Source organism: Candidatus Odyssella thessalonicensis L13, from assembly GCF_000190415.1.
In the GTDB taxonomy this organism is placed as follows: Bacteria; Pseudomonadota; Alphaproteobacteria; order Paracaedibacterales; family Paracaedibacteraceae; genus Paracaedibacter; species Paracaedibacter thessalonicensis.
The window spans coordinates 57,672-115,342 of record NZ_AEWF01000001.1 but is presented as its reverse complement, the minus strand read 5'-3'; the positions used below and the strand labels follow the sequence as shown (position 1 = coordinate 115,342).

Sequence of the window (57,671 nt, the reverse complement as noted above, 5' to 3'; positions counted from 1 at the left end):
CAGGGATTTACCAGCTTCGGTCTCAATAAAACCTTCATCCACCTCTATAAATGCCGTTAACATTTCACCTACCTCCGTTTGGTCAACAACTAATTTTTGGGCTTCAGCATACATAGACCCAATTGTTTTAATTGAGACTGGCAAATTAGCTGTGACTTGGAACTTATGGAAGGCTGTCTTGATAGCGTCCGGGATGTCCTTTTCTCGCCGTGTGCCCGTAAGAAGCGAGTGTTGACTATGGTAAAAATTAAAGCTGTGCGCCACCACTTCGGGCACACCGCCCATCCCCACCGGCTCGAGCTTGAAAAACAGCAGTGGTTCCACTTGACCTAAATCCAATTTAGCAAAGAGCACATGCGTGTAGTCGAAAGGTAATAATTTGAGCACCCCTTGGCACGGTTCGAAACGGACATCAATCCCAAATTGTGACTCGGGACAATGACCTTTATGGTGACTTGATCCTTTTAAGGAAGGATCACGGCGATAAGCAAAATTAGATATGGTTAAAAGGAACGGTAGAGTTTGAGGAGTTTGATAGCCTGTAGTCAGCTTGACATAGTCAAGCAGGAAGTGCGTTAGCCGATGCTCGGGATCAATAATAGTAAAGGATCCTCTTTCAAAAAATTCATCTTGCTGTCTTGCGAGATCGGTTAGCGCCCAGCTGAGAGCTATAATCTTTAGCATCTGATTTTTCCGAAGCGCAATATATTCCTCATCGGTGCTGGAAAATGTCCAGCGGATCAAGCTGCTTGGCTTCCAAGTAGACAAGCGAGAATAAGCGGCCCCTTCTAAATAAGGCTCTAAAGCAGGATAAATCTCATCAAAGAGTGAAGAGGGAGAAAAGGAAGAAGCTGGGTGATTTAAGATTTCCTGAAGTACGTGATGACCTAAAGTTGTTAGGCGTTGCTGCATCTCAAGGGGTAGACAACTACTTATAGATGCCGGTATAGCAGCAGCAGGCTCTGGTGCTTCCATTGCAAATGACTTCTGAAATGAGCAGGCAAGAAAGGCAGGGATAAGCAAGGCTCTTATTTGTGTCGATATTTTCATGGGGAAGCTCCTTTTGCAATAAAGGTCCTCTCCTCCTGTTAGGAAGAGAGGTGAGTAAAAGTTGAGACGAGCAAAAGCTACTGTCTTACTCTTTAAAGAATTTATTGATATAAGTGTCTAACGCTTTTAACATGACGCCATAACGCATTCCATAAAGAGTAGATGCAGCGAATGTTGATACTCTAGCTCTGCTACTAATAATTTCGTAAAGATACTTTTCGAAATTATTTCTGAACTTCAGGAGATCATGCCTAGTTAACTGGTTTTCAAAGCTAAATAATGTGTTTTTCCAGAAAATCAAAGCTGGCAATTGGATATAGGCCGATTGGCTGGTTTCGTACTTATAATTGCCTTGAGAGCTGACGCATAAATCAATAAAGGTTAAAAGCAGATCAGTCATGAGCTGGTTAGTGTCATTGGTTTCAGCGGCACTGCCTCGGTAGAACCGCCCGTCTCCATTAATTATCCTTCCTGGAGACAACCGCCTTAATTGCTCTTGGCTGAACGGCTTATGCTCCTGGGTTAGAAGGGCAAAGCCGTTGGCATCCAAAATATTTATCCCTTTTGATAGGCCATGGAAACTTAAGCTGCGGGGAATAAATTCCATAATATTATCTTTTTCATCCGTGGAGATTAGGCTCCACATCCGGGCCAAAAACTCATTGCCAGCCTGCTGCTTTCTAACTTTGATGTCTTCCATTAAATCAAACAGGAACCGTTGAGCTTCTGCATCGGTCATTTGCTTAAAATCAGAGGTAGAGTCCAGGTAAAAGCCTTTCTGATAAAATTCAAAATCTAGATTGAGAACCTTGCTTATGACAAACTCTTGCTCATATCTATCTAATTCATGATAATTTTTGGATTTTAAAGCCTGTAACTTATGCAGGACAGCCGTATGAGCCTCATTAAGAAGATTTGTATCGATCTCAAAGCCAAGCTTACTTACCATGTCTTTAAAAGCAGCACCTTGAGTAACGCTCAGAGCTTTCTTGATGGCATAGCCGATATAAGCATCACTGGTATCATCCAGTTTATCCATGCCTGCTTCCAGCTTTGGATTAATCCGTGCAAAATAAAAAAGCTGAGAGTTAATTTTTTTGATTTCATCCATACAATATTTCAGAGCGAGCCTTTCTGAGGCGACTAAGGTATTCTGTAAAATAGTAAGGACAGATAGCGCCCCCGAATCTTGATGACGTACTGCTGGAGCCTCTAAACTGCCGGTGCCAAAGGAATAAATTTCGAACGGATTAGCCCGCAATTTTGTTTCCTCATTATAGGCAAGGTACGCCGCATTATTGGCAACTGTGCCCCCATCTGAGAGAAAAACTTGGCCACTGCCAACAGGTGTGTGTATCCCCGGAAAGTAAGTGGGAGCGGAAGAGGAGGCAAGAACGGCGCTCACCAACGGCGTCTTATAGAGGTTATCTGCATCCCCCTCTATCTGCTGGCTTGAAAAGATGGCTGCTTCTTGTTTTGTCTCATTATTCGCAACGATATAGATGGGCTTATGAACTTCCTCTAAGCGACGATTGCCGAAATAATGTGTAAGCAATCCCATCAGCCCCTGGTTAGAATAGGTAGCATTCATGAGGCCAAAGGGTAGAAACGCTTGTTTTTGCTCACCAAAAATCTTATACCCATAACGTGTATAAAGCTGAGCAACTTGAATAGCAGAAAGATTGGCTTGTGAAAATAACCCCGCGGTTATAATTGAGCCTGTGGAGGTCCCTGCCCCTACATCAAATAAATCGCGAATATATAAGCGCGACACATCATCAGTTTTCCCTTCGACTGCTAAGCGTTCACTCTTCTTTGCTAAAAGCTCCTCTTTTAAAAGTCGATTTCTCGGATGGTTGATAATTTCTTCTAGAACTGACAGCTCTATTATGGTGAACATCCCCCGAACCCCGCCACCATCAAGCTGCAATATCCGTCGCACCTCAGTATGTCCCGTAGACTGCGATAAGCTATGCTGACGTTCCCGTCTGGCTTCACTAATTTCGGCCATGGTAAAGGAGGCAGAATCAGCATAAGTATCTCTAAGTTCTTGGATCTCTACCTGAGCTAGCGCACACAAGTGCGGATACGGAGAATAGGTTACTTGGGTGGCACTTCTGCTAAGAGCGAGTGAGGCTTCCTTTGGGGCGGGGTAGCCTTCACGAGGGGGTTCTGCTTCATCGGGAGCTTCCATTGCCAAGCTGGCGGAAGCAGAAAGGGATAAAGCTAAAGTTAAAATCTTTATTGAAGTTGTTACCTTTATAGTCATTTTTTTTCTTTAAGTATTGATTCGATGCTAGAGATATGGGAAGTAATTTAAAATAATCAATAGGTATTTTTATTGTTAATAAATACAGATTGATCTTAGATAAATTTAAATAACGTTTACTGACGGAATCATAAGAATTACCTGCCGGGGATATATTGAGGACTATTGAAAACTATAAATATAGTTTATCAATTTTATAGAATTAGCGACCCCAGAGGTAAGAATAAAAATAGGCTCCTTGCAGTTTGCGGCTACCCTTACGGTGCATAAAGCCCACTAAGAGCAGAGGAGCCTATGTAAATCAGAGGCATTAAAGCTATTTAACCCTTGCCTGCTACCTTATTATTAAAGTAAGCAGGACAAATGTGTATTATTTCCAGCAATAAGCCCAAGCCTTTTTTGCTGTCGCGCCAATACTGCTGAACAAGTTCTTCGCGCTTGAAACCACTTTAGCAACCCCTGCTTGCATAAATGACGGGGCTACAGCTTCATTGGCGTTGGGCACGGAAACATCAGCAGTCACTAAAGAGGCTGCAGATGCTTGAGCGGCAACATTCGCTCTATGAGCATCGATAACGCCTACAGCGGGGCCACCAACATTTTCCATGAAATGCCGACCAACAAAGAAACCATTATCAATTTCACCTTTAGTTCCGGCATGCTTAAAACCAAAGGATTCAGGACTGACATGAACAACGGGGTCTACATCAAAGCGGCCTCGATTTTCAATCCTTAACAGATTACCTTTCCCGAGAACTTGCTCAGCTTGGCTTGCTGCTTGATCACTAAAAACACGCGGTGACTCAAAAACAATCGCTTCAACATTGCCAGTATTCTGGGGTTCAGAATAAAGCGCAGGAGCATAAAACAGGCTTGCGCCTAGATCTGATATTCCTGGAACTTCCGTGTCAGAGACCAACAGTGATTTCTCTAAACAATTAACACCAATAGCCAAGTCTTTATCTGTCAACAAGTTTACAGCATTCAACTGAGCCTTAGCGGCCCCTTTACTGTGGCCAGTGATTGTATACTGAAGCTCTTGCGGTGTGGCGCCTACTTGCTGGGCATAGTTAAGAATTGATTGTTTAATCATTTCCCAAGAGGATAAATGAGTTTGAAGAAAGCCATTCGCTACTCCTCCCCCTACATTCAGAAACTGAGCACCAATCTGCCCTTCTTTTTGAGCTTCTTCCACAGAGAATAACCGATAAAACGGACTCCGGGCAAAGCGCACGTTAGTGGTCCAATCATCTAAGTTGGTCGCCTCTGTCCCACGGGTAGCAATAACCACGTGTTTATCCTTAAAAGCTAAAAGACCAGAAACGCTTTCAACTTGATTGTTAGCGCTCCCCGTAGTGCCATTAAAGAGCTCAAATTTCCAGCCATCATTCACCAAGCGTGAAAATAGCTGATGGTCGTAGGCTTCCCATTCTTGCTTGTTTGCCGAATAAGTAAACTTTGTAAAGTCGACCAGCAGCTCAGCAGAAAGTTTCTGAGCGTTAAGTTGGTTGGCATCTGCGCCGACAGGAAACTCTGGGCTTAGCTTGGATGCAGGAGCAGAGTGAACAGGATGAGATCCCACATAAGCATCAAGAGCGTATGCAGTAGAATCAAAAATAAGTATCGCTGCACTGATGAGCAGCATTTTTTTTATCATAGTTTATTATCCTATTTAAAGATTTACTAAAAAGAGAAAGATGTTAGATTTATCTCCCCCCGAAGGACATATGGTGATTGAAAAGTCGTTTTACAAGTATTTTTTTACACGCTGAACAATTTTTATGAGGGGCCCTGAGGACAGTTATTAAATAGTTACTAGTTTAATTTACCTTCATATTGCCTAAATTCTCTCTAAATTAGGGCTAAGTCTTTATTATGCCTCCTTTGTTCTCATAATAAATCCCACAACAAAATTTAGAAAATCGTGGTATGATTAATGGTATTGAGTTTAGAAAAAATGTGTTTATTGAGGGCTAATGATCGCTTTTGACACAACAGCTGTCAATGGAGGGGGTTTTATGAAGAATTTAATTGTTGTCGCGATCGCATTAGAAAATGAGAATGGCGAAATACTGGTCGTGCAGCGTCCCCCATCAACCTATTATCCCCTATATTGGGAATTTCCGGGCGGCAAGCTTGAAGCGGATGAATCCCCTGAAGAGGCGGTTTGTCGTGAGATATTTGAAGAAATTGATCTTCATGTTAGCGCTGAGGATTTAAAACCTCTGACTTTTACCACCCACAATTATCCTCATGCGCACGTTACTATTCTCTTATATTCTTGTAAGAAATGGCAAGGAACGGTTCGCCTCAAAGAAGGGCAGCCTGCTTATCGATGGGTTAAGACGAATGAGATCAAAGATCTGGAGATGCCAGAAGGAAATTACAAAATTTTAGAGGTTTTTTGTTAAGATTTACTAAGATATAATTTTCAAAAGAATTATAGCTGAGTGTAAGTATGGAAAACCAATGGAAAGAGCTAGCGCACAAAGAGTTAAAAAGTAGCTCTGTAGAAAGTCTTAATTGGCAAACAGTCGATGGCATTGCATTATCTCCCCTTTATACTCAAGCCTGCCCCCCTCCCTCTTCTCCTGGCCTACCGCCTTACATCCGCGGCATCCGCGCCACCATGTATACCAATCGGCCCTGGACTATTCGTCAATATGCGGGATTTTCTTCTGCTGAAACTACCAATGCCTTCTATCATGAATGCTTAAAAGGCGGACAAACGGCCTTATCGGTTGCCTTTGATCTGGCGACCCATCGCGGTTATGATTCCGATCACCCCCGCGTCGCCGGCGATGTCGGTAAAGCTGGGGTGGCCATTGATACGGTAGAAGATATGAAGCGTTTATTTGCCGGCATTCCCTTGGATCAAATGAGTGTTTCGATGACCATGAATGGGGCCGTGATTCCCATTATGGCCTTCTATATTGTCGCTGCTGAAGAACAAGGCGTGGCGCAAAATCAGCTCTCAGGCACCATTCAAAATGACATTTTAAAAGAGTTTTTAGTCCGCAATACCTTTATTTATCCCCCTGAGCCCAGCATGCGAATTGTTGGTGATATTATTGCTTACTGTGCTAAAAATCTCCCGCGCTTTAATCCAATATCAATTTCTGGCTATCATATGCATGAAGCCGGGGCCACACCCGCCCAAGAATTAGCGTATACTTTAGCCGATGGCTTGGAATATGTCCGTACCGCCTTAAAAACGGGCCTCGAAATTGATGAGTTTGCCCCGCGCCTGTCGTTCTTTTTCGGTATTGGCATGGACTTTTTCAGTGAGATTGCCAAGCTGAGAGCGGCCCGCACTTTATGGGCTGAGCTTATGGGGCAATTTAATCCTAAAAACCCGCAAAGCTTAATGCTCCGTACCCATTGCCAGACTTCCGGTGTTAGCCTGTCTTATCAGGATCCTATCAATAATGTTGTCCGGACCACAATTGAAGCCTTGGCGGCAGTATTGGGTGGCACCCAATCGCTCCATACCAATTCTTACGATGAAGCCTTGGGGCTCCCAACCTCGCAAAGTGCCCGTGTGGCGCGCCATACGCAGCTGATTCTGGCGGAAGAAACCAATATTACAAAGGTGGTTGATCCTTTAGGCGGCAGTTATTACCTCGAGTCCCTCACCCAATCCTTAATCAATAAAGCTAAAGACTACATTGCAGAGATTGAAGAGTTAGGCGGTATGACCAAAGCCATTCAGCTTGGCATTCCCAAACGGCGCATTGAAGAAGCCGCAACCCAACGGCAGATTCGTCTCGACACCCAACAAGATGTGATCGTGGGTGTCAATAAATACCAAAGCGATTTACAGCCAGACATTGACGTCCTGGAAATTGATACCGAAGCAGTCCGTAAAAAGCAGCTTCTAGCCTTAGAAGATATTAAGAAGCAACGAGATCCTCAAGCTGTGGCAGACTGCTTAAAGGAACTGCGACAAGCCAGCCAAAGCCCAGACAATCTCTTGGCGATTGCCATTAAGGCCGCCCGGGTACGGGCGACATTAGGGGAGATTTCCGCTGCTTTGGAAGACTGCTTTGGGCGCTATCAAGCCCCTGTTAAACCCTTAACCGGAGTCTGGCAAAGAGCCATGAGCACTGATCCCAAATTTCTAGAGATATTTGACAAAGTTAAGCAATTTGCCCTAAAAGAGGGCCGGCAACCGCGCATCCTTTTAGCTAAACTGGGCCAAGACGGCCATGATCGCGGCATCAAGATTATTGCAACTGCGTTTGCCGATGCTGGCTTTGATGTCGATTTAGGCCCCTTATTTATGACGCCAGCTGAAGTCGTCAAGCAAGCCATTGAAAATGATGTCCATGTTATTGGCATTTCCTCGTTAGCAGCAGGCCATAAAACCTTAATTCCTCAATTAATTGAGGAGCTTAAGCAAGAAGGAGCTACCGACATTAAGGTCATTTGTGGGGGGATTCTGCCGCCTCAGGATCATCAATACTTAGTGGAGGCGGGAGTCGCCGCCCTATTTACGCCGGGTACCAGCTTAACAGATATTGTGGAGCAAACTCTCAAGGTTTTACCGAGTGATTGTTAACCAAGGCCTGCTTAAGGAAGATACACTAAAAGAATTACAGCTACTTTCCTGCACTACATTTAAAACATCCCTGCAGATGATCATCAACCAAACCGGTGGCTTGCATATACGCATACATAATGGTGGAGCCGACAAAGTTCATTCCCCGCTTCTTGAGATCTTTTGACAGCGCATCTGACTCTGGAGTTTGAGCGGGTACATTCGCCAGTGTGCCAGGACGATTAATCAAGGGCTTGCCGCCGACAAAGGACCAGACATACTCATTAAAGGAGCCAAACTCAGATTGGATCTGTAGAAACACCCGTGCATTTTGGCGAGCGGAGAAAACTTTCAAGCGATTGCGCACAATCTCAGCATGAGCAAGGATATTTTCTAAATCACTATCTGTTAGCTGTGCCACCAGCGCTGGATCAAAGTTACAAAACGCTTGGCGATAGCCTTGCCGCTTCTTAAGGATGGTATACCAGGTTAATCCTGCCTGCGCCCCTTCTAAGATAAGCATTTCGAAATGCTTACGGTCATCATGAATCGGAACCCCCCACTCTAGATCATGATAATCAATATAGTCTGGCTTATCTAAAGGCACCCATGCGCACCGCAGCTTCTGCATTTCTTGCTTCCTTAAATCTTAAGAAGTGGATAGATAGTTAAGGAGTATCATGAGCAAGATTACGAGCATTTGCAAAGAAATTCGCTATGGCTTTAGCAACCAGTCAAAGAAGAGGGTTATTTAATCAGGAGAAAGGATTTTAAAAGAGATGGTGCGGTCGAGAAGACTCGAACTTCCACGGGGTCTCCCCCACAGCGACCTCAACGCTGCGCGTCTACCAATTCCGCCACGACCGCAATATGCTTTATTGTTAACAAATTAAAATCTTAATTGCAAGGAGTTTCCGCTGATCCCATCAGAAAGGTCAGACAGCAATTTCATCACCTTCCCTCTCGTATAGTTAACATACTGAATACAATAAATTTTACTTGTATAATTTAACTGGTTTGACTATATGAATTTAAAATAAATAAATCTATAAAGGCAAAAATGAAAAAGTATTCTATAAAAAGATTATTACAGATTTTTGGATGGTGCAGCTTAGCCTCTTTAGCCACTGCAATGGAAAAGGACTCTTTTAAACGTAATTATGAGAGCTTGCAATCGGCAGGACAAGAAACTAATTTACAACTTAATGAGGAGGAAAGATCTCCAAAAAGAGCGCGTAGGAGATTATCCTTGGAGGAAATGGACGTTTTCCTACTTGGTCAAGAGCAAGAACAGCAAGCCAGAGAAACCTCAAAAACCATCGTTAGCCTAGACAATGCTGGCCAAAAAACTCTTTTAAGCTTATCATATGATCTTCCTAATGAACTTCTTTTCCAAATTTTAAAGCTGCTTCCAAAAAGTGATCTCAAAGAGAACGCTCGTCTTGTCTCTTCTGCCTGGTGTCAAGTAGCTACTGAACTTCTGAGTAAATCTACTCAGACGCTCATTAAGACGCGCAAAGATTTGAAGAAATTCTTGCATCGCCACGCTGATGGACGCTTAGTCAACCCTTATAAGCTCTCACATTTGGCAATTGATTTCTTACCTGATGAAAAATTCTTGAATGTTTTAAAAGACCTCACGCCGCCAATAGACACTATAACAGTGGCAGCCCCTACAGAATGGAATCAAGAACAGGATAAAATTGAAACGGCTAAATCTCTTCTAGAAAATTACCCTAATCTTAATCTTCGCTTTCATTACGAAAGATACTATACAGCAGACTATAATGAAAAACCCCTAATATTTGCCTTGTATGGATGGAACTCCAACGACCTCAGCCAACTATGGAATAGCTTGGGCAATTCCTCAAGCCTCTTTCCAACCTCTGCTCAATCTCAGATGCTAAGCTCTTTAGCGACCCATCCAACTGCGTGCTGTCCATGGAACCTTGACCGTTTCACCTCTTGGCCATTTTATACCAATTACTCTATAATATGTGAAGATGAGCAGGCCAGAACGATAAATGAAAGCAAACTTCCTCTCTATATTGAGAAAGTTATAAAATTCATTAATGATACAAGCCATCTTAGAACTCTATCTTTAAAAAAATGGCCCCTTGGCTCACTCCCCCCCCAAACGCTAATTTCCTTAGTAGAAACCTTAGGAAAGCACCCAAATCTTACGAGTCTGGACCTTAGATATACTAACCTGGAAAGGAATGAGGAAAATATTCGAATTTTAAGCAGATTATTTCAGCTAAATACGGGACTGGTTTCTGTTAACCTTTTAGGAATGGAATTTAGCAGTTCGCAGATCTCTATCTTAAGCCAAGCATTAACACAAGCTAAGTCTTTAAAATATCTTAAGCTTGATTATAGTGACGATAAACATGGGACAACATCTGGAATTGCGGCTTTAATACCGACAAATGGTATGATGGTTAAATTAGACTTCACCAGTAACCATATGGTAGCTAAAATTTTATTTCCATGGCTGCTGACCGACTTACGCATTCATAAAGACGTCAGCGTTGACTCAGTACAAGCTTTGCTTAAGATTATTTCTGCTGCTCCTAACTTTCAAAAGTTGGATTTAACCGATGGACACTATGGCGATGCAATTGGCACAGAGATTGCAACCCTGGTAAAAACAAATAGGACAATTACTTCTCTAAAGGCGGGTCAAAATAGGTTTAGTCAAGAAACAGCCAAGCTGTTAGCAGAGGCATTAGCAAGCAATACAGTACTCAGGAAACTTGAGCTGTTTACCAGCCCACTGGGGTCAAAAGGAATAAGATTTTTAGCTAAAGCTTTAAGGAAGAACCGAGCTTTGCAGTGGCTAGATCTCAGCTGCACAATGGAAGAGAATGAGAATGAAGCGGCTAAGCTTAAAGCAGTCCAAGCTATGGCCTGTGCCTTAACACATAATACGACACTTAAAGTTTTAAACTTGGCACATAACTCTTTGCTTGAAACAGATATAGCAATTTTCTTAACTTCTTTAACCACCAATCATACCCTTGAGTCTTTAATTGTAGGTCCCTTCGAAAATGATACTCCGATTATGGACGTCTTAGAGCTAGTCCTCAAAACTAATAAATCTCTTGAATATATTGAATTGTTACGTAGATTTAATATGGAAGAAGACGATGAAGATGAATGGGTAGAAACTTTAGAGCAAACTGTAGGGGAAAACACGACTTTAAGATGTCTGGCTGTGCGTATGTCGAGCGAAGACCTGGATGATAGCACAATTATAAGCCTTACAGACCGAACTAAAGAGATGGAAGAAAGAAAACCCCACCTTTATATAATTGCTACTGAATAAAATCCTTTCTAATAAAAGACAGGAAAAACATAACAAGAAAAGGAGCTCAATTGCTCCTTATTCTGTGCCTTTATATCAACTTATTCTGATCCTATAAAAACTTGTATCGGCTCCTACTTGCTTATGCCGGTAGTCTGGCAAACGCTAACAGAGCTGATGCAAACGTAAACGCTAGAACTTTAAGATTCTAAGCCGTCTTTTTGTGATGTTCTCCCTATTATTCGATAGTGTGCTGTATAGCTTCTATATTCACCTTCCCTACGGTAACAGTCCCCACATGTTGCTCCCAATATCTGACGCTTGGAAAAGGTTCCCCACGATGAACGGCAAATCTTTGGCTGGCATTTTCAATGTATCTTGCCAGGCTGCAATGTTAACAGTTGGCGGCGCTCAGGACTCCTAAAGTCATTGCGATGGCCGCTTTTTTCTTACCGGATACTTGGGAAGATAGAGAGATACTTTCTGCATAAAGGTGTTTAGGGCTTTTATTTTAGCAGACCTTGTAAAAGAAATATTCTAAAACTTGCGCTAACTACTTTTATCTTTCAATGCTTTTCATCCTTCATTCAATACCCCCTTTTTATACGCTTTTTTAAAAACTGGCGGGTAGTAAGATTTAAAAGAGAATTATTAAGTGAGCCTCAGTCGCTTAGGTAGAAATAAATTCAATATTAATAACCACTTATTAATACTTTTAAGGCACAATTCAAAATATTAACACTAACTGGAAAGATAGCATATTTATCTTTATTTTTCAGGAGCTTATATAAGAATAAAAAATTAACCAATTTTACGGCGGACCTACAGGCCTAAGGAGAAACTGGAAAGAATAAACCACCCCCTTTTATAGATAGGGTGGGGAAGTAGATTGATTGCTAGGAATGAATAATTAGCTCAGTGTGGAGGCGGAGTTATGTCAAAAATTATTGCCTTAGATACAGAACTCACTTTCAGTGAAAACGAGCTTATAGTAAGCCGCACTGATACAGCTGGGCGTATTCAATACTGCAATCAAGTATTTATTAAAATTTCGGGGTATAATGAGAAAGAGCTTCTTGGCCGTCCCCATAATATAATAAGGCATCCGCATATGCCTCGCTGTATCTATAAAATGATGTGGGATAGGATTTCCAGCGGTAAAGAGATCTTTGCGTATGTTAGGAATCTATGTAAAGGAGGACAATATTATTGGGTGTTTGCCCATATAACTCCTACTTTCAATGGAAATGGCCAAATTATTGGCTACCATTCAAATCGTAGAAAACCTAAAAAGGAAGCTATAGCGGTTATCAAACAGATATATGAGCAATTGCTGATTGAAGAGCGCAAGCATTCCAATCGCAAAGAAAGCATTGATTGCTCTACAAGACTTCTTATGGACATCCTTTCAAAGGAAGGAAAAAGCTATGATGAATTTATCCTCTCTATCTAAAGCACTATGGATAAGCGTTGCGCTTCTGCTTATACAGCTTGGCAATATAATATATTATTTGCTTTTCAATCCACGCAATCTATCATTTACCTGTCTCTTTACTATGAGTATGGCAGGGCTGGTGGTAGTCTTACTCTATAAAGCAGAGAAGCATATAAATAAAATAATTCCCCTGTTAGAAAAATGGAAACAAGGTGATCTTGAGGAGCGGATTGTTAAAATAGAAGAGAAAGGGAATCTGGGTAACCTTTCTTGGCTATGCAATGACATTATTGATGTGCTCGATGCTTTCCTTCGCGAATCGTGCGCATCAATGGAGGCTATAGAAAATGGTCAATATTACCGTCAAATTATCTTAACAGGACTTATAGGACAATTTAAAAAAGGGGGCAGATTAATAAATGAAACAATTAGAACAGCCCAAAGTAAAAATAATTTCTTAATCCAAGCTTCAGAAGAATTTCGAAAAAACATTAAAACTGTTGTTAATAATGTTCAAGAGGCTTCAGCGAGCGTTCAACGCCATTGTGCCTCGTTAACAACTATGTCAGAGACTTCTTTAGCAAAAAACTCTGCAGTTGTTAAGGAGGTAGAAAGCGTACGAGCAAATGTTAGTTATGTTGCCACCACTACCTCAGAGCTTCATGAATCTATCAACAAGATTAGATCGCAAGTTGAGGAAGCAAAAATTGTTGCAGACGAGGCTTCGCATGAAGCAGAAAGTGCAACGCAAACAATAAATAATTTAAAAGAAGCCTCCTTAGAGATTAATAACATTATAAAACTCATAAGTGATATTGCAGGCCAAACAAACTTACTTGCTCTCAATGCTACTATTGAAGCTGCTCGCTCAGGGCAAGCCGCTGGTAAGGGGTTCGCTGTCGTAGCCTCAGAAGTTAAGAATCTTGCAAGAGAAACAGTAATGGCCACTGATAAGATTGTTAACCAAGTTCAGAATATTCAATCTTTTATTCAAGGGACTGTAACTGCTATTGAGACGATTAGTGGAACGATTAATCGTATTAGTGAGATCTCTACTGCTGTCTCTTCTGCCGTTGAAAGTCAACATTCCTCGACCCAACAAATTAGCAATAATATGAATGAGGCTGCAATTAGCACCCAAAGTGTTAGCGGGAATATAGAGGATGTGAAAGAGATTGCTGAAGAAACTTATACTTCAGTTAAAACAGCGGTGAATTCAGCCAATGAGCTCGCAAAAGAGATCAAAGATTTAAGTGATGAGATCAGCTTCTTTACTACTAATATAAATAGTAGTACAAACCGGAGCATCAACCATAGCTAGTCGATTCTGCAGAAAGTGCCTGACTAAGCTCGAGTTATTTGAATTTTGCAAATGTTCTGTATAAGGATTATCTCTGTTACTTAAAGAGAGAGCTATATATAGCGTATGTGATGCCTAGTGTTTGGAAAAAGCCTAAGCTCTTTTGCCATACTTTAATCCGCTCTATGAATATTTCCTCCGATTGACTTCGGCTCGGACTTTTATAGACTGCATTAGCTCTACGCTCAATCTTCTCACTTACCCCGTCCTAGCAAGCAGGCGCTATCAATAATGATCTTGCCTGCTTTTATATCCACTTGAGGCACTGCTTCTTGAGTAAAGGGCAAAGTATAAATTTCACTCTCGGAAGTTTTGATATCAAAGAAGTCGCCGGCACCATAATTTTGTACAGCGAGCACGGTACCTACCTCTTCTCCGCCTTGATCAACCACATCCAAGCCCACGAGATCCTCATAGTAAAACTCGTCTTCATTAAGGTCGGGTAGCTCAGAACGGTCCACATACAACTTAACGCCACGCAATGCTTCAGCATCATCACGGCTATTTACACCATCAATAGTCACCACTAAGAGGTCGTTATGCTTAGGAGCAAAAAGGCTTAAATTATAAGGGCGGCCAGTATGATCTCTGAGGGTTGAATACTCAAAGAGATCTTCAGAGTACTCTGTGAATGTTTTAACTTTAACAGCGCCGCGAATCCCATGCGGTGAAGTGATCTCCGCCATGCAAATAGGATTGATTAATGTCGGATCAGTTATTCGATGAGATTTAGACATAGGTTACTATTCCTGGTAGACGGAATTAATATTAAGATTGATTTAGAACTGCTCCCCTTAAGAGCCCGGCCAATCATATAGGATTACTTTCTTACACGCGTTTCCTTTTATGTCGCTTTCTTAACCATAGCTTAAATATGTCCTTCTAAAAAAGACACATTTTAAAGGGCGAGCTGACCTTTAGCTTTTACCTTCTATAATGGGCCAGGCTTAATAAGCAGCAATTTCCCACTAATAGTCTAGAAAGTCAATAATATACTGAAAAACCCCGATGAATCGGGGTTCAGCTACTTATTGAAAAGCAAGGATTTTATTCTGCTGCAGCAGCTTTTGCTTCTTCTGCAGCCAAACGAGCAGCTTCAGCAGCCTCGGCTTGCTCTTTTAAGCGTTGTTGAGCTTTGGCACGTGGCTGAGACTTTTTAGTCTGAGCGGCTCTCTCTTCAGCTTTTACAAGACCAGCTTTAGCGAGGAACAAATTAACGCGGTCGGTCGCTTGGGCGCCAACTGAAAGCCAATGTTGAGCGCGTTCATGGTTGATGACAACGCGGTCTGCACTTCCTTGTTCCAACAATGGATTGTAGGTGCCAATTTTCTCAATAAACTTACCATCGCGGGGTGCGGTCGCTTCAGCAACAACGATTCTGTAGAAAGGACGCTTTTTTGAGCCACCACGAGCTAAACGAATTTTTAAAGCCATTATTAATCTCTATAAATAAATCACATAATTGACATTAGATTTACATTATTCTCAGCTTTACTGCAATAGAAAACTTGTTGAAATCGCCATATATAAGCTGATTAACGACCAAACAACCCCTTTAGCCCCCCACGCATTAAGCCAGATTTTCCTAACTTTCCTAACCGCTTCATCATCGATTGCATCTGTTCAAACTGTTTGAGCAAGCGGTTAACATCTTGGACTTGGGTGCCTGAGCCGGCGGCAATGCGTTTGCGACGCGAGCCATTTAAGACCTTAGGATCCCGTCGCTCTTTTTTTGTCATGGAGCGAATAATCGCAATTTGCCGTTTCAAGATGGTATCATCTACACCCATTTCATCCATTTTATCTTTAATCTTTCCCACGCCCGGCAACATGCTCATGATCCCGCCAAAGCCGCCCATCTTGATCATGCTTTCAAGCTGTTTTTCCATGTCATTAAGATCAAAGGCGCCTTTTTGCATTTTCTTAGCCAGGCGCTCGGCTTCTTCTTGATCGACAATCTCAGAAGCGCGTTCCACCAGGCTAACAATATCCCCCATATCCAGGATGCGGCTTGCAATGCGTTCGGGATGAAAAGGCTCAAGCTGGTCAAGTTTTTCCCCCATCCCCATAAATTTGATGGGGCAGCCGGTCACGGATCGCATCGATAAAGCCGCCCCACCACGCGCATCCCCATCCAAGCGGGTCAAAATGATTCCGGTGATGCCGACTTTCTCGTTAAATTCTTTAGCGATCGTTACAGCATCTTGGCCGGTCATGGCATCGGCCACCAAAAATGTTTCGATGGGCGCTGAGGCTTGACGAATCGCAACCACTTCGTCCATTAATTCTTGATCAATATGCAACCGCCCAGCTGTATCAAGAATAAGGACATCAACTCCTTGCTCTTTAGCACTTTTTAAGGCGCGCCGAGTAATTGCTAAAGGTTTTTCCTCTGCAACAATTGGCAAAGTCTGGACTGATAGTTGGTTGCCTAAAGTTTCAAGCTGCAGCTGTGCTGCGGGGCGATAGATATCTAGTGAAGCCATCAGCACTTTTTTATTTAGCTTCTCTTTTAAATATTTAGCCAGCTTACCGGTAGAAGTTGTTTTCCCTGATCCTTGCAAACCGACCATTAAGATCACGGCAGGCGGGCTAACCGCTAAATTGATGTCTTCCGCTTTAGCACCCAGCATCTCGATCAAATGATCATTAACAATCTTCACAACCATTTGACCGGGAGTCACACTCTTGATTACATCTTGACCAATAGCTTTTTCCCGCACCCCTTCAATAAATTGCTTAACCACAGGCAAGGCGACATCAGCTTCTAAAAGGGCAATACGCACCTCGCGCAAGGCTGCCGTTACGTCCGCTTCAGTTAAGGCCCCGCGCCCTCGCAATTTGTCGAGAACACCGGTCAATCGTTTTGAAAGGGATTGGAACATAGGCTTACCTTGCAGATATTATGGGATTGTAATTTCATTTAATTTAACGGCTTCGATTAACATTTGCAATATTTGCCTATTTTATTGGCTTAGACGTTCAACAATTAATTTCGCCTTTATAGCACTGTCTGACGGGCACGCTGGCTGTATAATATATTTATTAAAATTTGTTGAAACGGATATATGGTTCAAAGAATCCCAGGAAATCCTTCTAATACAACGGCCCGCTTCAGAATGATTGACAGCTTTAATGATAAGCTGCGACCTTCCCTCAGGTAAAGTGGCTTCAGCTTGGTGAAGATTATTAATCAATAAATTGTAATCACTTTCTTTCATCAGTGCATCAAAGCTGTGCTGAATGATAGGCTCTAAAATTACGCTGAAGACAGCATAGCGTTCACTGTCAATTTCTTTAAAATTTGTCAGAGCTTTCTGAAGATCAGTCAGATTACACGTAGCTACTTCATTAGTTAAGTTTAAAGGAATGTTTTCACTCGCTTGAAAATCCATAGTCTGCAAATTATGAGCCACAAAAAGCATCAAAAAGTAAAATTTTTCTCGCATCTCAATTTCTCCCGTGAATAAGATTAGTCTGAAAAGAATAAGCCCGCACTTAAATAACCATGTCGTATTTATCTGAATGATGAGGGGGCGCGAGCTTACCCCCCATAGCTTCGTGAATTTGGAAGCCTTGCTCCTGAAAAGTTACAAGCCTACATCTCAAAAAGAACGGTAAAATAAGTATTTTTTCAATCACGCGGCTAATAAAGAAGTGCGCTAAGATTATTGGATAATACGCTGAAGATGCATCGGCGAGAAAAATGTTTTATATTTGCTTTAGCCCCTTTTATAAAACTGATCTTTATTAATGCCTTATGATATTATAGAAATTCCCTCAGAAAATTTTAACAGCCGTGCGGGCACAGAAATCGAATTGATCATTATTCATGCGGTCGGCCTTGATCTCGAGACCACACTGCGAGGGTTTACTTTCAAGAATGGTGATAAAGGCGGCTTAGGCGTTAGTCCTCATTACCTTATCCCGCAGATGACTGCAGAGGCTTTCTTGACAGCTTTCGCGGAAAAATTTAATTTACGCTGTACTCCTAGATATCCCCACCAAGTGCCCGTCATAAAGTGTGTTGACGAGAAAGACAGAGCCTGGCACGCTGGAACCAGCAAATGGGGAACATTCAACGCCCGTCCAGGCTGTGAGCAAAGCTTAAATTCTTGTAGCATAGGCATTGAATTCCATACCCCCGGTTATGGCTTGGGAGGCGAGGATTGGTTCCATTTTACCCCGTTCACAATCGAACAGATGGCGACAGGCGCTGAGCTTATAAAAGATATCAGCCAGCGCCATCATATCCAACCCGCCAACCTTATTGGCCACTCTGATATTGCCCCCTGGCATCCCAGTTATATTAAAACTGACCCCGGCCCCCTTTTCCCCTGGAAATGGCTTTATGAGGAGCACCAATTAGGGATATGGCCTAGCCTGGCTACGAAGCTAGAGCGTTTAGAGCCTGAAAACAGCCAAGATTATGTGCGCCGACAACTGCAAAAAATTGGCTATAATGTCTGCCAGAGCCTGGAATGGACTGATTTAGATCGCCATAGTATTAATGCTTTTCGCATGCATTTTATGCAAGACAGCTACCACCTTGTTCGACCCACGGATAAAGAATTTGGAAAAGTTGATATTAATCTCATCGATTGCCTTAATCGCATGACAGGAAACCTCTAATATTTTGCACCGCCCAACCGCTGCTTTTATTCTTTAAAATTATGGGCAAGCTTGATATTTCCAAGTTTTTTATAGCCCATTTCAAGCAAAAATGTTAATAATAAGAGACGATAAAAGAAAGAAATTACATAATGGCTCAACCAACGATACATCTGGTCGAAGATTCTGAAGGCATGCGTCTTGACCGATGGCTAAAAAAACAAGTTCCTGATTTAAGGCAAAGTGTTCTTGAAAGGCTATTGCGCACAGGAAAAATTCGCTTAAATGATACTAAAGTTACTGCCGGCCATCGCATTGCGGTCGGGGATGTGGTCAGCATTTGGACTGATCTCGAAAAGTATAAGAATGTTTTGCCTCAACTCACTATGAAAGAAGCTCCTTCTCTTTCCCCGGAAGAGATTGAATTCTTTAAGTCTTTAATTATCTGGGAAGATGAAGATTTACTTATAATCAATAAACCCAGCGGCCTTGCTGTGCAAGGAGGCACCAAAACTTTCCGCCATGTTGACCGCTACCTGGCCGGCTTAGGGGAGCTTAATAATTGTCGCTATCGCTTAACCCACCGAATTGACCGGGATACAAGTGGCCTGTTAGTTATTGCTAAAAAGTCAGATATGGCCACCCATTTAACCCAACAATTTAAGGACGGCAAAGTTGAAAAGATTTACTGGGCAGTTACTCTAGGCCAGCCTCGTCCCGGCAGTGGGATATTAAAGGCGCCGCTGATTAAAGCCGGCGTCGGCGACAAAGAAAAAGTTGTTGTCGATTTTGAAACGGGTAAACCAGCGATCACGGTCTACCAAACCTTAAAAAGATTAGAAAAACCACGTTTACCTTATATGGCATGGGTAGAGCTCAAACCTCAAACAGGCCGCACCCATCAGTTGCGTGTCCATTGCGTCCATCTAGATGCCCCTATTTTAGGGGACGGGAAATATGGTGGCAAAGAGGTTACGGACATTCACCGTACCTTGCATTTGCATGCCCGATCCATCACCATTAGAGATAGAGACGGCAATAAACTCACCTTTCAGGCGCCTCCTCCCGCTCACTTTACTGAGACGTTGGCAAGATATGGTATTGAATGGAGCAGAATTATTTAACACAATTAACGCCTCTATTTGCGCCGCTAAGCACCCTGCCGGGCGTGGCGGGGCGTCGGGAGGCTTTGTTTAAAAAGCTGCTCGGTAATCGAGCGATTGATGCCCTTCTGCATTTTCCGAGTAATTTGATAGCTTACAAATATGTCACCACCATCCAAGAGGCAAGCGTTGGTGAAACAATTATTGTGCGGGCTGAAATTATGAGCCATCGCTCTGCTCAGCGACGCGGCGCCCCTCATAAAGTCAGCTGCTATGATGGACACACTTATTTTGATGTGGTTTTCTTTCATGGTAATGTGCCCTATTTCCATAAGATTCTTCCTGAAAAGACTAAGCGTATAATAATCGGGCGAGCTGATAAAAATCTTAGCCGCTGGAGCATTACTCATCCGGAAAAAATTTATCCCGCCCTACCGGATCAAACCTTCCCTACTAAAGAAACCGTATATCCGTTAACCACAGGTGTAACTAATAAGTGTGTCCACCGCGTCATTGATGCCGCCTTAAGTCGTTTGATTGATTTTCCTGAGTGGCATGAACCCAATGTAGTAGACAGTTTAAAGCTGATGAGCTTTAGCCAAGCTATCCGGCAGGCGCACTATCCGCAAACGCTAGAGGATCTCCAATTAACACCAGCCCATGAACGAATTATCTTTGATGAACTTTTTGCCCACCAACTCGCCCTTCACTTTTCTCGTCTTGCTCAACAAGTGGAAACACCAGGCCATTCACTGACTGGGACCGGTGCCCTTATCCGCCAGCTCTTAGCACAGCTGCCCTATGAGCCTACGGAATCTCAGAAAAATGTCTTGCGAGAAATCTTTGAAGATATGGCGCGTCCGACACCGATGACCCGCTTAATCCAAGGGGATGTGGGAAGTGGAAAAACCTTAGTTGCTTTAATCAGCATGCTTCGGGCCATTGAATCGGGCTATCAAGCAGCCATACTCGCGCCGACTGATATCCTAGCGCGTCAACACTCCGAAACTATTGTCCAGCTTGCGGAAAAGATCGGTATCAAAGCCGATATTTTAACAGGCCGGGAGAAAGGAAAGCGACGTGAAAAAATACTGCAAGAATTAGCAGAAGGCACTATTAACCTTTTGGTCGGCACCCATGCGCTAATTGTAGAAGATGTCAATTTCAAAAATTTAGGATTAGCCGTCATTGATGAACAACACCGCTTTGGGGTGGAACAGCGCCTGGCACTTGCACTTAAAGGTCATAATCCAGACATTCTAGCCATGACAGCAACCCCCATTCCACGAACGCTGCAGCTAGCAAATTTTGGTGACATGGATGTCTCTATTATTAAAGAGAAACCAGCGGGGCGCCAACCGATTACAACAAAAGTTTTACCACTCAACCGTCTGCACGACGTTATTGATGGTGTTAAACGGGCTCTGGAAAACCAAGCAAAAGTTTTCTGGGTTTGCCCTCTCGTGGAGGAATCAGAGAAGATTAATATCTCCGCTGCTGTTGATCGCTATGAGCAGCTTAAAGAGATTCTGGGAGATAAAGTTGGATTGGTCCACGGCAAAATGAAAGCCTTGGAAAAAGACACAGTTATGGAGAAATTTATTAATGGTGATGTGGATGTGTTGATTGCAACCACCGTAATTGAAGTGGGGGTAAATGTCCCCGCGGCGACCATTATGATTATTGAACATGCAGAACGGTTTGGCTTAGCGCAACTTCACCAGCTGCGGGGACGAATTGGGCGGGGCGAAAAAGCGGCAACTTGTGTGCTACTTTATGGTCATGAAATCAGCCAAGTGGGGAAAGAAAGGTTGGCCACCATGCGTCAAACTGAGGATGGCTTTGAAATTGCGGAAGCTGACTTACGTTTGCGCGGTGGCGGCGATATCTTGGGCACGCGGCAAAGTGGTCTGCCTGGCTTTCGCTTAGCTGATTTTATTTCATATCCTGCCCAAATGGGTTCATTGCTAGCATTAGCTAACACAGAGGCTAAAAGTGTTCTAAAAACTAACCCTGATCTGCGGGGCGAGCGCGGTCTTGCCATTCGCCTTCTACTCAAGATTTTTGACATGGATAACGCCATTAAGTATACGCGCTCATAATATTCCATCTTCTTGGGTCCTTTGCTATTAATATTTTTAGAAAAGCATCCTTGAGGTTGCAAGAATCTTTGATAATCTTCCTCATAAATTAGGGCAAGTTAGGTTTATAATTCTCTTTCAAACAGAGCCGCCATCGTTGTATCCTTCATCTTACTTTCTCGGGAAGAGCCAAATTCAAAAGCATATGCATCCTTTAAGCAGGAGCCAAAAATTCCTGCAACTGTGGAAATAATGCCGACAGCTTCGCCTGGCAGAAAATCAGAGTAATAAGCTAAGGAAACCAAACAACTAATTAATCCCCCCGCTGCACTTATTACCATTATATCAGCTCTAAGATTGCTTTTTCCGGCTTTAATAAAAGCCATATCCCTTAAACGCGCATCTTGACGGTCGCGCATAGTGGATAATTCCATCTCGGCCTCAAGATTCAAGATTGCCTTTTGAAACTCAATCACAACTTCAGGTTGCTCCCGCAGCAGCTGAATTATGTCCGTGGAATCCTCAATACCTGTAATACGCTTAGCAATATCCAGCACATTTTCTGCGACTTCTTCAGCTTTCTCGCCAGCGAGCCAGCGCGCAATAGATGGAATAAATTGTGCCAGACTAACAGCAGCAGAGATAGGCGAAACAGCCATTATTTGTGCCTCCTCGATAAATTATAGAATATATGTTGACCTATTTTTAATTGAGGTTTTGAGGATAAAGACCAGGTCGGAAAGGTCGCCATACTGGCAGCATGATAATGATCACATCCCCTTGTCAAGTCAGGCCATTCGTCTTTAATGATACGATCAGCAACATCCAGACATATATCGAACAAAGGGTCCATGATGGTTGTGGTAATTAGCTTTTGGTTAGGATCATTGGGATTCCAACAGGAGAATTGATACGGTTTCTGACAGACTTCAGCAATGGTTTTACCATACCAGCTTTGCTGTTTATAACGATTGTTAACCACATTACCAACAGCAATTAAGGAAGCCAAGCCCCCATCAACACGATAATATTCACCGCGAGCTTCTCCATAAATTGTTCGCGCTAAAATTTGAACATCATTCATTTTCATATCTCCTTATTTTCGGTATTGAAAGGTAACCCAGGCACCGGCGGTACCATGGCGCTGAATATCGACAGACTCGTAACTAGACTGATTCTCTTCTGTCAAAGGAAGGGTTAAGATGAGCTTGCGATCACGGACAAAGTCAACAAATGCTTGTCCAGGATGAAGATGATATCTGATTTGATTATCAGCCTCATAAAAATTCACTGCATACTGACGGATTAATTCTAATTCACACCCCGGTTGCCAGAATCCTCCTAATTCCAAGACTTGCGTCGCAGTAACAAGTTCAATATGACCTGCGAGATTAATAAACTTGAAATCAGGCAACGCTAAGTTGTTAACTTCCAAAGGACGAATAAGGCCGTCCTGACGGATTAATGATTGAGGCTGCAATGATAAAGCCGCGAAACGATAATCTGCTAGCTTTCCTTGAAATATATGACGTGTAATTGGCCCCAAGCTAATACTGGCTTCATTTTCTGTAGGAAGGGGATCAAGCTTCACCAGGAGATCAAATAAATCTGGCAATTGATGAATCTCGTGCAAAGGATGGGCCTCCTCTGCCTGCCCTAATCCTATCTGTGCTAATTCGGTTGCAATAAATGCCGTCGACGGGGCTTCATAGCCTCGCCAATAAGCTCGTCCAGCTAAGGACTGCTGTAAGTGCTTCATAGCTTCTCTTCCTCCTCCTTTAATTGGTTGGGCGCACTCCAATACATATCTTTCAGTTGCAATTCACGCTCTAAAACATCAGAGCTGCGTAAATCCCTTAAGGTAAAATTTATTTGTGTTGCCTGCTCAAACGGCAGTGTTGGCCTAGGACTGTCTTGGCTTTGCAGCCATTCAATCTGATCTGAAGCATGATTGCTTACACTTATAGTTTCGATAAAATAATTCGGATCGAAGATATTCTTCTCATCTATTCCTTGAGGCTGCTCCCTATATTGCCATTCAAGCGGAGGATTGTTGACTTCGTTCATGCCTGTTGCAATCGCGACAGTTAAATGGGCCACTGCCCTGTCAAAGCGACGCTCCAGACAGTAGTTCAAAAGCTTTCCACAAACTTTGCCATTAGGTAAGCTTGGATGTTCAATCGTTATTTGATGGTCGAGAGTTACATCAAGAGCATCTATAAAAGGTACCTGAAATTTAACTTCTGCGGCTCTGGCAGAGTATGCTAAGTGACCCTGAGCAATCTGTAAGGCTTTTTTGGCAACCTTATAGCCGACCTCAGAGTCAAAGAAATATGATTGTTGCTGAATATTGGAGGGCAAACTTCCCAATTTTAAGCTGATCCGTCGTAAAGGGCGCGAAGAATGAGGGAGATACTGGTTTTTATGATGAACAACAACATTTAAATGCTCTCTTCTTTTCTGAATATATTTCCATTCCAGAATGAGCTCCGCCTGAAACCAAAAGTTCTTATATTGTTTACCGTGAATTAAAGGCGTTACAGTTGGATAGTGCCCTAGAACACCGGTCGTCAAAGGAGCAAATTCTTTTAAGGAGCTCCGGGCAACTGCATAGCCACTGCGTCCTAGTACTTGTCCTGTTTGCGGCCAAGTGGCCAACAATCCCTTAGGAGTCAACGTATTGATACGCCCCTGTGGAAAGAGCAACTCAATTTTTGGCAGCAAATTAATCTCACCTCGCAGCTCTTGTACCCATTCACACACTAGTGACAAATGGATCCCGCGGAGTGGTGTATCCGTGATAGCAAAGTGCAAACTATCTTCTAAGATTTGAGAGGCATAAGTTTGGTGCTTGGTGCCCTGAAAAATAGAAGATAAAGTTATTTCATGGGACATCCGATCATAACAAAAAAGTTTATGCTCGAATTCTAGATAATCGCACGGTTGCGGATCCTTATTACTCCTCAAGATCAGGCAATCTTTATGCTTCTCCTTTAAAGGAACAATAAGCGCGTTAAGCTTAGCATAAAGATTGACCGGAGTTGCCACCAATTCTACATACTTAGTTAAGGAATCAATTTTTCTCGGTAAGCCAATAAATTGGCCTTTCAATAAAGGCTCAAGATAGCCTCGGTCATCCGTTCCAATAAATGCCCAGCCATGATCAGGAATTTGTTGCGTGGCTGGCATAACGAGGCCTGCTATTGCCGCATGCCCTTCCCGCTGGCTGATCGTTAGCTCCAAGAGATCAATAGGAAATTGGGAATGAACAGCTGAGAACGGCTGGTCAGGCTCGCAGATATATAGATAAATTGACATCGCTACCTCATACACTATGCAAATATTAAAAGGCCCGATCCTATTGGAATCGGGCCCTATTTAAAAAGAACGAAAAGTTATATTTTTTAGAGTTATATTTACGGATATCTTGTGAAATTAGGACCTGTTAGGTGCCTCTCTAGTTTGTTTGTCTAAATCGAGAAATGGAATAAGGCTTTTAGTGAGCTACTCCTCAATCGTGCTAAATTGTAAGCAGCATCCCAGTAAATTGGGACCTCAAGTCCCCTCACCTTTCTAAACTTCCTCTAATTCCATTTGCCAGCCAGTCTTAATTCCCCATTCATCTGTTTTCAATATATAGCGAATAATACGCATTGTCAGAATAGGGCGATAGCTAACAAAGCAGGGTTGATCGGAGGCCAAAGTTAATTCTTGACCATCGAAACAGATGATTGGTAAGGCATTATGGTGTTCATCGATCACATGAATGGACCCTGGAGCCGGAGAGCGTTCTAAAATTGCTTTACCACCGGTACAACGCTGCCATAAGCGCTGGATACAGTTGACATCCACTACCATCCCGACCTCAAGACCGTCTGTGGCCACGACCGCTTTATCTTCACAAGATATTGTTGTCTTATATTTTTTACCATTAGTGCCCAAAAAAACCAGATCACCATTAACTGTGCGCCGAAACTGCCCCATGGCTAAAGGGATTAGTTCTTGCATACATCCTCTTGCTGACAAGGGAGGAAAGCCTGACCTTGAAATAACTAATTCCGTTTCCATAACGTCCTCACTGTACCCAACGTGGTAAGGCTAAAGGTAGCGTCCGTTCACGCTCTTCTAATTCTTCTGTTAAAACGTCAATAATTTGCTCTTTATCCATAACTTACCTCCGCACCAACGACTCATAGTAATGGCTGACCGTCTTTTTTTGGCCATTTTTAGAAATATCTACAACGCTTCCCATCAGCCTCACGACAGCTCTGCTGCCATCGGGAAGAGTTAAAACTTGACCATCAAGAAAGCGATTAATTTCCCGAGATTGTATAAAACTAGCTTTTACACCCGCATCATTATCCAGACAGACAGTTCGGAATTTAATTTTTGTTTGAGCAGCATCGTGGCCTAAGCTGGTATTATGGTTAATTTCATCAACTTCTAAGACACAACACGGGTACTTTATCTCTGTATGAGGCGTCAAATAAATATTTTGTTCAGCTACTTTCGACTGTAAATGTGATTTAACTGTTGCCAAAAATGAAAAGTCACTCATGACTTTCGCCTCCTTATAGTCGTAACAAGATTATATATAGGGCGGGATTGTTAATATCCCGTTAAATCGGGGCAGGACTTGGCAAAGACGCGCCAAACATTGCGGTTTTCCAATATAGGAGAAGAACAATCTGCCCAAACTTTTTGCCATTTAATTCTATGAAACTTATGGGGGGTGGGACGCAGACGTACATCAAGAATTAAGCGTCCTTTTTCAGCCCCTTTCAGTCTGACCTCGGCCCAGGCTATCCCAGCTATACTCCATCTCTCCGATAGATCCCCTTCTGGTGTTTCCTGTAATTCTCGTCGCCAGAGCTGAATCCGCTCAGTGAGCATTGATGTCTTCATATTAAGCCTATCCTACGATATGGTTGCACCATTCTTAATAACTCTAAGTAATCATCACGGCTAATACCGCTGCGCGACTCATAATGGCACGTTACATGATTGATAAGTGCTTGGCGCAAAATGGCTGGAACACAATTCGGACGTTCACCAAACCCAGCTGTAAATTCGATTTCAAGAGCCTCCCCCACCTCAGCGATGTGGATAATGTGCTGCCCCAAATGTTCCCTAAGCTTATAGGCGATAGCTCGTCGAGCACCCCCCCCTCCAACTAAAACGACACTCTTAATATCGGTAACATTTTGTTTGGGCAGGACGAGAGAGATCTGATTGGATATTAACGGCTTAGCGTTAAAATTACGAGCTGAGGACAATGATTGCTGCCATAAATAGCTGGTTACTAACAAGGGGGAATTAACCGTGTCTTCGACCCAGTTCGTCGCCACTTGAATAAGGTGTAATAAATAATCATCATCTTCGCTGTGGTCAAGGCGCAAATGCGCCTTCACCTGCTGCAGCGACACGCATGTATGGTCATGCGTTTGTGTCACGGTCAACATTTATTACTCCTCTGTTAAATTGGCAATTTTGACGGCATCAAAGTTGATGACATCACCGCCAACGCGTTTAGTGGTATAAAACTCCACATAGGGCTTAGCTGAAAATGGGTCACGTAGAACGTTTATGTTCGAACGATCAACTACCTGATAGGCCTTATGAATGTTAGCAAAAATGAGTTTTTCTTCTTCGGGCTTCATATCATCACATAAGTAGACCGGGTATCCCAGCAAGAGATTAGGTTGATCAGCGGCTAAGGCCGGCTGCCATAAATAGCTTCCTTGACCATCCTTTAACTTACGGATCCGAGCGGCCACAGCACGCGACATTATCCAGCATGCTCCATCCAAATATTCGGATTTCATGGCATAAAATAAATCAATTAAAGCATCGGCGGCGGTTTCTTTATTGAGAGCAAGGGATATGGACTCTATTTTGCCCCATTCGCCTTTACCAAGGGCAACCGCAGGATAGGCCAGTATCCCTTTAGGCTTTGCTGATCCATCCCCATATAAAAAGGCTTGATTTTCAGTCTTTGCCATTTTATCGGCGATCCGCTCTGCGAGCCATGATTCAATATTAATGGCAGCATCATCGAGCATCCTTTGGCTGACGCGTGGCTTGGCAAAAATTTCATGGGCCGGGATAGAAACTTTAATCAGTTCTGGCGCAGAAGTTTCATCGCGTCGGTCCGTTTCAGCAACCCAACCCACATCAGGTTCGCTTTTTTCCACCAACAAATCTAAGCTATCATTAGTGATGGTAGCAACGGAGGCTAAGCGCCGGATAATTGAGCGTGATTGAAGTTGCTGGTTGATCAACTGAACAGCAGAGTGCGGAATAAGATACCCCCCTTTAGCATCGTCGGCACTAATCATAGACTTAATGGAGATATCATCGATCCCCTTGCGAACAAAGCGGCCAAACCCGTCACATTCTAGCGACTTAGCTTCTGTTACCTGGGGGCGTTTGAGGGCAACTTCTACTTGATCTAAGCGTGCAGCTGTTTTAGATAAAGTCTCTTCCACTTGCCCCAGCTTTTTCGTCTGCTCGAGGGCAAAATCCTTTATAGAGACGTTAAGTTCGTCTAAGCTGGTCATGATTTCTGTCATCTATTACATCCTTCCTTTATTAAGATTATGAGCCTTCAGCAATCTGCTAAGCTCTTTGATTTGCCGAACGATAGCATCGTTCTCAACAAATTCCTTGACTGTCGTGATCTTTGCATCAGGGTTTGCTGCAAAAGTCACTAAAGATATTTCCAATAAATCGACTTCTTCAAGAACTCGAGCATTTCTTTTAGGGTCCTTGATAGCCCGCACTGGTTTGAAGCCAATAGAGAGGCTATCAATAACGCCGGCTTTTAATAAAGAGTAAGCTTCTCTACCCGCTGCTAAATCTAATAACAGGCGCCCTTTTACAAATAATCCATGCTCATCTTCATAAATTTCATCCCACACGCCAATGGGTCTACGTTGATCATGCTGCCATAACATCTTAGGTAAACGGCCCTTACCACGCCATTTATTAAGAGACTGCTGAAAAGCCCGGCGAGCGACTATTTCTTGATGATGGTCGGTGACCTCAAATACGCTAGCATAGCCACAAAAAAAGCCATCTTCTTGATGGCTTTTTATCGAAAAAGGAATCCCTAACTGTTTAATCATACTTTCTCCCTAGGTCGCACTATTTTACTCTTTTTATCGCTGTAAAGTTGCATATACGTTCTCCTAAAGCAGCTTGTCACCTTCAGCAATAGGTCCATACCCGACTGCTTGGCGTTTTTCATTAATTGTTAAAAAGTCTGCAGCTTGGATTTTAGCCCAAAGTGATTCGCGTCGCTGGGCCAACGCAGGGATCGCATCCGCATCGTAGGACAGGCGGTAGCCCTCCCCAAAATAAGGGCAAAGCCATAAATTGAACTCGGCTATCAAAAATTCCATTAATGGCAAAATTGTGTCTTCCCATAAATGGTAACGTGCCTCCTTATAATTGGCAAAGGTCGCATCACCTGCAATGCCAACAAGCATCGGGGGCACACCAAAAGCTTGAGATATTTCCCGAGCTGACATCTTTTTACCTTCAATAAAATCCAGATCCTTTGGACTCAGCCCCATTTCTTTCCAATCAAAATCTCCCTCAAGAACCATAATTCTGCCAGCATTATTACTGCCTTCGTAGATACGTCGTATGTCTTCGCGCAAAGAGTCCCGTTGTTTTTCTGTCATCGGCAAACAATTGCCGGGCTTAAACATCAGGGCCCCACTTGGACGGCCGCCATTTTGCATTAAGGCAAGGTTGTGCTCGGCCACAATATTATGCTGATCTATTGACCGAGCTGCGGCTTCAATAGGACTCATTCCATACCAATCATTCAAAGGATGGAAATTTTTCAAATGCAGAACAGCAGAATGCCCGGTAATCGGATCACATTCTAAGCGCCTTTTATAACCATCGACCTCATACTCAAATCCAGAGGGGATACCAGCAATACCAGGAATCACTTTCATCCGATCCGGTCTTAGAGCATATAATTCTCTAACTTTATTCGCTTGATCAAAAACTGCTTCAATATAGGCATTCCCTGATAACAACAAATGCCCAACCATGGCTTCCATAAAAGCTGAGCCTGCTTGACGCGGGCTGGGACAATTTAATAGATTTAAAATAGGGTGGTGCTCAACCTCATCATCCCGATGATAAAGAAGCCAGGGAATGCTCCCCACACCTTTGGCAATTAAGGTTACGCAGCGATAAACAATAACATTTTTCTGATACCCCTCATCTGCAAGCAGCGCATAGTTTCTTGGCGTCCACACCGGTTTCCCCAGCGCATTATACGCAATATAAGGGGCCACACTGCTGGACTTCTTTCTCGTCCGCAGTGACCATAAATTTTCAAGAATTTTCATGAAGCTTTCCTTCGATAGACAGAAATGTCCAACTTACAAAAACTTTTATATATCAATTGGTTAATTTAAAACAATACTTATCATCTATAATAAAATGCCCATGAAAGATATTTTTTATGAACCGTTTTATAGATGTTGAATACTCACTCTGCGGTCAACCATGAAAAATTGATTGAGAAATACTTAAAAAAACTGGAAAAATAAATTTAAATTAAATTTTACTAATGGTTATCTAAAATGCTACCAAAATTTGTGAAGAGATTATGGAGTGCCACTTTAGCCCTCCCGCTTTTATCTTATTTATTATCAATCTCAACAAATGCGGTTGAGGTTAATAGAGGACCGTTTAACCTTCCCGCAGAATTGGGCAGCCATATCTTGAGCTTTACCTCGCCTCAAGACCTTGCAATCTTGCGACAAGTTAATCCTACCTATAGAGATGCAGTCAATGACCTTTTAGAACGTTTGCCTTACCGTTTAGTAAGAGAAGACTTAAGGGTTTACCCTTTCAAGAATATGAGTGTTATCAAATTTATGCTTGAGGGAAACAGTCATTGGAAGCAACGCCATATCAATGATCTATTTATTCATCTAGCCAAACATTTTAAAGCTGAGCAGGATTTTAGGAACAAGCTCCCTGAGGCTTTTATACGCTTTTCCCCTTCCCGAGAAAGAATTAGCTATATGCTTACATTAGCCATCCTTTATCAAGCCGCAGAGAGATACAGTGCAGCTATTGAATCCTTAGAAAAGGCTCGCCGATTATTTCCCAATTCGCAAAAAATACTTATTAAATTTATAAAGTACACGATGCTTTATGGAAACCCGCAACAAAGGCGAAAGCTTCGGAGTGAACATCATATAAATCCCACAAGAGTTGCTCGGGCAAATGCTTTGCTATCATCGCGGTGTCGAGATTATTCTATGGTTACTGTGAAAAATTTAGAAGAAAACTGTATTAATATCATCCATGAGCTGGAAGGGAGAGCAGCATGTATGAATCAAGCTATAAAAGATCTACAAGCTGCCGTTATTGAGGGATATGAGCCTGCTATTTTATCTTACCTCCTGAAAATACCTCGAGGAAATCCAGTGATGGATTTAGATCTTACTTTAAAAGAGAGGGCAAAATCAGGACAACCAAAAGCCCAGTATTATTACGGATTATATGGTCTAGAAGGCATGCTCCCCATGTCTAAAACCCAAGCTCAAAACTATCTAAAGAAGGCAGCTGAGCAAGGATACGCCAAGGCCCAATCTCTCTTGGGCTCCTTTTATTGGGTTAAGAGTAAAGGTGCTGCCGACAGAGATGTTTTACAAGCTAAAGCAGCCTCATATTTAAAAATTGCAGCTTATAAAGGCGTTTATAGCGCTCAATATAATCTGGGATACGTCTTTATAAAGAAAAAAGTCTATCATAAGGCAATAAAAATATTTAAGAAATTATCTGATCTAAATTTTATTCCCTATACAAGTGACCTAACCAGTTCACGCCGTTATTTGTGGCTGACTAAGCTACCGGCCACAACCCTATATGCCCAAGCGCTCTATTGCCAAGGCAACTTATTATATCGATCTTGTTACTTTTCTTCGCAACAAAAAGGCTTAGATTTAATAGTGCAGTCTTGCCAACTCAACAATATAAATGCCTTACTTTGTTATGCTCAAATTCTTGCAGAACAGGGGACATTTGAAAAATCATTACGTCAATATGAGGTAATATTAAGTCTGTATGAAGAAGGAAGGACCCAGCACTGTTTCTCCCTCCTAACGACAGAGAAAATTGTTCAGCAGCGAGCAGAAGTTTATAAGCTTTACTCTGAACATTTAAGAAAGTATAACTTAATTGACAAAGGAACAACATTTTTTTGGCAAGAACTTATTAAAAGAAAGAAGGCGCCAAGCAAATTGCCCAACAAGAATGGTTACTCACCTGACCAGTTAAAGGAAATCCATGTACTCCATGACATTTTAGGGCAGCTTGCAGTTAAAGATCGAAGTCTGAAAATTCAAGAATGAGGCTCGAAAGAGAGGATGTATGTTTATCCTCTCAGAATTTCAATAACTAGGTTTTCTGTGAGAAGTTTCCTTCCTCCCGCATAAAAATAGATTTCTTTGTTATTAAAGCCCTCGCAGATAGCTTAGCTAAAGATTAATGATTAACGTGCTGAAGTATAGATACACTCTTTTCATTCTGAATCTTGCAAACTGCAAGCATTAAGCTTGAATATTAAAAAAATAAAATCTTGCCCCTATTTCAGGCTTAGTCTTGTTTTTTAAGTCTTTCTTAATTTATTTCCCCTCCCCTTGCCTCCTATAACAGAGCTGAGATAGAATTTAAATATAAATTTTATTTAAACTTGAAATTTACAAATGAAGCCACGCCCTTTATCTCCCCATTTGCAAATATATCGTCCTCAAATAACTTCAGTGTTATCGATATTACATCGTATCACCGGCATAGGATTGGTTATATCGCTGCTATTCTTTATAGCATGGATTATAAGTCTAGCCATGGATGAGGCTAGCTATTTATGCTTTAAACAATTTATGGGGTCCTGGATAGGGCAGACCGTATTATTTTTTAGCCTGTTTGGTTTCTACTATCACTTAGCCAATGGTATTCGCCATCTCGCCTGGGATATTGGCCAAGGATATGAGCTTCACATAGTACGTATTACAGGATGGCTTGTCATCTTGACTTCGATTATCGCCACGCTATTAACATGGAGACTCGCATGACAGCATCTCAAGAATTTCAGTCGCCGACGAAGCGAGCTAAAGGGCTGGGATCCGCTAAAGAAGGTAGCGGCCATTGGATTGCTCAACGGGTCAGTGGTATATTATTGGCTCCGTTAGGTTTAGTGATAACCATCTGGCTAAGCCAACATCATCAGCTTCCCTATGCTGAGATGATTGGATTCTTAAGTTGTCCTTGGGCGGCCGCAGTTGTGTTTTTGTTTGTCGCCAGCGCTAGTTATCATGCAGCCTTAGGCTTACAAGTCATTATTGAAGATTATGTCCACAGCCCATGCTGGCGTTATGGATTGCTGTTAAAAGTACGCCTTGCAGGCTACTTGCTTCCCGTATTTACGCTATTCTTACTTATTCACATCATGCTTAAAGGAATCAAATAAATGGCAGAAAGCTACAAGATTATTGATCATCGCTTTGATGTCGTGGTTGTGGGTGCAGGCGGTGCTGGACTAAGAGCGACGCTGGGCATGTGTGCTGCTGGCCTTAAAACGGCGTGTGTAACTAAAGTTTTCCCCACGCGCAGCCATACCGTGGCGGCGCAAGGCGGCATTGGTGCAGCTCTAGGCAATATGGGGGACGGCGATAACTGGAAAAACCATTTTTACGATACCGTCAAGGGCTCGGATTGGCTCGGGGATCAGGATGCTATCGAATATATGTGCCGTAACGCCATTCCCTCTGTTATTGAGCTTGAACATTTCGGGGTGCCGTTTTCACGAACCCCCGAAGGCAAAATATATCAGCGCCCCTTCGGTGGCCATACCATTAACCAGGGTGAATCCATGGCCAAGCGCGCCTGTGCAGCCGCCGATCGCACTGGGCATGCAATTCTTCACACTCTTTATCAGCAATGCTTAAAACATCAAGCCCAGTTCTTTGTGGAGTACTTTGCCCTTGATCTCATTATGGATGAAAAAGGACGCTGCCGCGGCATCATGGCCCTGTGTTTAGAAGATGGCACCCTTCACCGCTTCCAGGCCCACATGGTTGTCCTGGCTACCGGTGGCTATGGTCGCGCCTTTTTCTCTTGTACCTCTGCTCACACCTGTACAGGTGATGGCAATGCCATGGTCTTGCGTGCTGGCTTACCCTTACAGGATATGGAATTTATTCAATTTCATCCCACAGGGATTTATGGATCAGGGTGTCTTATCACCGAAGGAGCACGCGGCGAAGGTGGATACTTAACCAATAGCGCCGGAGAACGGTTTATGGAGCGGTACGCGCCCAACGCTAAAGACTTAGCTTCCCGTGATGTCGTCAGCCGGGCTATGACCATAGAAATTAACGAAGGTCGTGGTGTTGGTCCCCATAAAGACCATATCTTTTTACACTTAGAGCATTTAGATCCTAAAGTCCTACACGAACGCCTTCCTGGAATTTCTGAAACGGCCAAGATTTTTGCCGGCGTTGACGTTACAAAAGAACCAATCCCAGTGCTGCCAACAGTACACTATAATATGGGCGGAATTCCAACCAATTATATGGCCGAAGTTATTAAGGATGCTCAAGGAACAGTGGTCCCTCGATTGATGGCTATCGGTGAGGCGGCGTGTGTTTCCGTTCATGGCGCCAACCGTCTAGGCACCAATTCCTTATTGGATCTGGTGGTATTCGGACGAGCTGCTGCCCACCGTGCTGTAGAGCTGATCCGCCCAAATAGCCCTCATGATACGCTACCACCTTCGGCAGGGGAAGAAGCGCTGGAGAGAATGGATAAGATCCGTCACCGCCAAGGTACCCTTAAGTGTGGAGATATCCGCCTCAATATGCAGCGGACAATGCAACAATACTGTGCCGTATTCCGTGAAGATAAATATATGTCTGAAGGTTTTGAAAAAATTAAGGAAGTCCATGCTAGTCTAGACCATATTCAGATTAATGATAAAAGTTTGATTTGGAACAGTGACTTGGTTGAATGTTTGGAACTGCACAATTTATTGGAACAAAGTATGGTAACGTTCGCCTCTGCCTTAAACCGTAAGGAAAGCCGCGGCGCTCATGCTCGAGAAGACTATCCAGACCGGAATGATAGTGAATGGTTGAAGCATACCTTATGCACCTTTAAGGGGGACAAGACCAACATTGCTTACCGTCCTGTACAAATGAAAACTTTAACCAGTGAAATTGATGTCATTCCCCCTAAAAAGCGGGTTTATTAAAGGATTATATCATGGTTGAATTATCCCTATCTCGTCATTCTAAACCCGTTAAGGGCAAACATCATCCATGCAGCAATGGGTCAAGTAGCATACGCACTTTCCAGATTTATCGCTGGAACCCTGATGATGACCAGAATCCTCGTATTGATTCTTATGATATTGATCTAGAAGAGTGCGGACCTATGGTGCTTGATGCCCTCATTAAAATCAAAAATGAGGTCGATACAACTTTAACATTTCGCCGTTCGTGTCGCGAAGGCATCTGCGGAAGCTGTGCTATGAATATTGATGGGACCAATACGCTAGCCTGCATTAAACCCATCAGTGAGGTTAAGGGAGAAGTCAAAATTTACCCGCTCCCCCATATGAACGTGGTCAAAGACCTAGTTCCAGATCTTTCCATGGCCTATGCCCAGTATGCGTCAATCAAACCTTGGTTACAATCGGATGCTCCGGTTGGGGAAAGAGAACGTCTTCAAAGTGAAGAAGATAGAGCTAAACTGGATGGTTTGTGGGAATGCATCCTATGCTTCTCCTGTACGACCAGCTGCCCAAGCTATTGGTGGAATGGTGATAAATACCTGGGGCCTGCGGCGCTTCTACAATCTTACCGCTGGATTGCTGATAGCCGCGATGATCACACTGGCGAACGTTTAGATGCGCTCGAAGATCCCTTTAAGCTTTACCGTTGCCATACCATCATGAATTGTACAAAAACTTGCCCCAAAGGCTTAAATCCTGCAAAAGCAATCGGCGAAATTAAAAAGCAAATGGTGGAGCGTAAAGCTTAGGGCTATCTGCTTCGCTATTTTATAGCAATCAATGAGTAAAGAATGAGACTGTTTAGCGTGCGTTCCATAAAAGTGCAACACTGAGAGGGGCTATTAAATGGACGTAATGCTTAAGAGTCAAGGTAAAGAGCATAACTTTGGAATTATTAAGGTTATCAGGAAGAATCGCACATAACTCCCCGCTAAGGCGGTAAATATAGCGACTTAGTATCGACTCTTTAAGCGACCCATCATCATTAACATCCATCTAAAGCGTCTTGTTGTTATGGCTTATGCCAAGGCGCTTGGCTACCTCCACCGCCCCTTATAAGTAATTTTTAGGGCAGATAAAGTGGCGGACTCATAAAACCGCACGATTCAACATTAGGTCAAATAATTCGTCATTATTCTGTAGAAATTTTTCTATCAATTTATTATGCTAACGTCGACTTAAAGAATAAGATACTTGTAAAAAATAATTATTTATTTTCAAAATTAATATAAATTTAAGGAAAATTAGGATTATGAAAAAAGTAATGTGTTTAGGTCTGCTGATGTGTTCATTTGCCCTCCTCAGTCCATCTTGGGGCATGCACGATCAAAGCCCTTGGGAGGCCGGCCTAACACCGGCAGAAAAAGCCATTGTAAGCCGCTTTCCTACTTCCTTAAGAGTTCAGGTCATTGACTTCAATAGAAAGTGGGAAGCCCTTTGCACAGAACAAACTGAGAAGGAAAAAGCAAAATATTCTCCAAAAAAACGTAAGGGTAGGCGCAAAGGTAAGGCTAAAGATGAGCAAGAAGTTAACGTTAGAGATATAAGCTTTTTAGAAAATCCCTTTACTCAATATGTGGGTAGTATTATGAGAGAGGATTGTGAAAGCTCCTCCAGTTCTTCCTCTTCTCCGGTAAGGGCTCTTATACCGAAATATCAACATAGAAGTTTTATTATAGACGACAATTTTTTTAACCAATTCAAAAACTCTGTAGAAGAAATAACAAGACTCTTAGGAGAAAATTTTTGGACTTTAGCAGGTAGTGAATTTGATTCATTGTGCGGGAAAAACAACGCTTTTGCCTTGTACTTTAAAGCAGTCTTCTTAGATTACTTTAAATTTTTTCCCCCACACTCAACTCTTAACCATGAAGAAACTCAACCGTTTAATGAACAGCTCTTGCCCCAAGATCTTGAACAAGGGCAAGCGGATCACAACCGAATCATAAATGTAACATCTTTGCTTGAGAAAGCTAGCAACCAAAATTATGTAAGAGCAACTCATTATCTAATAGAGCATCAGTACTTTCTCAACTCTCCAAAAGATGATTTGGTTAAAAGAATTTTACTCGTTACTAGTCCTGATCTAGTTATTAAAAATTATATTCAATCTCACAGGGCAAATAAATCCTCCCAATTTGCTGACATCTATACCTTAAAAGAAAATTTATTTGAATGCCTTCCCGGTAATAGAAAAATATATGATAAAATATACCTTAACTGGTGCGAAAAATTGAGAGATAGATTATTAAACAATCAAGCAAAAGAGACTGATTCTAAAACCTTTGTACTCACCATGGCTCAATCAACCACTTTATCTATGCTTAATGTGGCACAAGGGGTTTTAGGTCTCTACATTGGCATTTCGTCCAATATGCCCACCACGGATATTAACAGCGCCTTGCAACTTTTGGCTAGAAGTACCCTCTTTGTCACTGCCTTGGGTAATCATCCTTACACCAGCAACATGCTCAAGAAAATTATCTATTTTTTTCACACTTCGCCCTATTTTTACTCAACAGAGCGCCATCTTGCTAAAAGCAAAAAGCTCTTACCCACCTTCTTAACTAACAAGGAGATTTCTATCCAAGCCCATCTTATTGCCCTTTATGGCTTGGTATGTAATTACCCTAAAATATTAACTGATGCTATAATTATCCAAGAAACTGTGAGCCTTCCATGGACCAATGCTTACCTAAAGACACTCAAAAAGCTTACAATCAATTCTTACATAGGGCAGCTTCCTGCTCTAAGCCAGGTAATCATTAATGAAGAAAAAGATAAGTTTAAATATTAGAAGTAGAGGCTTAAATGAAACGACTACGTACCTTATTATCCTTATTATACATAATATTAAGTTGTTCCTCCTCAGCCTTTGGCATGCAAGATAGGTGGGAAATTCTTGGGCCCCAGCTCCAACAAGATATTAGGCATTATGGTACAAAAGTTGATACGAATGATAATAACCAAGTTATAGAGTTATTTGATGACCTTCACGAGCCAGAAAATTGGTATGAATGGAATATGGCTGACATGGCTGCTGATCGGGGAAGATCAAGATTATTTGATGGGAAGCAAGAGGAGGCTCTTCAGTGGCTAATTTACTCAGCAAATCGTTATAACCCCGCTGCTCTTAGTACGCTTAAGGAGATGATGCATGGCTTTATAACTTTTGAGAAAACTCCGCAAGATATTGCTGAGTCTATTGAGAGAAGCTTTAATAAAATTAACCCAGGCAAAGGGTTTAGAGATATACGTGACCTCTACGCACAACATGAAAAGATATGGTATGATAAGGAAAACTTCTTTAGGCAGATTAACGATGCTGAGAAACGCATAAAATCCCAAAAACCTACCCCAATAAAGCTATTCCCCCCACAACCTTAACAGATAAGATCTCAAGACTATTTTCTCTAACGAAGTACATATTTTCTAGCTCCCCTCCTAGGGAAACTGACTCAATGGAAAGCATTTCCTCTGATCACTATTCAAGCGATGAGGAAACAAAGCTTCTGTCCCAGGAGGAAAAGAAGCATCAATAATGGGGTGATTTAGAAGATAGGTTATAGATTCCAATGATCTTCTCTATAAATTGATGATTAGATACCTCGTTAAGCAAAGTTGCTGAATAATGACACTGTTGTTTATTGGCCTTACATCTTTCCCTATACCAGCGAAACTCCACACAATCTGATGGCGTGGATTTACGCACGATTCTTCCTGATACCTTCACGCAAGCTCTTTATAGTCCCCCTATTTAGAATAAAATCATTAAAGCTTAAGTAGCGGCACAGGGACGTTGATGCTGAGCAGACAGACAGCGATGCTTCAAGCAAGCGTGATAAAATTTGCAAAACCAGCAAGACAAACATATAAGGCTGTGACATCTATCGACAGGGCTAGATCCTTTTTTGTTTTATCACTAAGAATCTAGCCACTTTTCTTATTCTAATCTTCACGAAAAATATGGCACATTTTTACTTAACAGTGGCTTTTCAATAACTTACATCAGAGTTTAAACGCAACTGGCGCTAGTTAAAAACTTAAGAGTTAACAGACACCCTGCTAGTCTAAACTGTTACCCTATCCAGCGCTCCTATTAATTTGCCTAAATTTATATAAACTCATAAGTTATAATAGAAAGCATGACTATAATTTTACTGATCCTCGAATTCCACTAAGCATCCAAAACAGTCTTTAGGATGCAGGAAAATAACTGGCTTACCATGGGCACCGATTTTGGGTTCCCCTAGTACCCGAATCCCTTGGCTTTCTAGCTTTCTATAAGCTTCAGCAACATCCTCAACTTCCACACAATAATGGTGAATTCCGCCGTGGGGATTCTTTTCTAAAAACTTGATGATAGGAGAATCAGATCCGAGCGGGTGTAACAACTCAATTTTTGTATTACCAACGTCGACAAAAACAGTGGTTACCCCATGCTCAGCTAAGTCAACCGGTGCCGTAACCGAGGCACCGAGAATATCCCGATAGAACTTTATTGCCTGACCAAGATTGGGAACCGCAATCGCAATATGATTTAAGCGTTTCAGCATCAGCTTTCTCTCTTTTCGGTAGTTGAGGACAGTTGCTCTCTCTCAATTTCTACGCCGACGCTCGCGGTATGGCTATAAACATCTAGTTTTTCCACTCGGCACCATACTTTATTTATGCGTTTGTCTTGCAAACACATCTGTGCTATTTCCTCTGCTAAGGTTTCCACTAGATGAATATGTCGGTTCTGAGTTAACTGGCTAATTGACTGAATAATATGATCATAACACACGAACTGCCCATGATAATCTTGATCATCGGGACATGCTATTTGCACCTGACATTTCAAGTTGATACGCACCCGCTGGGGAGCGAGGGCTTCAGCAGGATTAATCCCGATCAAGCAATCAAGAATTAAATCATTAATTAAAATGGACCAATTTTTCAGGTCTTTGTCAGCTTTTATATTTTGGTTCATAGACAAAAGCAAGGTGTTATTCATCAGTCGTCCTTATGAAGCGTCGGAGAGGGATGTTTCCATCCTAAGTGTTGCCCCCCATCAATAGCCAGCATTTGTCCCGTCACGGAAGGCATCTTCCAGAACATTTCTACCGCTAAAGCGATTTCTTCTGGGCTGCCTCCCCGCCCCAAAGGTGTTGCGGCACATTGTTGAGCAAATTGCACGTCAGTCTGGTTCACATTTTTAAGGGTAGGCCCTGGCCCAATTGCATTAACCCGGATAGAAGGCCCCATCGACAAAGCCAAAACTTGGGTAAGGCCCCATAACGCATATTTGCTGATAGAGTAGCTCAGATAATGGGGAGTTAAGTTCCACACCCGTTGATCAATAAGATTAACGATTAAGCCATTGCCCATTAGCCGGGCAAATTCTTGACTTAATATCAAAGGAGCCCTTAAATTGGGCTCCATGTGATAATCCCATGAATGCCGCGTTGCGGTTTCATGATGATCATACTGAAAGGTGGAGGCATTATTGACTAAAATATCAACTGCTCCAGCTTCAGCTTTGACCCGTGACATGAGTTGGCTCGTCACTGTTTCTTCCGCAAGATTGCCCTGAATCAGCCAACATTTTGAGCCTAGCGTCTCAATATCCCCCTTTAAAGTGAGGGCAGCTTCTTCAGAAGTATGATAATGGGCCACAATGTCCCACCCTCGATGGGCAAAATGGAGGGAGATAGCGCGCCCAATACGTTGAGCAGCCCCTGTTATCAGGACCGTCGCCATAAATTATTCCCCATATCGGCTCATGCCACTTAAAGCTTCCTCGATGCGCAATAATTGGTTATACTTTGCAACTCGATCCGAACGACACAAAGAGCCTGTTTTAATTTGTCCCGCATTAACGGCAACAGCTAAGTCAGCAATAGTCGCATCCTCAGTTTCCCCTGAACGATGGGAAATCACTACCTTATATCCATGGCGCCGCGCTAAGCGAATGGTTTCTAAGGTTTCGCTAAGTGTTCCTATCTGATTAACTTTGATCAAAATAGCATTCGCCGCAGATTTTACGATGCCTTGGCGTAATCGCTCGACATTTGTTACAAATAGGTCATCACCAACGAGTTGAACTTTATCCCCTAAAGCTTGAGTTAGTTGGCGCCAACCTTCCCAATCGTCTTCGGCTAAACCATCTTCAATGGAAATGATCGGATAATCTTGGACAAGACTTTTATAGTACTCAACCATTGCGCCGGCATCCAAGGTTTGCCCTTCTCCCTTTAGATCATAAAGGCCAGCCTCATAAAATTCGGTGGCAGCCACATCTAAAGCCAAAGCAATATCACGGCTGGCCTCATACCCGGCTTCTTTAATGGCCAACATAATAAAATCGAGGGCTTCACGCGAACTTCCAAGGTTAGGAGCGAAACCGCCCTCATCTCCTACATTTGTCGACTGGCCAGCTTTCTTTAATAAAGTTTTAAGATGATGGAAGATTTCAGCCCCCATTTGAATAGCATGAGCAATGGAGGTAGCGCCCACCGGCACAATCATGAATTCTTGGATATCGACGAGGTTGTCCGCATGGGCACCTCCATTTAAAATATTCATCATCGGCACGGGCATCACATAAGCATCCGCTCCCCCAATATACGTATACAAGGGCTGCCCCATACTTTGAGCTGCTGCTTTTGCTGTGGCTAGACTAACCCCCAGAATAGCATTGGCGCCTAACCGCGACTTATTGGGGGTTCCATCCAAAGTGATCATTGCCTGGTCAATACGCCGTTGCTCAAGTGCATTCATTCCTTGCAGCGCCGGAAAAATTTCTTGTTCAAGCGCGGTAATGGCGTTTTTCACCCCTTTGCCCAAATAACGACTTTTGTCACCATCTCTTAGTTCAACAGCTTCATGGCTGCCTGTAGAAGCACCCGACGGCACAGCGGCTCGCCCCATGGATCCATCGGTTAAAATCACATCAACTTCGACAGTGGGATTACCACGCGAATCCAGAATCTCGCGACCGATAATATTTTTTATAAATGTCATAGAATGCCTTAAAATAAATTGTTTACCAAATTACCTTTACTTTAAATAGCCAAGCTTTCAAAAGCAACTTGATAAGAGTTTTTGCCTGCCTGTTTGGCGGCATACATTGCCTGATCAGCACGATAAATCAGCTGAGCATAAGTGGTGCCATCGCCAGGATAAGACGCAACGCCCAAACTGAGCTGAACATCAATTGCACGCTCGTCAATATGGTAAGGCAAACGACTTGACGCCAATAACCGCTCCATAACGCGATCGATGGCAACGCTATCATGGGCCGAGACCAGGGCCACAAACTCATCACCACCATAACGAGCCACAATATCCCCTTCTCGCAGACTCTGATTAATTCTTTGCGCTATTACTTTTAGCACCGAATCCCCAAAATCATGGCCGTAAGTATCATTAATGGATTTAAAATCATCAACATCAATAAAGATAAGATAAAATTGGTGCTGGCGTTCATCGATTAAGGATTCGACTACCGCTTCAAAGAATTGGCGGTTGGGTAAGCCGGTCAAGGAATCATTGAAGGCCAGATAGCCTAAGCCCCGGGCTTGGCTTTGAGCATAATATTCGCGTTTGCGGATTAAATTCTCAAGACGAATGATTTCTTTTTCGAGAAAGAATAGATTTTGTGACAATTTATAATCTTGGGGATTTAGGTTGAGGGAAAGAAGACTTCGTGTAGTTTTCTTAATAGATTTTAATGATGATAATAATTGATTAGAAATTTTATTAGATGAATGTTGCATCTCAATTTCGGGGACAATATTTAGGATTTTCCGCATTATTCTCTTTCCCTTTGAAAATAAACGTTTTTTATCAGATTCCAGACCATTGAGATCCAAAGTTTCCTCCCTAAAGCATCGCTTTCTGCCCAGACCATACCGGTTTTAAAGGTCATCTGTAAAGATGATTTTTTAGCATCCAAACATTGATTATAGACCTACTTTTTTAATCTGTGAATCTTAGGGCCCCTAAACCTTAAAAGGTTAACAAACTATTAAAATAAACCTAAAAAAACAGAATAATTTTATAGGGTTAGCTTTTTAAGATATTTATGCGTTGAAGAAAAATTCTATCTAACTGTGACTTCCTATTTGTGAGCCATTGCTAAAAGGATCTAACCGTACCAGCAAGGTATTATAGAACATAAAAAACCAGCGCAACGTTATGGCCTGCTTAGGGTCATATTCAAGCATAAAGTCCAGCATGTTCTTTTGAGCTGTTATTCCTGCGATTTTTGCTTTGCGAAGAGTACCAATTGGATCTGAAGGCACAAGTACGTCTTCCTTTTCTTGGCGATAGAAAACTTCTACACTGCAGTGATACCATTTCAACGCATCAGCTTCCCACAATTTTGTATGTTCCCTTATATAGGCCATGCCACTCTGACGAGTGAAATTAACCCAGATATAATCTTTTTCAATTGCAGCGAAAAAAGCGGAGCGAAGTAGACGTTCTTTGCTATACTTATGTCCTTTCTCAGCAAGCCTTTCAAGATAGCTGCGCAGATTATCGATATTCAATCCATACTCTCCTCTGAAAAATCCTGCTATAATCCACTCAACAGCTTCTTCGGCCAAGAGATCTCCTTTAAGAGCTTGTTCTTCAATTTGATCTCTTACAGTTTGATCAGACAAGTCTAAATTCCATAAGAGTAAAAGCTTCTCTAATCTTTTCTTAGCATCTTCATCCCCCTTGGCTACCCGTTCCTCAAAATACTTTCTTCGTGCAGAGCGTGAAAGACCAAAACTTAACTGAGCATCACTCTGATAACATTCTACAGCATCATTAAGCCTTACTTGGGCCTGCTGATTACCTGCAGCAGCTTCTTGCTCTAAGTAAGCTCTTGCTGTCTCTCTGTTAAAGTCTAACTTCAGATAAAAGGCCGCCTCAATCAGCATTTTTTGTGCATGCTGATCGCCTTGGGCAATACGCTGCTCTAAGTAGAGTCGACCTCTTTCATCTCTAAAACTAGGCCACCAGTATTGTCCGTTTGCTGCTTTATTGAGCTGCTTTTGAGCATGCCTATCCCCACCAGCACTTCTGTGCTCCAGATATTCCTTAGCGGTTTTCTCAGTAAACCCGCATCTTAACCAACTCGCTGCTAAACTAAGAGATTTCTGCGCCTTACGGTTCCCCTTATCGATAAGCGCTTCAAGATATGCTCTCGCCTTATGATCAGGCAAATCCCAAATGGTTCGCTTATAAAATTCTTCTAGATCGGCTTGACCACCCTCGTGCCTAAAAGTTTTATAATACTGCCACTGCCAGATTTTCCTTATTCTCTCAAGCTTACGACTACCTTCCTCGATTTCTTCGAAAAATTGCTCTTTTAGATTAGGATTCTGCATTTTATGGAGATATCGCTTAAGTTTTGCGACTATAGGGTCAGTAAAAGTTGCCTTTAGAATCCAATCATATTGACTAGGCATCACGGTTATGAGCAGCGGATTTTGAACCTGTTGATCAATCTTTGTTAGAAATAAAACCAATCGGTAGAGAGACTTAAGATCGGAATTGGGAAGATTACAGCCTTCATAGTTAAGCTTAAAATGCGGCTGCCAGAAAAAATCGTCACGGAAAAAGGGATGGGTCGCCGCGAGAGATGTTTGCTCCCTCAGCGGTAAATAAAGAAAAATATTACCCCATACTTCACAAGGCAATTGATCCAGCGGATGACCATAAGTAATCTCTTGATTATCAATAATATTTCTCTCAGGTAAGTGTGAAGGAACTAAGGAATGAGCCTCTATTCCATGGCAAAAACTTGACAAAGATAAAGCCATTATAAATTGCTTACAAGCCATTACTATCCTCCCCTAAGCTGTCTATGAGTGATTAATTATTTTGATAGGAAAACAGAAATAATTGGTAACTGTTACTGTTAAGATTCTCTTATCTAAGCCAGCATTTCACAAGCATTCCTCATAAAAGTTAACAACTGAAAGGCTTTACTTGCCTACTCCGCCAACTACTCGCTCTAAATGCCTTTTGGAGGCTTTGTTTTCTGCCTTAAAATCTAAATCAGATTGACCGCTCAAGGCCTGGTGGAACATTAGCAGCCATCGTAAAATAATAGTTTGGGCGGGATCCCGCGCTAACATGAGATTCAGGATTTCTGAAGGGACTTCCATCTTGCAAAATTTAACAATATCGAAAAATGAGGCTCTATTAGTAAAAGCTAGCTTTTTTATTGCATCGCAATCACCTATCTTACAGCGACCTTGCAAATAAGCCCCCCCCTCTTGGCTCGAAAATCCTAAGTTAGCATTTAAGGCGGCTCCATTAAGCCATTTTTGCGCATCATCATTGCCCTTACTGGCCCAACTTTCAAGATGGGTACGAGGCGCATCGGTTTTAGCACCAAACATGCCGAAATAATAAGCGTCAAGATTAAGTCTTTTAAGAGCATCCAGGTCACCTTGCTTTGCTCGCTCCTGTAAATAGTCTTTACCTGTCTTTGAGGTAAAACCTAAACTGCAGCGATAAGCTGCTTCATTTAGTTGCTCCTGGGCATGCTGATCCCCCTTTGCCGCCTGAGTTACTAAATATTTTCGCCCTGTAACCTTAGTAAACCCTAAGTCCTTAGCAAAGGCGGCCTTATTTAGATAAATTTGCGCATCTCGACTCCCGTTGCTTGCAGCTGCCATTAAATAGTGCCGACCTGTCTCTTTGTCAAAGCCTAACTCGGCGCGACAAGCAGCCCGATTAAGCCTTTGTTGAGCATTTTCATCTCCCAGAGCGGCGCGTTTCATTAAATACCGTCGTCCTGTAGCACTGGTGAATCCTAAAAGCTCCTCGGATGCCCCCAAATTTAAATACTGCTGCGCGTCTACATCCCCTTGAAAGGCTCGCTTCTCTAAGTAGCGGCGGCTGGCGGCTATTTTGAATCCAAAAAAGCCACGATAAATGGCCTCATTGAGATGATTTTGCGCATCTACGTCTCCTAAATCTGCGCGTAACTTTAAATATTCTCGCCCGCTTGCCTCAGTAAACCCTAAATCTTCATTATGGGCAGCGTGATTAAGTCGCTTTTGGGCATCCCTATCTCCACGTTCAACCCGGAATTCTAAATATCTTCTTGCACTTTTATCTGTAAATCCTAAATCTTTAAAAAATGCTGCCTCGTTAAGCCTTTGTCGACACTCTTCATCCCCTTCAGCAGCAAAAGTTTTATAATAAATTCGCCTAAGATAAGTATGAGTTAACTGAGGGTTTTCCTTATATTTTTCCCAAATTCTCTCAATCTTGTGTCGGGCATGATTTAAGCACTTTAAATACCTTTTAAGCTGACCCGCTGAGTCTTCCTTAAAGGCCAGTTCAATCATCCAAGCATAACTTTCAGGAATCGAGCGATCCTGGAGATACTTCCCCAATTGTTTTTGAAAACGCTGCACAATTAACTGGTAATGGTAAAAAGATTGAATCTGATTTAGAGAGAAATCACCTTTAAAGAATTGAGTTTCGCACCTCTTGATCCAGAAAAAATTATCCCGGAAGTAAGGATGCACAGCAGTTAGTTTTGATTGTTCATGAGGAGGAAGATACCCCATAACCGCCTCCCAGATTTCGGTAGGGAGTATTTGGTGAGGCTGTTCCATAAGGGGAGCACTCTCTAAACCGTGTGGCTGATCAGTAAACCTAAGAGTATCTTCCGCCCTACCCCATGACATAAATAAAGAAAGTGTAGCTAACTGGATCAACTTCATTATGGATCACCTCATTTTATCTTGGGGGCCACTCGGCACATTTATAAGCAAGCCATCTATACTTTACCTTATATTTATCTTATCAAGTTTTATTGGCAGACAATGCTTTTATGAGAAAAGTTAACAATACACTAACTATTAGAATTTAAGTATAATACCCCCATATTATTGATAACAAATAAGAAATAGGCCCTGCGTCTTATGGAGCAGAGCCTCGATAGGGATTGAAAATGTAGTGGTGTTTTTACTTTAAAAGATTTTTGTCCATAACTTGCTTATACTCATCCAGTTGAGCCTGCAACAGTGCTATCTCCTGATCTTTTTGAGCAATTAATGCTTCAGCCTCGTCTTTGCCTTTAACGGATTGGGTATACTTTTCCAGCAAATCGATCACTATCTCAGGATGAGATTGTTGGAAATTTACCTGACTTATCGGATTATCGACAACAAATTTTCTCGCCTTCTCTCCCCAGATATTCTGTAAAAGCCGCTCGTCTTCTGCTTCAAGATTAGGAAGATTGAGAAGAGCTAAAGTTGCTTGCCTTATTGCGGCCTCGCGAGGATAACCTTTGATTAAGTACAAGCGAGCAACTTTTCTCTGCAACAAGTGATCTTTCGGATAGCGCGCAAGAATCTCTATATACAATATATTGGGTATATAGTCATCTTCTCCATAGGCGGCCTCAAACCTTTGTGCTAACGCATAAAGAAGCTCACCGGCTGAGGTGGGCGTCATCTGCTCTATCTTTCCGAGAAGATCTTGAAGCAGCTCCTTAGCAAGCTGCTCTTTAAGAGTAAGAGCCTCCTCCGCATCCCCGCCACCCCTAACTGGATATTCCTTATCCACTTCCTCAAAAAACTTTTCAACAAATCCTGCGAAGTGGGCTCTTATAAAAGGAATATCTCTTTGCATAAATTCACATAACTCGCCCGCCATTTGTAAAGGCAAAGCTACACCCTTATCAATAATTTGTAAGATCTTCTGAAATTTATCATTATCAATATTATGATTGACAACTAATTGACACGGATAAGAGCTGGCAATATCGACTAACTCTAACTCCTTTAAACTCTCTCTCATCAATCCGTCAGGCGTATCCATTGTAAAGTAGCTATTAAAACCTAACAAAAGCTGATAGGTATCTCTCCCATCGTTGCCCAACTCAATGACCATCTTATAGTCGTCATTGCTTACGAGAGTGTAAGCGACATTTTCTTGGTAGTTTTCTGTGTAGGAGTTATGCCGATAGGTTGATCTTTGCCAATGATACCTCGCAAACTGATCAGTTAAAACCTCTTCAGAAGGCTGCTCTATGGAAACCATTTCCATTCCATAAGATGGTAAGGAGACGGTGGACATTATACTTAAAAGACGCAAAATCTTCTTCATGAAAACAACCCTTAGTAATTATTATTTTTTTATGGTATTTACTTCTCTTTGAACAAAATAATAAGACAATAATAATTCAAGATTAATCATTTTAAGCATCTAAAAGCTAAATATTAAAAATATTTAAATAAAATTATTTTGGGGATAATTTCCTCCTAGCAGCGCATTATAAAGCTCAAAACTCCAGCGCAATATGATGGCTTGTTCAGGATCATAATGCAGCAAAAACTCAATCATTTGCTGTTGAGCGTCTAAGCCGCTAACCTTAGCTTTTTGCAGGACAGCTGCAGCATTCGTTAAATGAGGTAATTGGTAATCAGGATTATCAACATACTCCCTAAAGTATTTTAAGGCATTACCATCCCACTTCATGACACGCGAGGATAGGTATGAATAGCCACTTTCTTCAGTAAATCCAAGCCACAACCTTGTAGCTGCACAATTTAAATAGTTCTGTGCCGCTTGATCGCCGGCAGCAGCGCAGCCTTCAACATATGCTCGGGTTGTTTCTGGGCCAGGATTTGGCCCGCCTCTTAAGTGAAGTAAGTATCTCACCCTTTCTTCTTCTACCTGACCACTTGTAAGATCCCACTCCGTCTCCTTTCTCCAATATTCGGCCCCTTGGTTGCCTTTTTTAAACAGTTCTACAAAGTAAGCTTTACCACTGTCTGCTGTAAACCCTAGCTCAAGCTTATAAGCTGCTCGACTAAGTATCTGCTGAGCATTCTCATCGCCACTGGCAGCGCGCTTGTCTAGGTAAGCGCGTGCCGTTGCTGGAGTAAATCCCAACTGTAATACCTCTGCTACGTTATTCAAAAAACGCTGAGCATCTTCATCACCGATGGCGGCTCGCTCCTCTAAGTAAGTGCGTGCCGTTGCTGGAGTAAATCCCAACTTTAATTCGCATGCGGCTTCCCTAAGACGCGCTTGCGCTGACTTATCTCCTTTAACGGTTTGCACTTCTAAATAAGTACGAGCCGTTGCTGATGTAAAACCAAGATCGAGACCAGCCGCAGCCCGGCTAAGCCAGTATTCAGCCTGCTCATTACCTTGCGCCACTTGTTCTTCTAGATAAGCTCGTCCAGTTTCTAGGGTAAAACCTAATTCTTGCCTGTAAGCAGCTTGCGCCAGCGCATACTGAGCATCTTGATCTCCTTTAGCGGCTTGCTTCTGTAGATAAGCTAGTCCGCTATCCTGCGTAAATCCTAATGTTTGTGAAGCAGCCGCATTAATAAGCTCCGATTGCGCATATTGATCGCCTTTGCCAGCTCGTTCTTGCAAATAAGAGAGACCATTTTGCTCTGTAAAACCTAACTTTTGATCGCAAGCGGCTTGGGCCAGCAAATATTGAACCACCGCATTTCCATTGGCTAATTGATCCTCCAAAAATGATCTCACGCTCCTCTCTTCAAGATGGTACCGCTCAGGATTATGCATAACCGAAGCTAACATTAATTGGATCTCGGCGTTATCTTCATTAATCCATGCTTCAGGAAAGTTAGTAACGCTAACCATATCAATAAATTTGTGGTAACTAGGATTGTAGGCGCATTGAGAAAAAAGCTGCTCACGGCATTCCTTGTCTCCTTGAGCTGAAAAAATTTTATAGTATGCGCATTCCAGGCGCGTGTCCCGCTCTTCTTGATCCCATGATTGACTATAGTTCTCAAAAATTTCTTGGATTTCTGCTTTGGCCGCTATCAACCCTTTCATATACCGCGTTAACTTTTCCGCTCTCGCGTCTGTAAAAGTTTCCTGAATCATCCAGTCATAGGTTTCAGGTTTGATAGTGATCGCTAATGGATCTCGAAACTGTGCATCAAATTTAAGGGCCAGTAACACATAACGACAAAGGGACGTAATGCCCTGTGTTGGCACCTCAAAGGTAGGAAAGTGAAGCTTAAAACGCCGCATCCAGAAAAAGTCATCGCGGAAATAAGAATGGGTCGCCGCTAACCTTGACTGATCTACCAACGGTAGATAGTCGAGGATTGCTTCCCAGATTTCGCAAGGGAGCAAATCCTCGGGATGACTGAGCAGCCTAGGACTTACAGATGAAGCGGGCTTATCAATAGACGCAGAGCAATCCGCAGCCCCCAAGTCAAGACCATAAGTAAAGGTGCTTAAAAGCAAAAGTGATGCTAGCTGTTGAACCATCCTCAATTATCTCCTAAGTAGATCACAATTATTTCTCTACTTTCAGCCTAGCACCGTTTTTTACTTAACTCTTAAATGGAATGATTTATTAACATTCTTCCGAAGATTTAAAGAAAACGATATTATATGTAGACTAATTCACCACTGAAGTCACTTCGCCCCAGCAGCACATTATAGAGGGCAAAGCCCCACCGCAAGGCAATTGCTTTCTCAAGGTCATAATAGAATATAGAAGTAAGGAGCTGATTTTGATCGCTTAAGGTACCCATCTTTGCTTTTTGAAGCAAGGCTAGCGAATCATTGAAGGCAGACAACTTATCGATTTTAAATTCTTTGTCCTCTGCCAACCGTATGAGTTTAGTAAGAGCATGCAAGTCCCCCACCTTTATTCTATCCTGTAGATATCGGCATCCGTCCTTCTTGGTAAAAATTAATTTATTCCCCCAATAGGCGGCATTATTAAGTTTCTCCTGTGCCGCCCGATCGCCCATCTTAGATCGATGCGTGAAATATGCTCTTGCAGTTTCTTGGGTAAATCCAAGTTCCAACCAGTAAGCAGCTCGATAGAGCCAACTTTGAACAGCTTGGTCTCCGGTCTCTGCCCTATGCATCAGATAAGCTCGCCCCGTTTCTTGGGTGAATCCAAGACTCTGATCATGAGCAGCCTGATTGAGCCAACTTTGTGCACCTTGATCCCCCATCTCTGCTCTCTGCATCAGATAAGCTCGCGCTGTTGCTTGGGTGAATCCAAGCCTCAGTTTAAGAGCGGCCAGATTGAGCCGCTGTTGTGCATCTGTATCTCCGGTCTCTGCCCTGTGCATCAGATAAGCTCGACCTGTTGCTTGAGTGAATCCGAAACTCGGCATAAAAGCGGCCAGATTGAGCCGCTGTTGTGCATCTGTATCTCCGGTCTCTGCCCTGTGCATCAGATAAGCTCGACCTGTTGCTTCTGTAAATCCTAAATGACCACTATCTGCCCCCCAATTAAGCTGATTTTGAGCGTTATGATCTCCCATTTGAGCACGACTCTCGAGATAAGCTCGACCTGTTTCGTTTGTAAAACCTAAATGCCCGCTATATGCCCCCCAATTAAGCCGATTTTGTGCGCCCCTTTCTCCCATTTGAGCACGACTCTCGAGATAAGCTCGACCTGTTTCGTTTGTAAAACCTAACTCTAGGCAAGCGGCAGCGTTATTAAGCCAGTCTTGTGCGTCCCTGTCTCCCATTTGAGCACGACTCTCGAGATAAGCTCGACCCGTTGCTTCTGTAAATCCCAGCTGCAATTCATAGGCTGCCCGATTAAGGTCCGCCTGCGCCTGCTGATCTCCCCGCTCTGCTTTAATTATGCGCGCGATTCTGTTCATTTCCTGATCATCACTATATAATTCGCTTACATGATCGACCACCCACTCTCGCGCCGCCTCATCCCCTAAATTAACTCTCCGCATTAAATAATCTTTAGCGGTCTCTACCGTAAATCCCAACTGTAAATAGGAAGCGGCCTTGGCCATACACTCTTGAGCATGATAGTCCGCTTTTTCAATTCTACTCATTAGGTAAGCTCTTGCTGTGTCTTCAGTAAAATCAAGCCTTAATTTGTAGGCCGCCTCATTTAGATACCGCTGCGCTTCTGGGTCTCCCATTTCCGCTTGAGATTCAAGATAGGCTCTGCCGGTGATCTCAGTAAAGTCTAGCTGTAAAGAATAAGCAGCATGGTTAAGATATCGCTGAGCCTGCCGATCTCCTAATCGCGCTTGCTCTTCAAGGTAATCCCTTATAATAATTCTTGCTTCAGCTGCATTCTCGGGCGGGGATGCAGAATGTCTTAAATAATTATATAAACTGTTCGCCTTTTCATCGCCACTTTGGGCTCTTTCTTCTAGATAATACAATCCTTTTGTCCATGAAGAATTTAACGGCACATAATAATTTTGAGCACGCAAAATATGTTGTGCCTTTTTATTTCCTTGGCTCGCAAGCTCTTCTAAGAACTGACGTCTTTCTCCTTCATTGAAACCAAGCCTGGAATAATTACTTGCATCCTTAAATTTTTCTAGAAGATATTGATTGCCTTGGATATGAGCGATCTCATATTCTACCCTCTTGAATTGTCCTTCCAGCTCCTTTTTGAGGGCGCTGGGTTCTAGGGCATATTCTTTACGAATCATGGCGACCCTTTGAGAGGATTTTGTCATTTCCTCCATATACCGCGTCAACTTTTCCGCTCTTGCGTCTATAAAAGTTGCCCTGGTCATCCAGCCATAGGTCTCAGGATTGATAGTGATCGCTAAGGGATCTTGAAACTGTGCATCAAATTTAAGGGCCAGTAACACATAACGGCAAAGGGACGTAATGCCCTCAGTTGGCACCTCAAAGGTTGGAAAGTGAAGCTTAAAACGACGTGTCCAGAAAAAGTCGTCACGGAAATAGGAATGGGTCGCCGCTAGACTTGACTGCCCCCCCAAGGGTAAAGAGTCGAAAATCGCTTCCCAGACTTCGCAAGGAAGCAAATCTTCGGGATGACATGCTTCAACGGAGTGATAATTAGCCTCGACAGTCTGATACCAAGACGGGCTCTCGCCTGCGTCACTATAACCATACCACCCTAAAAGCAACCATAGCGTTGTTAGTTTAAGCTGCATCATTTTCCCTTTTCTCCCACCGTTTTTTTAAAGATCGGCAGGCTAAGTTAGAATCTGATTTAAGCTTAACAACATTTTTTACTTAGATCTTTTTGCAGATGATTTTACCTTAAAAGTTAACAATGACAACCCTTCAGTATAAACAAATAAAAATAGAACATTCTCTCTTAGAAAATTTTGTTCAAGCAACAAAAAAGGCACCGTTGCCGGTGCCCTTCTTCAAGGATTTATTGAAAAAGCTGCTTAGGAGCAACCGCTGGTTGACCCACAAGTATTGCATTTTAGACATGTGCCATTACGGACCATAGTAAAGTTTCCGCATTCCCCACACGCATCCCCTTCATATCCCTGCAAGCGAGCTTGTTGCAAACGCTCGGCACGGACAGAAACGCCACTGCTGCGGCCGGTAGTGCCGGTAGCACGCATCTCAGCCGTTGGCTTTAGAATATAAAGGTTGCTTGACGCCACCGTTTGAGTTTCAGAAATTTGCACTGGCCGGTCCGCCACCAGATTTTGCTGATATTCCTCCAGCTCACCAATAGTATCAGGCAACAAGTCTTCTGGCTTAACATGGGCTAAGTCATACCGTCCTAAGTAACGCACAGCTAGCTCGCGGAAGATATAGTCAAGCAAGGAGGTCGCCATTTTAATAGCATCATTTCCTTCCACCAAACCAGAGGGTTCAAAGCGGGTAAAGGTAAAGGCTTCAACATATTCTTCTAACGGCACCCCATACTGCAAGCCAATGGAAATGGACATGGCAAAGCTATGCATCAAGGAGCGGAACGCAGCGCCTTCTTTATGCATATCAATAAAGATTTCGCCAAGGGTCCCATCCTCATAGTTTCCAGTCCGCAAGTAAATCTTGTGGCCGCCCACGGATGCCTTTTGAGTATAGCCATCACGGCGGGCAGGAAGTTTACGCCGCTGCGAGGCATGAATAACCTTTTCCACGACTTTCTCGATGACTTTTTCAGCCACAAATTGTGCCTTAGTTGCCGCCGCTTGGTTGATAAAGTCTTCGACCTCTTCTTCCTCAATCAGGGCTGAGTTAAGAGGTTGCGATAATTTAGAACCATCCCGGTATAAAGCGTTAGCCTTCAAACATAACTTCCAAGATTTCATATAAGATTCCTTACAATCCTCAATGCTGGCAGAGTTTGGCATATTAATGGTCTTGGAGATGGCGCCGGAAATGAAAGGTTGCACTGCAGCCATCATCTCAATATGACTATCTATGGACAAGAAACGCTTACCAATCTTACCGCATGGATTAGCGCAATCAAAGACTGGCAAATGCTCAAGCCTTAGATGCGGTGCCCCTTCAAGAGTCATAGTACCACAACAATACAAATTAGCTTGGTCAATTTCCTGCTTATTGAAGCCAAGGGCAGTCAGCATATCAAAATTGAAATCATTAAGCTGATCTTCCTTAAAGCCCAAAACATCACGGCAGAATTCTTCGCCAAAGGTATATTTATTGAAGGCAAATTTAATGTCGAACGCTGATTTTAATGCTTCTTGCAGCTTTGCTAATGCTTCTTCAGTAAATCCTTTAGCCTTTAAAACGTCAAAGTTAATCCCAGGCGCATTTTCAAGAGTTCCATGGCCAACGGCATATTGAGAAATCTCTTCGATCTGTTCAGCCGAGTATCCCAATACTGCTAAGGCTCGGGGGGCCATGCGATTAATAATTTTAAAGTAACCGCCGCCTGCAAGCTTTTTAAACTTAACTAAGGCAAAGTCGGGTTCCACCCCGGTTGTATCGCAATCCATAACAAGACCAATTGTTCCTGTAGGAGCAATAACTGTTGTTTGAGCATTACGGTAACCGTACTTCTCTCCCAAGGCCACCGCCTTATCCCAGGCCTCCTTGGCCGCTTTAATTAGCTCTGGATAGGGAGAATCTTTGGCTTTCAAGGTGACTGGCAGAATGGTTAATCCCTCATACCCTTTGGCGTCTCCATGAGCCGCCCGGCGGTGGTTGCGCATGACTCGCAACATATGAGATTTATTCTGCTCATAACCTGGAAATACGCCTTGCTCCTTAGCCATTTGGGCGGAGGTGGCATAGGAAACGCCAGTCATAATTGCCGCTAAGGCTCCAGCAATAGCGCGCGCTTCTTTGCTATCATAAGGAATTCCGAGTGCCATCAATAAACCGCCGACGTTGGCATAGCCTAAGCCTAGAGTTCGGAACACATATGACCTCTCAGCAATTTCTTTAGAGGGGAACTGGGCCATCATCACGGAGATCTCTAGGATAATCGTCCAAATGGTAATGGCGTGTTCGTAACTTTCTATATTAAATGTTTTATCGGGACAGAAGGTCGCGAGGTTCAAAGAAGCAAGGTTACAAGCAGTATCATCAAGAAACATATACTCGGAACAAGGATTGGAGCCATTAATGCGCCCACTCGCGGGACAAGTATGCCATTCATTAATTGTTGTATCAAATTGAACTCCCGGGTCAGCTGACGCCCAGGCAGCATAACCAATCCGGTCCCATAAGTCCTGAGCCTTTAAAGTTTTATGCACTGAACCATCGGTACGACGGATAAGATTCCATTCCTTATCTTGCTCAACAGCTGTCAAAAATTCATTGGTTAAACGCACACTGTTGTTGGAGTTCTGTCCAGAAACTGTTAAATAAGCTTCTGAATCCCAATCGGTGTCATAGACAGCAATATCCAACTGATTATGGCCCATCTTAGCCATCTGGATCACGCGGCGTATATAGTTATCCGGCACCATAGCTGTCCGTGCTGCCCGGATAGCACTTTTTAACTCTGGATTAGTTTGCGGGTCAAAACGATCGGCACCTGATACAGCTTGGGTGTGGCAGGCTTCCATCACCATACCTAAGTGCAGCTTATTATTTTTAGATCCGGTGACTAAGGCTGCAACTTTTTGTTCTTCCACCACTTTCCAATTAACAAATTCTTCAATATCAGGGTGATCGATATCAACGATAACCATTTTAGCCGCACGGCGTGTAGTCCCTCCTGATTTAATTGCCCCTGCTGAGCGATCTCCAATTCTCAAAAAGCTCATCAGACCTGACGAACGTCCGCCGCCAGATAAAGGCTCACCAGAGCCGCGTAGATTAGAGAAATTGGTACCCGTTCCTGAGCCATATTTGAAAAGGCGCGCCTCGCGGACCCACAGGTCCATAATGCCCCCTTCACTCACTAAGTCATCATCAATGCTCTGAATAAAACAAGCATGGGGCTGAGGATGCTCATAAGCATTAGAGGATTTCTTTAACTCACCAGTTTTATGATCCACATAATAATGCCCTTGGGCTGGTCCATTAATTCCATAGGCCCAGTGAAGCCCTGTATTAAACCACTGTGGCGAATTAGGGGCTACCATCTGCGTGCATAACATATAGCGGGTTTCATCATAAAAAGCTTGGGCATCAGCTTCAGAATCAAAATACTCGCCTTTCCATCCCCAATAGGTCCAAGCACCAGCTAAGCGATCAAAAACTTGCATTGAGGTGCGTTCAGATCCGAACTGGGCGTCGGTGGTAGCTTCGCGGCGCCAAAGCCATTCAGGCACCCCCTCCTCTTTCACTGCAACTGTTTTATCGGGAACCCCAGCTTTGCGAAAGTATTTTTGTGCAAGCACATCACACGCTACTTGTGACCATGAAGCCGGAACCTCAATCCCTTCTTGACGGTAAACAACCGACCCATCTGGATTGCGAATCTCACTGCTTGTTGTCGTGAAATCCACGCCTTCATATGGACTTTTTCCCGCTGTAGTATACAGACGACGTATTTTCATTAACTTACCCCTTTTGCACTAAATGTAGATTCTTACTGAAACACAACCACTAAATCTTGTGTTATCATTTCACAACTAAATTCAAAAAAATAGTCTTGAAATTATTTTTTTATCATGTATTAAGAGAAAAGAAATTAAGGTAAGCTAACCTTTTTCTTCCGTGAGGTAAGGGTGAAAAATTTTATAAATCTTTGTAGAAATTTACTTTTGTGTTGGCTATAATTAAATCTAAGTTTTTGTAGACCAAGGAAATTTTTATATTATTTTGTAAGTTTTCCGGTTGACAATATCCATAAACATCCTATATGAACTATTATTCAAATTACTTGAGGCTAAGTTGTACACATGGATAAGAAAATACCTATGACCCAACAGGGTTATGATCGCCTGCAAGAGGAACTTAAAAACCTCAAGCATATTGATCGCCAAGAGGTTATTCGTGCGATCGCAGAAGCTCGCGAACACGGAGACCTATCAAATGCAGAATACCATGCAGCCAAGGAGCGCCAAGGTTTTATTGAAGGACGCATTTTAGAACTTGAAGATAAAATAAGCCGTGCCGAAATTATTGATGTCTCTAAATTATCTGGAAGTGACATCAAGTTCGGAGCAACGGTTACATTGATAGACGAAGACACTGAAGAAAACCATACCTATCAAATTGTAGGCGGCGATGAGTCAGATATCCGCCAAGGACGCATCTCGATCACATCTCCGTTAGCCCGGGCCCTGATTGGCAAAAGCGTTGACGATATGGTTGAAGTCACCACGCCGGGTGGCAGTAAAGCTTACTCAATTTTAAAAGTTGAATATATTTAAATCTATGGCAAATCTCAGATAAGGCTTTCATTTATGACAGGCCTTTTCTGCGATCCATT

At 42.7% G+C, this 57,671-nt stretch carries 48 protein-coding genes and 1 tRNA gene (1 of these 49 only partly in view); 17 read left to right on the top strand and 32 right to left on the bottom strand.

Annotation, left to right across the window (positions count from 1 at the left end; translation table 11 throughout):
• The 3 genes from HMO_RS0100585 to HMO_RS0100575 all read right to left on the bottom strand — a co-directional run.
• Nucleotides 1-1,050 carry the 5' portion of a hypothetical protein gene (locus HMO_RS0100585; RefSeq protein ID WP_010297250.1) on the bottom strand. The gene continues 174 nt to the left of window position 1, outside the view, so 1,050 of the gene's 1,224 nt are visible here — the first part of the coding sequence; its start codon is at nucleotides 1,048-1,050; its stop codon lies beyond the left edge, outside the window.
• 85 nt (nucleotides 1,051-1,135) lie between these two features.
• Nucleotides 1,136-3,319, bottom strand: coding sequence for a patatin-like phospholipase family protein (locus HMO_RS0100580; RefSeq protein WP_010297247.1), 2,184 nt, complete (start codon nucleotides 3,317-3,319; stop codon nucleotides 1,136-1,138).
• Nucleotides 3,320-3,689: 370 nt separating this feature from the next.
• Complete coding sequence (locus HMO_RS0100575; RefSeq protein WP_010297245.1) at nucleotides 3,690-4,976, bottom strand: lipase family protein; 1,287 nt, start codon at nucleotides 4,974-4,976, stop codon at nucleotides 3,690-3,692.
• Between the two features lie 361 nt (nucleotides 4,977-5,337).
• On the opposite strand from HMO_RS0100575, the gene HMO_RS0100570 reads away from it, so the two are divergent.
• Nucleotides 5,338-5,730, top strand: coding sequence for a (deoxy)nucleoside triphosphate pyrophosphohydrolase (locus tag HMO_RS0100570; RefSeq protein WP_029448056.1), 393 nt, complete (start codon nucleotides 5,338-5,340; stop codon nucleotides 5,728-5,730).
• 47 nt (nucleotides 5,731-5,777) lie between these two features.
• Nucleotides 5,778-7,880, top strand: coding sequence for a methylmalonyl-CoA mutase (gene scpA / locus HMO_RS0100565; RefSeq protein WP_010297239.1), 2,103 nt, complete (start codon nucleotides 5,778-5,780; stop codon nucleotides 7,878-7,880).
• Nucleotides 7,881-7,920: 40 nt separating this feature from the next.
• Here the strand turns inward: scpA and HMO_RS0100560 are convergent, their stop codons facing one another.
• On the bottom strand, nucleotides 7,921-8,490 hold the full coding sequence (locus HMO_RS0100560) for a DNA-3-methyladenine glycosylase I (protein WP_010297235.1): 570 nt from the start codon (nucleotides 8,488-8,490) through the stop codon (nucleotides 7,921-7,923).
• A 149-nt stretch (nucleotides 8,491-8,639) separates the two neighbouring features.
• Nucleotides 8,640-8,726: transfer RNA gene (locus HMO_RS0100555), tRNA-Leu, on the bottom strand.
• 193 nt (nucleotides 8,727-8,919) lie between these two features.
• On the opposite strand from HMO_RS0100555, the gene HMO_RS0100550 reads away from it, so the two are divergent.
• The 4 genes from HMO_RS0100550 (at nucleotide 8,920) to HMO_RS0100535 (ending at nucleotide 13,922) form a co-directional block, all read left to right on the top strand.
• Complete coding sequence (locus HMO_RS0100550; RefSeq protein ID WP_010297232.1) at nucleotides 8,920-11,187, top strand: F-box/LRR-repeat protein; 2,268 nt, start codon at nucleotides 8,920-8,922, stop codon at nucleotides 11,185-11,187.
• A 205-nt stretch (nucleotides 11,188-11,392) separates the two neighbouring features.
• Nucleotides 11,393-11,590, top strand: coding sequence for a hypothetical protein (locus HMO_RS16915; protein WP_175282075.1), 198 nt, complete (start codon nucleotides 11,393-11,395; stop codon nucleotides 11,588-11,590).
• Nucleotides 11,591-12,100: 510 nt separating this feature from the next.
• Nucleotides 12,101-12,619: a PAS domain-containing protein gene (locus HMO_RS0100540; RefSeq protein ID WP_010297229.1), complete on the top strand. Its 519-nt coding sequence runs from the start codon at nucleotides 12,101-12,103 to the stop codon at nucleotides 12,617-12,619.
• Nucleotides 12,594-13,922, top strand: coding sequence for a methyl-accepting chemotaxis protein (locus HMO_RS0100535; protein WP_029448053.1), 1,329 nt, complete (start codon nucleotides 12,594-12,596; stop codon nucleotides 13,920-13,922). Before HMO_RS0100540 ends, HMO_RS0100535 begins: the two co-directional genes overlap by 26 nt.
• Nucleotides 13,923-14,155: 233 nt before the next feature.
• Here HMO_RS0100535 and rimM read toward each other — a convergent pair whose 3' ends face one another.
• From rimM to HMO_RS0100515, 4 genes are all read right to left on the bottom strand, one after another.
• The gene (gene rimM, locus HMO_RS0100530) at nucleotides 14,156-14,698 is read right to left on the bottom strand and encodes a ribosome maturation factor RimM (RefSeq protein WP_010297222.1); all 543 of its coding nucleotides are present in this window, start codon (nucleotides 14,696-14,698) and stop codon (nucleotides 14,156-14,158) included.
• A gap of 310 nt (nucleotides 14,699-15,008) precedes the next feature.
• The gene (gene rpsP / locus HMO_RS0100525; RefSeq protein ID WP_010297219.1) at nucleotides 15,009-15,395 is read right to left on the bottom strand and encodes a 30S ribosomal protein S16; all 387 of its coding nucleotides are present in this window, start codon (nucleotides 15,393-15,395) and stop codon (nucleotides 15,009-15,011) included.
• 101 nt (nucleotides 15,396-15,496) lie between these two features.
• Complete coding sequence (ffh, locus tag HMO_RS0100520; RefSeq protein ID WP_010297215.1) at nucleotides 15,497-16,846, bottom strand: signal recognition particle protein; 1,350 nt, start codon at nucleotides 16,844-16,846, stop codon at nucleotides 15,497-15,499.
• A gap of 81 nt (nucleotides 16,847-16,927) precedes the next feature.
• Complete coding sequence (locus HMO_RS0100515) at nucleotides 16,928-17,410, bottom strand: hypothetical protein (RefSeq protein ID WP_010297211.1); 483 nt, start codon at nucleotides 17,408-17,410, stop codon at nucleotides 16,928-16,930.
• Between the two features lie 304 nt (nucleotides 17,411-17,714).
• Between HMO_RS0100515 and HMO_RS15330 the strand changes: the two genes are divergently transcribed.
• From HMO_RS15330 to recG, 3 genes are all read left to right on the top strand, one after another.
• A complete protein-coding gene (locus HMO_RS15330; RefSeq protein WP_010297208.1) occupies nucleotides 17,715-18,593 on the top strand; it encodes an N-acetylmuramoyl-L-alanine amidase in 879 nt (292 codons plus the stop codon).
• Between the two features lie 131 nt (nucleotides 18,594-18,724).
• Nucleotides 18,725-19,696, top strand: a complete 972-nt coding sequence (locus tag HMO_RS13320) for an RluA family pseudouridine synthase (protein WP_010297205.1) — start codon at nucleotides 18,725-18,727, stop codon at nucleotides 19,694-19,696.
• Nucleotides 19,678-21,777, top strand: a complete 2,100-nt coding sequence (gene recG, locus HMO_RS0100500; RefSeq protein WP_010297202.1) for an ATP-dependent DNA helicase RecG — start codon at nucleotides 19,678-19,680, stop codon at nucleotides 21,775-21,777. Before HMO_RS13320 ends, recG begins: the two co-directional genes overlap by 19 nt.
• 104 nt (nucleotides 21,778-21,881) lie before the next feature.
• Here the strand turns inward: recG and HMO_RS15325 are convergent, their stop codons facing one another.
• The 11 genes from HMO_RS15325 to HMO_RS0100440 all read right to left on the bottom strand — a co-directional run bounded on the left by HMO_RS15325 (nucleotide 21,882) and on the right by HMO_RS0100440 (nucleotide 30,128).
• Nucleotides 21,882-22,415 carry a hypothetical protein gene (locus tag HMO_RS15325; RefSeq protein WP_010297199.1) on the bottom strand — a complete coding sequence of 178 codons (534 nt, stop codon included), beginning with the start codon at nucleotides 22,413-22,415 and terminating at the stop codon, nucleotides 21,882-21,884.
• Nucleotides 22,415-22,840, bottom strand: a complete 426-nt coding sequence (locus tag HMO_RS13310) for a cell wall hydrolase (RefSeq protein WP_010297196.1) — start codon at nucleotides 22,838-22,840, stop codon at nucleotides 22,415-22,417. Before HMO_RS13310 ends, HMO_RS15325 begins: the two co-directional genes overlap by 1 nt.
• A gap of 12 nt (nucleotides 22,841-22,852) precedes the next feature.
• On the bottom strand, nucleotides 22,853-23,515 hold the full coding sequence (locus HMO_RS0100485) for a hypothetical protein (protein ID WP_010297191.1): 663 nt from the start codon (nucleotides 23,513-23,515) through the stop codon (nucleotides 22,853-22,855).
• Nucleotides 23,512-25,074: a hypothetical protein gene (locus tag HMO_RS0100480; RefSeq protein WP_010297188.1), complete on the bottom strand. Its 1,563-nt coding sequence runs from the start codon at nucleotides 25,072-25,074 to the stop codon at nucleotides 23,512-23,514. The genes HMO_RS0100485 and HMO_RS0100480 overlap by 4 nt, the downstream gene beginning before the upstream one ends.
• A 255-nt stretch (nucleotides 25,075-25,329) precedes the next feature.
• Nucleotides 25,330-25,824, bottom strand: coding sequence for a hypothetical protein (locus HMO_RS0100475; protein ID WP_010297185.1), 495 nt, complete (start codon nucleotides 25,822-25,824; stop codon nucleotides 25,330-25,332).
• 103 nt (nucleotides 25,825-25,927) lie between these two features.
• Nucleotides 25,928-26,314 (bottom strand): hypothetical protein, encoded by a 387-nt coding sequence (locus tag HMO_RS0100465; protein WP_010297177.1) that lies wholly within the window; start codon nucleotides 26,312-26,314, stop codon nucleotides 25,928-25,930.
• A gap of 50 nt (nucleotides 26,315-26,364) precedes the next feature.
• On the bottom strand, nucleotides 26,365-26,661 hold the full coding sequence (locus tag HMO_RS0100460; RefSeq protein WP_010297174.1) for a head-tail adaptor protein: 297 nt from the start codon (nucleotides 26,659-26,661) through the stop codon (nucleotides 26,365-26,367).
• Nucleotides 26,658-27,218, bottom strand: a complete 561-nt coding sequence (locus tag HMO_RS0100455; RefSeq protein WP_010297171.1) for a head-tail connector protein — start codon at nucleotides 27,216-27,218, stop codon at nucleotides 26,658-26,660. The genes HMO_RS0100460 and HMO_RS0100455 overlap by 4 nt, the downstream gene beginning before the upstream one ends.
• A gap of 3 nt (nucleotides 27,219-27,221) precedes the next feature.
• Nucleotides 27,222-28,328 (bottom strand): phage major capsid protein, encoded by a 1,107-nt coding sequence (locus HMO_RS13305; protein WP_010297168.1) that lies wholly within the window; start codon nucleotides 28,326-28,328, stop codon nucleotides 27,222-27,224.
• 3 nt (nucleotides 28,329-28,331) lie between these two features.
• Nucleotides 28,332-28,883 carry an HK97 family phage prohead protease gene (locus tag HMO_RS13300; RefSeq protein ID WP_010297165.1) on the bottom strand — a complete coding sequence of 184 codons (552 nt, stop codon included), beginning with the start codon at nucleotides 28,881-28,883 and terminating at the stop codon, nucleotides 28,332-28,334.
• Nucleotides 28,884-28,946: 63 nt separating this feature from the next.
• Complete coding sequence (locus tag HMO_RS0100440) at nucleotides 28,947-30,128, bottom strand: phage portal protein (RefSeq protein ID WP_010297162.1); 1,182 nt, start codon at nucleotides 30,126-30,128, stop codon at nucleotides 28,947-28,949.
• 237 nt (nucleotides 30,129-30,365) lie between these two features.
• Here HMO_RS0100440 and HMO_RS0100435 point away from each other — a divergent pair, with 237 nt between their 5' ends.
• The 5 genes from HMO_RS0100435 (at nucleotide 30,366) to HMO_RS0100415 (ending at nucleotide 35,838) form a co-directional block, all read left to right on the top strand.
• Nucleotides 30,366-32,147, top strand: a complete 1,782-nt coding sequence (locus tag HMO_RS0100435) for an F-box protein (RefSeq protein WP_010297159.1) — start codon at nucleotides 30,366-30,368, stop codon at nucleotides 32,145-32,147.
• A 354-nt stretch (nucleotides 32,148-32,501) separates the two neighbouring features.
• Nucleotides 32,502-32,870, top strand: coding sequence for a succinate dehydrogenase, cytochrome b556 subunit (gene sdhC / locus HMO_RS0100430; RefSeq protein WP_029448047.1), 369 nt, complete (start codon nucleotides 32,502-32,504; stop codon nucleotides 32,868-32,870).
• Nucleotides 32,867-33,265, top strand: a complete 399-nt coding sequence (sdhD, locus tag HMO_RS0100425; RefSeq protein WP_010297153.1) for a succinate dehydrogenase, hydrophobic membrane anchor protein — start codon at nucleotides 32,867-32,869, stop codon at nucleotides 33,263-33,265. Before sdhC ends, sdhD begins: the two co-directional genes overlap by 4 nt.
• A complete protein-coding gene (gene sdhA / locus HMO_RS0100420; RefSeq protein ID WP_010297149.1) occupies nucleotides 33,266-35,047 on the top strand; it encodes a succinate dehydrogenase flavoprotein subunit in 1,782 nt (593 codons plus the stop codon).
• Between the two features lie 11 nt (nucleotides 35,048-35,058).
• Nucleotides 35,059-35,838: a succinate dehydrogenase iron-sulfur subunit gene (locus tag HMO_RS0100415; protein ID WP_010297146.1), complete on the top strand. Its 780-nt coding sequence runs from the start codon at nucleotides 35,059-35,061 to the stop codon at nucleotides 35,836-35,838.
• A gap of 52 nt (nucleotides 35,839-35,890) precedes the next feature.
• Here HMO_RS0100415 and HMO_RS0100410 read toward each other — a convergent pair whose 3' ends face one another.
• Nucleotides 35,891-36,085: a hypothetical protein gene (locus HMO_RS0100410; RefSeq protein ID WP_010297143.1), complete on the bottom strand. Its 195-nt coding sequence runs from the start codon at nucleotides 36,083-36,085 to the stop codon at nucleotides 35,891-35,893.
• A 256-nt stretch (nucleotides 36,086-36,341) separates the two neighbouring features.
• Between HMO_RS0100410 and HMO_RS0100405 the strand changes: the two genes are divergently transcribed.
• Together HMO_RS0100405 and HMO_RS0100400 are read left to right on the top strand one after the other, a co-directional pair.
• Complete coding sequence (locus HMO_RS0100405; RefSeq protein WP_029448045.1) at nucleotides 36,342-37,886, top strand: hypothetical protein; 1,545 nt, start codon at nucleotides 36,342-36,344, stop codon at nucleotides 37,884-37,886.
• A gap of 14 nt (nucleotides 37,887-37,900) precedes the next feature.
• Complete coding sequence (locus HMO_RS0100400) at nucleotides 37,901-38,476, top strand: hypothetical protein (RefSeq protein WP_010297137.1); 576 nt, start codon at nucleotides 37,901-37,903, stop codon at nucleotides 38,474-38,476.
• A gap of 770 nt (nucleotides 38,477-39,246) precedes the next feature.
• Here HMO_RS0100400 and mce read toward each other — a convergent pair.
• From mce to HMO_RS0100345, 11 genes are all read right to left on the bottom strand, one after another.
• Entirely contained in the window at nucleotides 39,247-39,645 is a 399-nt protein-coding gene (gene mce / locus HMO_RS0100395) for a methylmalonyl-CoA epimerase (RefSeq protein WP_010297135.1), read from the bottom strand.
• Nucleotides 39,645-40,085, bottom strand: coding sequence for a dihydroneopterin aldolase (locus tag HMO_RS13295; protein WP_010297134.1), 441 nt, complete (start codon nucleotides 40,083-40,085; stop codon nucleotides 39,645-39,647). Before HMO_RS13295 ends, mce begins: the two co-directional genes overlap by 1 nt.
• A complete protein-coding gene (locus tag HMO_RS0100385) occupies nucleotides 40,085-40,831 on the bottom strand; it encodes an SDR family oxidoreductase (protein ID WP_010297132.1) in 747 nt (248 codons plus the stop codon). Before HMO_RS0100385 ends, HMO_RS13295 begins: the two co-directional genes overlap by 1 nt.
• A 3-nt stretch (nucleotides 40,832-40,834) precedes the next feature.
• Complete coding sequence (gene eno / locus HMO_RS0100380) at nucleotides 40,835-42,094, bottom strand: phosphopyruvate hydratase (protein WP_010297130.1); 1,260 nt, start codon at nucleotides 42,092-42,094, stop codon at nucleotides 40,835-40,837.
• A gap of 41 nt (nucleotides 42,095-42,135) precedes the next feature.
• Complete coding sequence (locus HMO_RS13290) at nucleotides 42,136-42,885, bottom strand: GGDEF domain-containing protein (protein ID WP_052571967.1); 750 nt, start codon at nucleotides 42,883-42,885, stop codon at nucleotides 42,136-42,138.
• A 294-nt stretch (nucleotides 42,886-43,179) separates the two neighbouring features.
• Nucleotides 43,180-44,910: a hypothetical protein gene (locus tag HMO_RS0100370; protein WP_010297123.1), complete on the bottom strand. Its 1,731-nt coding sequence runs from the start codon at nucleotides 44,908-44,910 to the stop codon at nucleotides 43,180-43,182.
• A 144-nt stretch (nucleotides 44,911-45,054) separates the two neighbouring features.
• Nucleotides 45,055-46,812 (bottom strand): SEL1-like repeat protein, encoded by a 1,758-nt coding sequence (locus HMO_RS0100365; RefSeq protein ID WP_010297121.1) that lies wholly within the window; start codon nucleotides 46,810-46,812, stop codon nucleotides 45,055-45,057.
• Between the two features lie 244 nt (nucleotides 46,813-47,056).
• Nucleotides 47,057-48,202, bottom strand: a complete 1,146-nt coding sequence (locus tag HMO_RS0100360) for a hypothetical protein (RefSeq protein ID WP_010297119.1) — start codon at nucleotides 48,200-48,202, stop codon at nucleotides 47,057-47,059.
• Between the two features lie 123 nt (nucleotides 48,203-48,325).
• Complete coding sequence (locus HMO_RS0100355; RefSeq protein WP_010297116.1) at nucleotides 48,326-50,359, bottom strand: F-box protein; 2,034 nt, start codon at nucleotides 50,357-50,359, stop codon at nucleotides 48,326-48,328.
• Nucleotides 50,360-50,481: 122 nt separating this feature from the next.
• The gene (locus tag HMO_RS0100350; protein WP_139016789.1) at nucleotides 50,482-53,004 is read right to left on the bottom strand and encodes a hypothetical protein; all 2,523 of its coding nucleotides are present in this window, start codon (nucleotides 53,002-53,004) and stop codon (nucleotides 50,482-50,484) included.
• A 240-nt stretch (nucleotides 53,005-53,244) separates the two neighbouring features.
• On the bottom strand, nucleotides 53,245-56,793 hold the full coding sequence (locus HMO_RS0100345) for a vitamin B12-dependent ribonucleotide reductase (RefSeq protein WP_010297106.1): 3,549 nt from the start codon (nucleotides 56,791-56,793) through the stop codon (nucleotides 53,245-53,247).
• A gap of 345 nt (nucleotides 56,794-57,138) precedes the next feature.
• On the opposite strand from HMO_RS0100345, the gene greA reads away from it, so the two are divergent.
• Nucleotides 57,139-57,612: a transcription elongation factor GreA gene (gene greA, locus HMO_RS0100340; RefSeq protein WP_010297103.1), complete on the top strand. Its 474-nt coding sequence runs from the start codon at nucleotides 57,139-57,141 to the stop codon at nucleotides 57,610-57,612.
• Nucleotides 57,613-57,671: the final 59 nt, after the last annotated feature.

Excerpts from the sequence above, each read along its gene's own strand:
- HMO_RS0100580 (WP_010297247.1), bottom strand. The coding sequence starts at position 3,319 with ATGACTATAAAGGTAACAACTTCAATAAAGATTTTAACTTTAGCTTTA.
- HMO_RS0100575 (WP_010297245.1), bottom strand. The coding sequence starts at position 4,976 with ATGATAAAAAAAATGCTGCTCATCAGTGCAGCGATACTTATTTTTGAT.
- HMO_RS0100570 (WP_029448056.1), top strand. The coding sequence starts at position 5,338 with ATGAAGAATTTAATTGTTGTCGCGATCGCATTAGAAAATGAGAATGGC.
- scpA (WP_010297239.1), top strand. The coding sequence starts at position 5,778 with ATGGAAAACCAATGGAAAGAGCTAGCGCACAAAGAGTTAAAAAGTAGC.
- HMO_RS0100560 (WP_010297235.1), bottom strand. The coding sequence starts at position 8,490 with ATGCAGAAGCTGCGGTGCGCATGGGTGCCTTTAGATAAGCCAGACTAT.
- HMO_RS0100550 (WP_010297232.1), top strand. The coding sequence starts at position 8,920 with ATGAAAAAGTATTCTATAAAAAGATTATTACAGATTTTTGGATGGTGC.
- HMO_RS16915 (WP_175282075.1), top strand. The coding sequence starts at position 11,393 with ATGTTCTCCCTATTATTCGATAGTGTGCTGTATAGCTTCTATATTCAC.
- HMO_RS0100540 (WP_010297229.1), top strand. The coding sequence starts at position 12,101 with ATGTCAAAAATTATTGCCTTAGATACAGAACTCACTTTCAGTGAAAAC.
- HMO_RS0100535 (WP_029448053.1), top strand. The coding sequence starts at position 12,594 with ATGATGAATTTATCCTCTCTATCTAAAGCACTATGGATAAGCGTTGCG.
- rimM (WP_010297222.1), bottom strand. The coding sequence starts at position 14,698 with ATGTCTAAATCTCATCGAATAACTGATCCGACATTAATCAATCCTATT.
- rpsP (WP_010297219.1), bottom strand. The coding sequence starts at position 15,395 with ATGGCTTTAAAAATTCGTTTAGCTCGTGGTGGCTCAAAAAAGCGTCCT.
- ffh (WP_010297215.1), bottom strand. The coding sequence starts at position 16,846 with ATGTTCCAATCCCTTTCAAAACGATTGACCGGTGTTCTCGACAAATTG.
- HMO_RS0100515 (WP_010297211.1), bottom strand. The coding sequence starts at position 17,410 with ATGCGAGAAAAATTTTACTTTTTGATGCTTTTTGTGGCTCATAATTTG.
- HMO_RS15330 (WP_010297208.1), top strand. The coding sequence starts at position 17,715 with ATGCCTTATGATATTATAGAAATTCCCTCAGAAAATTTTAACAGCCGT.
- HMO_RS13320 (WP_010297205.1), top strand. The coding sequence starts at position 18,725 with ATGGCTCAACCAACGATACATCTGGTCGAAGATTCTGAAGGCATGCGT.
- recG (WP_010297202.1), top strand. The coding sequence starts at position 19,678 with ATGGAGCAGAATTATTTAACACAATTAACGCCTCTATTTGCGCCGCTA.
- HMO_RS15325 (WP_010297199.1), bottom strand. The coding sequence starts at position 22,415 with ATGGCTGTTTCGCCTATCTCTGCTGCTGTTAGTCTGGCACAATTTATT.
- HMO_RS13310 (WP_010297196.1), bottom strand. The coding sequence starts at position 22,840 with ATGAATGATGTTCAAATTTTAGCGCGAACAATTTATGGAGAAGCTCGC.
- HMO_RS0100485 (WP_010297191.1), bottom strand. The coding sequence starts at position 23,515 with ATGAAGCACTTACAGCAGTCCTTAGCTGGACGAGCTTATTGGCGAGGC.
- HMO_RS0100480 (WP_010297188.1), bottom strand. The coding sequence starts at position 25,074 with ATGTCAATTTATCTATATATCTGCGAGCCTGACCAGCCGTTCTCAGCT.
- HMO_RS0100475 (WP_010297185.1), bottom strand. The coding sequence starts at position 25,824 with ATGGAAACGGAATTAGTTATTTCAAGGTCAGGCTTTCCTCCCTTGTCA.
- HMO_RS0100465 (WP_010297177.1), bottom strand. The coding sequence starts at position 26,314 with ATGAGTGACTTTTCATTTTTGGCAACAGTTAAATCACATTTACAGTCG.
- HMO_RS0100460 (WP_010297174.1), bottom strand. The coding sequence starts at position 26,661 with ATGAAGACATCAATGCTCACTGAGCGGATTCAGCTCTGGCGACGAGAA.
- HMO_RS0100455 (WP_010297171.1), bottom strand. The coding sequence starts at position 27,218 with ATGTTGACCGTGACACAAACGCATGACCATACATGCGTGTCGCTGCAG.
- HMO_RS13305 (WP_010297168.1), bottom strand. The coding sequence starts at position 28,328 with ATGACAGAAATCATGACCAGCTTAGACGAACTTAACGTCTCTATAAAG.
- HMO_RS13300 (WP_010297165.1), bottom strand. The coding sequence starts at position 28,883 with ATGATTAAACAGTTAGGGATTCCTTTTTCGATAAAAAGCCATCAAGAA.
- HMO_RS0100440 (WP_010297162.1), bottom strand. The coding sequence starts at position 30,128 with ATGAAAATTCTTGAAAATTTATGGTCACTGCGGACGAGAAAGAAGTCC.
- HMO_RS0100435 (WP_010297159.1), top strand. The coding sequence starts at position 30,366 with ATGCTACCAAAATTTGTGAAGAGATTATGGAGTGCCACTTTAGCCCTC.
- sdhC (WP_029448047.1), top strand. The coding sequence starts at position 32,502 with ATGAAGCCACGCCCTTTATCTCCCCATTTGCAAATATATCGTCCTCAA.
- sdhD (WP_010297153.1), top strand. The coding sequence starts at position 32,867 with ATGACAGCATCTCAAGAATTTCAGTCGCCGACGAAGCGAGCTAAAGGG.
- sdhA (WP_010297149.1), top strand. The coding sequence starts at position 33,266 with ATGGCAGAAAGCTACAAGATTATTGATCATCGCTTTGATGTCGTGGTT.
- HMO_RS0100415 (WP_010297146.1), top strand. The coding sequence starts at position 35,059 with ATGGTTGAATTATCCCTATCTCGTCATTCTAAACCCGTTAAGGGCAAA.
- HMO_RS0100410 (WP_010297143.1), bottom strand. The coding sequence starts at position 36,085 with ATGGATGTTAATGATGATGGGTCGCTTAAAGAGTCGATACTAAGTCGC.
- HMO_RS0100405 (WP_029448045.1), top strand. The coding sequence starts at position 36,342 with ATGAAAAAAGTAATGTGTTTAGGTCTGCTGATGTGTTCATTTGCCCTC.
- HMO_RS0100400 (WP_010297137.1), top strand. The coding sequence starts at position 37,901 with ATGAAACGACTACGTACCTTATTATCCTTATTATACATAATATTAAGT.
- mce (WP_010297135.1), bottom strand. The coding sequence starts at position 39,645 with ATGCTGAAACGCTTAAATCATATTGCGATTGCGGTTCCCAATCTTGGT.
- HMO_RS13295 (WP_010297134.1), bottom strand. The coding sequence starts at position 40,085 with ATGAATAACACCTTGCTTTTGTCTATGAACCAAAATATAAAAGCTGAC.
- HMO_RS0100385 (WP_010297132.1), bottom strand. The coding sequence starts at position 40,831 with ATGGCGACGGTCCTGATAACAGGGGCTGCTCAACGTATTGGGCGCGCT.
- eno (WP_010297130.1), bottom strand. The coding sequence starts at position 42,094 with ATGACATTTATAAAAAATATTATCGGTCGCGAGATTCTGGATTCGCGT.
- HMO_RS13290 (WP_052571967.1), bottom strand. The coding sequence starts at position 42,885 with ATGCGGAAAATCCTAAATATTGTCCCCGAAATTGAGATGCAACATTCA.
- HMO_RS0100370 (WP_010297123.1), bottom strand. The coding sequence starts at position 44,910 with ATGGCTTGTAAGCAATTTATAATGGCTTTATCTTTGTCAAGTTTTTGC.
- HMO_RS0100365 (WP_010297121.1), bottom strand. The coding sequence starts at position 46,812 with ATGAAGTTGATCCAGTTAGCTACACTTTCTTTATTTATGTCATGGGGT.
- HMO_RS0100360 (WP_010297119.1), bottom strand. The coding sequence starts at position 48,202 with ATGAAGAAGATTTTGCGTCTTTTAAGTATAATGTCCACCGTCTCCTTA.
- HMO_RS0100355 (WP_010297116.1), bottom strand. The coding sequence starts at position 50,359 with ATGGTTCAACAGCTAGCATCACTTTTGCTTTTAAGCACCTTTACTTAT.
- HMO_RS0100350 (WP_139016789.1), bottom strand. The coding sequence starts at position 53,004 with ATGATGCAGCTTAAACTAACAACGCTATGGTTGCTTTTAGGGTGGTAT.
- HMO_RS0100345 (WP_010297106.1), bottom strand. The coding sequence starts at position 56,793 with ATGAAAATACGTCGTCTGTATACTACAGCGGGAAAAAGTCCATATGAA.
- greA (WP_010297103.1), top strand. The coding sequence starts at position 57,139 with ATGGATAAGAAAATACCTATGACCCAACAGGGTTATGATCGCCTGCAA.